Source organism: Methylobacterium sp. HJ2 (assembly GCF_056431005.1).
The window spans coordinates 1-56214 of sequence record NZ_JBWJYM010000008.1; the positions used below are offsets into that span (position 1 = coordinate 1).

51 protein-coding genes (1 of these 51 only partly in view) are annotated in these 56214 nt (G+C 71.0%); 16 read left to right on the top strand and 35 right to left on the bottom strand.

Going from position 1 to position 56214, the window contains the following annotated elements; genetic code table 11:
* The first annotated feature begins 344 nt into the window (after window positions 1–344).
* The 4 genes from ACS5RC_RS18685 (at window position 345) to ettA (ending at window position 3617) form a co-directional block, all read left to right on the top strand.
* Entirely contained in the window at window positions 345–602 is a 258-nt protein-coding gene (locus ACS5RC_RS18685; protein WP_478345406.1) for a hypothetical protein, read from the top strand.
* Entirely contained in the window at window positions 593–1498 is a 906-nt protein-coding gene (locus ACS5RC_RS18690) for a DNA/RNA non-specific endonuclease (RefSeq protein WP_478345407.1), read from the top strand. Before ACS5RC_RS18685 ends, ACS5RC_RS18690 begins: the two co-directional genes overlap by 10 nt.
* Before the next feature lie 10 nt (window positions 1499–1508).
* Entirely contained in the window at window positions 1509–1787 is a 279-nt protein-coding gene (locus tag ACS5RC_RS18695) for a hypothetical protein (RefSeq protein WP_478345408.1), read from the top strand.
* Window positions 1788–1964: 177 nt separating this feature from the next.
* A complete protein-coding gene (gene ettA, locus ACS5RC_RS18700; RefSeq protein ID WP_478345409.1) occupies window positions 1965–3617 on the top strand; it encodes an energy-dependent translational throttle protein EttA in 1653 nt (550 codons plus the stop codon).
* A 30-nt stretch (window positions 3618–3647) separates the two neighbouring features.
* Here ettA and ACS5RC_RS18705 read toward each other — a convergent pair whose 3' ends face one another.
* The 3 genes from ACS5RC_RS18705 to ACS5RC_RS18715 all read right to left on the bottom strand — a co-directional run bounded on the left by ACS5RC_RS18705 (window position 3648) and on the right by ACS5RC_RS18715 (window position 6750).
* The gene (locus ACS5RC_RS18705) at window positions 3648–4505 is read right to left on the bottom strand and encodes a formyltransferase family protein (RefSeq protein WP_478345410.1); all 858 of its coding nucleotides are present in this window, start codon (window positions 4503–4505) and stop codon (window positions 3648–3650) included.
* A complete protein-coding gene (locus ACS5RC_RS18710) occupies window positions 4505–5272 on the bottom strand; it encodes an SDR family NAD(P)-dependent oxidoreductase (RefSeq protein WP_478345411.1) in 768 nt (255 codons plus the stop codon). Before ACS5RC_RS18710 ends, ACS5RC_RS18705 begins: the two co-directional genes overlap by 1 nt.
* 68 nt (window positions 5273–5340) lie before the next feature.
* Window positions 5341–6750 carry a capsule biosynthesis protein gene (locus ACS5RC_RS18715; protein WP_478345412.1) on the bottom strand — a complete coding sequence of 470 codons (1410 nt, stop codon included), beginning with the start codon at window positions 6748–6750 and terminating at the stop codon, window positions 5341–5343.
* 327 nt (window positions 6751–7077) lie between these two features.
* On the opposite strand from ACS5RC_RS18715, the gene ACS5RC_RS18720 reads away from it, so the two are divergent.
* The 3 genes from ACS5RC_RS18720 to ACS5RC_RS18730 all read left to right on the top strand — a co-directional run bounded on the left by ACS5RC_RS18720 (window position 7078) and on the right by ACS5RC_RS18730 (window position 11386).
* Window positions 7078–8571, top strand: coding sequence for a capsular polysaccharide export protein, LipB/KpsS family (locus ACS5RC_RS18720; RefSeq protein WP_478345413.1), 1494 nt, complete (start codon window positions 7078–7080; stop codon window positions 8569–8571).
* Entirely contained in the window at window positions 8568–10055 is a 1488-nt protein-coding gene (locus ACS5RC_RS18725) for an LTA synthase family protein (RefSeq protein ID WP_478345414.1), read from the top strand. Before ACS5RC_RS18720 ends, ACS5RC_RS18725 begins: the two co-directional genes overlap by 4 nt.
* A 161-nt stretch (window positions 10056–10216) precedes the next feature.
* Window positions 10217–11386 carry a polysaccharide biosynthesis/export family protein gene (locus tag ACS5RC_RS18730; protein ID WP_478345415.1) on the top strand — a complete coding sequence of 390 codons (1170 nt, stop codon included), beginning with the start codon at window positions 10217–10219 and terminating at the stop codon, window positions 11384–11386.
* 64 nt (window positions 11387–11450) lie between these two features.
* Here ACS5RC_RS18730 and ACS5RC_RS18735 read toward each other — a convergent pair whose 3' ends face one another.
* The 3 genes from ACS5RC_RS18735 to ACS5RC_RS18745 form a co-directional block, all read right to left on the bottom strand.
* Window positions 11451–12818, bottom strand: coding sequence for an aminotransferase class I/II-fold pyridoxal phosphate-dependent enzyme (locus tag ACS5RC_RS18735; protein ID WP_478345416.1), 1368 nt, complete (start codon window positions 12816–12818; stop codon window positions 11451–11453).
* The gene (locus tag ACS5RC_RS18740; RefSeq protein WP_478345417.1) at window positions 12815–20275 is read right to left on the bottom strand and encodes an SDR family NAD(P)-dependent oxidoreductase; all 7461 of its coding nucleotides are present in this window, start codon (window positions 20273–20275) and stop codon (window positions 12815–12817) included. The genes ACS5RC_RS18735 and ACS5RC_RS18740 overlap by 4 nt, the downstream gene beginning before the upstream one ends.
* Window positions 20276–20698: 423 nt before the next feature.
* On the bottom strand, window positions 20699–22027 hold the full coding sequence (locus ACS5RC_RS18745; RefSeq protein WP_478345418.1) for a UDP-glucose dehydrogenase family protein: 1329 nt from the start codon (window positions 22025–22027) through the stop codon (window positions 20699–20701).
* A 346-nt stretch (window positions 22028–22373) separates the two neighbouring features.
* Here ACS5RC_RS18745 and argB point away from each other — a divergent pair, with 346 nt between their 5' ends.
* From argB to ACS5RC_RS18760, 3 genes are all read left to right on the top strand, one after another.
* Window positions 22374–23267, top strand: a complete 894-nt coding sequence (gene argB, locus ACS5RC_RS18750; protein WP_478345419.1) for an acetylglutamate kinase — start codon at window positions 22374–22376, stop codon at window positions 23265–23267.
* 61 nt (window positions 23268–23328) lie between these two features.
* Window positions 23329–24060, top strand: coding sequence for a pyrimidine 5'-nucleotidase (locus ACS5RC_RS18755; protein ID WP_478345420.1), 732 nt, complete (start codon window positions 23329–23331; stop codon window positions 24058–24060).
* Complete coding sequence (locus tag ACS5RC_RS18760; protein WP_478345421.1) at window positions 24057–24476, top strand: metallopeptidase family protein; 420 nt, start codon at window positions 24057–24059, stop codon at window positions 24474–24476. The genes ACS5RC_RS18755 and ACS5RC_RS18760 overlap by 4 nt, the downstream gene beginning before the upstream one ends.
* A 22-nt stretch (window positions 24477–24498) precedes the next feature.
* On the opposite strand, the gene ACS5RC_RS18765 is transcribed toward ACS5RC_RS18760, so the two are convergent.
* The 4 genes from ACS5RC_RS18765 to ACS5RC_RS18780 form a co-directional block, all read right to left on the bottom strand.
* Window positions 24499–25737, bottom strand: coding sequence for a peptide ABC transporter permease (locus ACS5RC_RS18765; RefSeq protein ID WP_478345422.1), 1239 nt, complete (start codon window positions 25735–25737; stop codon window positions 24499–24501).
* A 119-nt stretch (window positions 25738–25856) separates the two neighbouring features.
* On the bottom strand, window positions 25857–26378 hold the full coding sequence (locus ACS5RC_RS18770; RefSeq protein WP_478345423.1) for a DUF2937 family protein: 522 nt from the start codon (window positions 26376–26378) through the stop codon (window positions 25857–25859).
* 70 nt (window positions 26379–26448) lie between these two features.
* Window positions 26449–27453, bottom strand: a complete 1005-nt coding sequence (locus tag ACS5RC_RS18775; RefSeq protein WP_478345424.1) for a WD40 repeat domain-containing protein — start codon at window positions 27451–27453, stop codon at window positions 26449–26451.
* An 8-nt stretch (window positions 27454–27461) separates the two neighbouring features.
* Window positions 27462–28121: a YoaK family protein gene (locus ACS5RC_RS18780; RefSeq protein ID WP_478345425.1), complete on the bottom strand. Its 660-nt coding sequence runs from the start codon at window positions 28119–28121 to the stop codon at window positions 27462–27464.
* A 207-nt stretch (window positions 28122–28328) separates the two neighbouring features.
* Between ACS5RC_RS18780 and ACS5RC_RS18785 the strand changes: the two genes are divergently transcribed.
* Together ACS5RC_RS18785 and ACS5RC_RS18790 are read left to right on the top strand one after the other, a co-directional pair.
* Window positions 28329–28757 carry a response regulator gene (locus ACS5RC_RS18785; protein ID WP_478345426.1) on the top strand — a complete coding sequence of 143 codons (429 nt, stop codon included), beginning with the start codon at window positions 28329–28331 and terminating at the stop codon, window positions 28755–28757.
* A 14-nt stretch (window positions 28758–28771) separates the two neighbouring features.
* A complete protein-coding gene (locus tag ACS5RC_RS18790) occupies window positions 28772–29155 on the top strand; it encodes a photosystem reaction center subunit H (RefSeq protein ID WP_478345427.1) in 384 nt (127 codons plus the stop codon).
* A gap of 48 nt (window positions 29156–29203) precedes the next feature.
* On the opposite strand, the gene ACS5RC_RS18795 is transcribed toward ACS5RC_RS18790, so the two are convergent.
* From ACS5RC_RS18795 to ACS5RC_RS18905, 23 genes are all read right to left on the bottom strand, one after another.
* Window positions 29204–29860 carry a DUF2939 domain-containing protein gene (locus ACS5RC_RS18795; RefSeq protein WP_478345428.1) on the bottom strand — a complete coding sequence of 219 codons (657 nt, stop codon included), beginning with the start codon at window positions 29858–29860 and terminating at the stop codon, window positions 29204–29206.
* Window positions 29861–29888: 28 nt separating this feature from the next.
* Window positions 29889–30440, bottom strand: a complete 552-nt coding sequence (locus ACS5RC_RS18800) for an RNA pyrophosphohydrolase (RefSeq protein WP_478345429.1) — start codon at window positions 30438–30440, stop codon at window positions 29889–29891.
* A 76-nt stretch (window positions 30441–30516) separates the two neighbouring features.
* Window positions 30517–31752 carry a divergent polysaccharide deacetylase family protein gene (locus tag ACS5RC_RS18805; RefSeq protein ID WP_478345688.1) on the bottom strand — a complete coding sequence of 412 codons (1236 nt, stop codon included), beginning with the start codon at window positions 31750–31752 and terminating at the stop codon, window positions 30517–30519.
* 204 nt (window positions 31753–31956) lie between these two features.
* On the bottom strand, window positions 31957–33279 hold the full coding sequence (locus tag ACS5RC_RS18810; protein ID WP_478345430.1) for a S41 family peptidase: 1323 nt from the start codon (window positions 33277–33279) through the stop codon (window positions 31957–31959).
* A complete protein-coding gene (locus ACS5RC_RS18815; RefSeq protein ID WP_478345431.1) occupies window positions 33279–34610 on the bottom strand; it encodes a murein hydrolase activator EnvC family protein in 1332 nt (443 codons plus the stop codon). Before ACS5RC_RS18815 ends, ACS5RC_RS18810 begins: the two co-directional genes overlap by 1 nt.
* A 19-nt stretch (window positions 34611–34629) precedes the next feature.
* On the bottom strand, window positions 34630–35121 hold the full coding sequence (gene rlmH / locus ACS5RC_RS18820) for a 23S rRNA (pseudouridine(1915)-N(3))-methyltransferase RlmH (protein WP_478345432.1): 492 nt from the start codon (window positions 35119–35121) through the stop codon (window positions 34630–34632).
* Between the two features lie 9 nt (window positions 35122–35130).
* Window positions 35131–35553: a ribosome silencing factor gene (gene rsfS / locus ACS5RC_RS18825; protein WP_478345433.1), complete on the bottom strand. Its 423-nt coding sequence runs from the start codon at window positions 35551–35553 to the stop codon at window positions 35131–35133.
* Between the two features lie 72 nt (window positions 35554–35625).
* Window positions 35626–36219: a nicotinate-nucleotide adenylyltransferase gene (locus ACS5RC_RS18830; RefSeq protein WP_478345434.1), complete on the bottom strand. Its 594-nt coding sequence runs from the start codon at window positions 36217–36219 to the stop codon at window positions 35626–35628.
* Between the two features lie 59 nt (window positions 36220–36278).
* Window positions 36279–37577 (bottom strand): glutamate-5-semialdehyde dehydrogenase, encoded by a 1299-nt coding sequence (locus ACS5RC_RS18835; RefSeq protein ID WP_478345435.1) that lies wholly within the window; start codon window positions 37575–37577, stop codon window positions 36279–36281.
* A 118-nt stretch (window positions 37578–37695) separates the two neighbouring features.
* Window positions 37696–38817 carry a glutamate 5-kinase gene (proB, locus tag ACS5RC_RS18840; protein ID WP_478345436.1) on the bottom strand — a complete coding sequence of 374 codons (1122 nt, stop codon included), beginning with the start codon at window positions 38815–38817 and terminating at the stop codon, window positions 37696–37698.
* Between the two features lie 127 nt (window positions 38818–38944).
* A complete protein-coding gene (obgE, locus tag ACS5RC_RS18845; protein ID WP_478345437.1) occupies window positions 38945–39976 on the bottom strand; it encodes a GTPase ObgE in 1032 nt (343 codons plus the stop codon).
* Between the two features lie 69 nt (window positions 39977–40045).
* The gene (locus tag ACS5RC_RS18850; RefSeq protein ID WP_478345438.1) at window positions 40046–40642 is read right to left on the bottom strand and encodes a GNAT family N-acetyltransferase; all 597 of its coding nucleotides are present in this window, start codon (window positions 40640–40642) and stop codon (window positions 40046–40048) included.
* A gap of 194 nt (window positions 40643–40836) precedes the next feature.
* The gene (gene rpmA / locus ACS5RC_RS18855; protein WP_478345439.1) at window positions 40837–41118 is read right to left on the bottom strand and encodes a 50S ribosomal protein L27; all 282 of its coding nucleotides are present in this window, start codon (window positions 41116–41118) and stop codon (window positions 40837–40839) included.
* 73 nt (window positions 41119–41191) lie between these two features.
* Entirely contained in the window at window positions 41192–41506 is a 315-nt protein-coding gene (rplU, locus tag ACS5RC_RS18860) for a 50S ribosomal protein L21 (RefSeq protein ID WP_478345440.1), read from the bottom strand.
* Between the two features lie 191 nt (window positions 41507–41697).
* Window positions 41698–42666 (bottom strand): type II secretion system F family protein, encoded by a 969-nt coding sequence (locus tag ACS5RC_RS18865; protein WP_478345441.1) that lies wholly within the window; start codon window positions 42664–42666, stop codon window positions 41698–41700.
* Window positions 42667–42806: 140 nt separating this feature from the next.
* Window positions 42807–43784, bottom strand: coding sequence for a type II secretion system F family protein (locus ACS5RC_RS18870; protein WP_478345442.1), 978 nt, complete (start codon window positions 43782–43784; stop codon window positions 42807–42809).
* The gene (locus ACS5RC_RS18875) at window positions 43781–45217 is read right to left on the bottom strand and encodes a CpaF family protein (protein ID WP_478345443.1); all 1437 of its coding nucleotides are present in this window, start codon (window positions 45215–45217) and stop codon (window positions 43781–43783) included. The genes ACS5RC_RS18870 and ACS5RC_RS18875 overlap by 4 nt, the downstream gene beginning before the upstream one ends.
* Window positions 45218–45258: 41 nt before the next feature.
* Window positions 45259–46515: a CpaE/TadZ family protein gene (locus tag ACS5RC_RS18880; RefSeq protein WP_478345444.1), complete on the bottom strand. Its 1257-nt coding sequence runs from the start codon at window positions 46513–46515 to the stop codon at window positions 45259–45261.
* 53 nt (window positions 46516–46568) lie between these two features.
* On the bottom strand, window positions 46569–47330 hold the full coding sequence (locus ACS5RC_RS18885; protein ID WP_478345445.1) for a CpaD family pilus assembly protein: 762 nt from the start codon (window positions 47328–47330) through the stop codon (window positions 46569–46571).
* Window positions 47331–47426: 96 nt separating this feature from the next.
* Window positions 47427–48974 carry a type II and III secretion system protein family protein gene (locus tag ACS5RC_RS18890; RefSeq protein ID WP_478345689.1) on the bottom strand — a complete coding sequence of 516 codons (1548 nt, stop codon included), beginning with the start codon at window positions 48972–48974 and terminating at the stop codon, window positions 47427–47429.
* An 8-nt stretch (window positions 48975–48982) separates the two neighbouring features.
* Entirely contained in the window at window positions 48983–49783 is an 801-nt protein-coding gene (gene cpaB, locus ACS5RC_RS18895; protein WP_478345446.1) for a Flp pilus assembly protein CpaB, read from the bottom strand.
* Between the two features lie 124 nt (window positions 49784–49907).
* Entirely contained in the window at window positions 49908–50408 is a 501-nt protein-coding gene (locus ACS5RC_RS18900; protein WP_478345690.1) for an A24 family peptidase, read from the bottom strand.
* 337 nt (window positions 50409–50745) lie between these two features.
* Window positions 50746–50910 carry a Flp family type IVb pilin gene (locus tag ACS5RC_RS18905; RefSeq protein ID WP_478345447.1) on the bottom strand — a complete coding sequence of 55 codons (165 nt, stop codon included), beginning with the start codon at window positions 50908–50910 and terminating at the stop codon, window positions 50746–50748.
* A gap of 309 nt (window positions 50911–51219) precedes the next feature.
* Between ACS5RC_RS18905 and ACS5RC_RS18910 the strand changes: the two genes are divergently transcribed.
* The gene (locus ACS5RC_RS18910; protein WP_478345448.1) at window positions 51220–51699 is read left to right on the top strand and encodes a pilus assembly protein N-terminal domain-containing protein; all 480 of its coding nucleotides are present in this window, start codon (window positions 51220–51222) and stop codon (window positions 51697–51699) included.
* A gap of 66 nt (window positions 51700–51765) precedes the next feature.
* Here the strand turns inward: ACS5RC_RS18910 and ACS5RC_RS18915 are convergent, their stop codons facing one another.
* Window positions 51766–53268, bottom strand: coding sequence for a phosphomannomutase/phosphoglucomutase (locus ACS5RC_RS18915; RefSeq protein ID WP_478345449.1), 1503 nt, complete (start codon window positions 53266–53268; stop codon window positions 51766–51768).
* 148 nt (window positions 53269–53416) lie between these two features.
* A complete protein-coding gene (locus ACS5RC_RS18920) occupies window positions 53417–54388 on the bottom strand; it encodes a polyprenyl synthetase family protein (RefSeq protein WP_478345450.1) in 972 nt (323 codons plus the stop codon).
* Window positions 54389–54409: 21 nt separating this feature from the next.
* Between ACS5RC_RS18920 and mtgA the strand changes: the two genes are divergently transcribed.
* From mtgA to ACS5RC_RS18935, 3 genes are all read left to right on the top strand, one after another.
* The gene (gene mtgA / locus ACS5RC_RS18925; RefSeq protein WP_478345451.1) at window positions 54410–55195 is read left to right on the top strand and encodes a monofunctional biosynthetic peptidoglycan transglycosylase; all 786 of its coding nucleotides are present in this window, start codon (window positions 54410–54412) and stop codon (window positions 55193–55195) included.
* A 97-nt stretch (window positions 55196–55292) separates the two neighbouring features.
* Window positions 55293–55880, top strand: coding sequence for a hypothetical protein (locus ACS5RC_RS18930; RefSeq protein WP_478345452.1), 588 nt, complete (start codon window positions 55293–55295; stop codon window positions 55878–55880).
* A 19-nt stretch (window positions 55881–55899) separates the two neighbouring features.
* Window positions 55900–56214, top strand: the 5' portion of a protein-coding gene (locus tag ACS5RC_RS18935) for a PaaI family thioesterase (RefSeq protein WP_478345453.1). 111 nt of this gene lie beyond the right edge of the window; the window shows 315 of its 426 coding nt (coding positions 1–315); the start codon lies at window positions 55900–55902; its stop codon lies beyond the right edge, outside the window.

Genomic DNA, 56214 nt, shown 5'->3' on the forward strand with positions numbered 1-56214 from the left:
CCTCGATCATCTCCGCCCGCACCGCCTCCGCCACCGCCGGAAGCTGGCTCTCAGGCAGACGCCGCAGCGCCGCAGGCTCCTCAAGACCCGATAGGATCGACGTCACGCTCTCTGTCTCGGCCAAGGAACTCATCCGCTCTTGAAGCTCTACCGTTCCGCGCCACGTCTCCCGCGGCCCCGCTCGAACAGGTCTCGCGACGTCCCACCGGGCCGTCGTGGATCCTCGGGGGACAGCCGGCACGCGCCCTGTCATGATAGTGCCAGTTACGGATGATCGGTCGCGCGATCAATGTTCCGTGCCGATTTTTTACGCTTTCGTGCCTCCCCGGCAACATGAGGCTGACGTGTCGACCACCCTTCGTCTGTGCACCCTGGGGCTCCTCAGCGCGATCGTCTTGTGCGGCCAAGCTTACGCCGCGCCGCGCCCGCCGGACGGCAATCTCACATTCGCGTGTGATTTCCTCGGCGATTGCCCGCACCGGACGGTGCCGGGCGGTCCGGACCGGGACGTGCACCCCTTCGAGGGCAGCCTCGGCCGGCCCTGCGGCTGGCGCGAGCGGCCGACGCCCCAAGGCCCGCGGAGGGTGCGGGTGTGCTACTGAGGACGGGGCGCGTCCTCTTCCTGCTGCTCACGGCGGCCGTCCCGGCCTCCCTCACGCAGACACCGGCGCGGGCGGGGGCGAGCGACTGCCCCGCCTTCTTCGCCGGCAGCGAGGTTCCGCTCCTCGTCAACGCCAAGCTAGCGGCGCGCACGGTGCCGCTGTGCTTCGAGGCCTACGCGGTGCTGCATTCGGGGGCCTCGCGCACCCCGCTCTACGCGGCCGAGCATCTGACGCGGGACGGCGTCGCGGCCGCCCGGACCGTGGCCCGCGACGATGCCTTCCACGACGAGGACAGGTTGCCGGCGGCCGACCGTTCGATGCTGGAGGATTACGTCCATTCCGGTTTCGATCGCGGGCATCTCGCCCCGGCCGGCGACATGCCGACGGGATCGGCGCAGGCCGAATCGTTCAGCCTCGCCAACATCGTCCCGCAGAATCCGGCCTTCAACCGCGGCCTGTGGGCGGGCGTCGAGGAGAGCGTGCGGCGCCTCGCGAGCGCGCGGGGCGAGCTCTACGTGGTGACGGGCGCGGTCTTCACTGGCGGCTCCGTCGACGCGATCAAGAGCCGCGTGCTGGTCCCGACCCAGCTCTACAAGGCGATCTACGATCCCGCCCGCGGAGAGGCCGGCGCCTATCTCGCCCCGAACCGGGCGGGGGGCGAGTGGCGCGCCGTCTCGATCGAGACGCTGCGCGGCATTGCCGGGATCGACGTGTTCCCGGCCCTGCCCGCCGGCCCGAAGGCCCTGGCCATGAGCCTGCCGGAACCGCGGGAATTCGCGCGCGGCGAGGTCAACGAGCGGCGACCCCGTACGGAGACCTGGGCCGACTGGATCGGGCGGGAGGCCGCACGGATCCTGCGCCGCGCGCTCCGCGACGCGCTCCGATCGATCTTCTGAGGACACAACGATGACCCGACGCGGGAGCACGACCGGACCGGGTTTCGAACCCTTCGCAGAGGAAGCGGGCGTGCGCAGTCTCGGCGCGCTCTCCTTCGAGAACGGCAGGCTCCGCATCGCCCTGCACGGCTCCCTCGACATCACCCGCGACAAAGCCGGCCTCGCGCTCGCCCGCGAGCTGAAGCGCACCTGCGACGCCATCGTTGCGGCGCTCGAGGCGGCCGATCTGCCCGAGCAGATGGCGGAGACAGACGCCGCGCCGACGAAGGCGCCGAACCCCTTCGCCTGACGGTCGGCCGTCCTTGCCGGGTTCCGCGTGGCCTGATACTCGGACGGGATCATTTCACGCGACAACGGCCGGCAGTCCGGCGGGTGCCGGGCGGATCGGCCCGTCCCATCGGCATGCCGGCTGCGACCGGCGCCTGCCGCGCCGCCGCGCCGGACGAACGTACAAGGATACCCCGCGATGGCTCGCGAATTCATCTACCACATGCGCGGTCTGACGAAGACCTACGTCGGCGGCAAGAAGGTCCTGGAGAACGTCAATCTGTCGTTCTACCCGGATGCCAAGATCGGCGTGCTGGGCATCAACGGCGCCGGCAAGTCGACGCTGCTGAAGATCATGGCGGGCATCGACAAGGACTGGACCGGCGAGGGCTTCGTCGCCCAGGGCGCCCGCGTCGGCTACCTGCCGCAGGAGCCGCAGCTCGATGCCAGCAAGTCTGTGCGCGAGAACGTCATGGAGGGCGTGGCGGAGAAGCAGGCGCTGCTCGACCGCTACAACGAGCTCGCCATGAACTATTCGGAGGAGACGGCGGACGAGATGACCGCCCTCCAGGACCAGATCGAGGCGCAGAACCTCTGGGAACTCGATTCGAAGGTCGATCAGGCCATGGAGGCCCTCGGCTGCCCGAGCGACGAGCAGCCGGTCGCCACCCTGTCGGGCGGCGAGCGCCGCCGCGTCGCCCTCTGCAAGCTGCTGCTGTGGGAGCCCGAGCTGCTGCTCCTCGACGAGCCGACCAACCACCTCGACGCCGAGACGGTGAACTGGCTCGAAGGCCACCTGCGGCAATATCCGGGCGCGATCCTGATCGTGACCCACGATCGCTACTTCCTCGACAACGTCACCGGCTGGATCCTCGAGCTCGACCGCGGCCGCGGCTATCCCTACGAGGGCAATTACTCGGCCTGGCTGGTGCAGAAGCAGAAGCGCCTGGAGCAGGAGGGCCGCGAGGACATGGCCCGCCAGCGCGCCATCTCGCGCGAGCAGGAATGGATCGCGGCCTCGCCGAAGGCCCGCCAGACCAAGTCGAAGGCCCGCATCACCCGCTACGAGGAGCTGGTGCAGAAGCAGGCCGACAAGATCGATCCCACCGCGCAGATCGTCATCCCGATCTCCGAGCGCCTCGGCAACAACGTCATCGACTTCGACCACCTCAGCAAGGCCTACGGCGACCGCCTGCTGATCGAGGACCTGACCTTCAAGCTGCCGCCGGGCGGCATCGTCGGCGTCATCGGACCGAACGGCGCCGGCAAGACCACGCTGTTCAAGATGATCACCGGCGTCGAGACGCCCGATTCGGGCACGATCCAGCTCGGCGAGAGCGTCAAGCTCGGCTACGTCGACCAGTCGCGCGACGCGCTCGATCCGAACGCCACCGTCTGGCAGGAGATCTCGGGCGGCAACGACATCATCTATTTCAACAAGCGCGAGATCAACTCCCGCGCCTATTGCGCGGCCTTCGCCTTCAAGGGCGGCGACCAGCAGAAGAAGGTCGGCACCCTCTCGGGCGGCGAGCGCAACCGGGTCCATCTCGCCCGGACCCTGAAGAGCGGCGGCAACGTCCTGCTCCTCGACGAGCCGACCAACGACCTCGACATGGAGACCCTGCGCGCGCTCGAGGACGCCCTGGAGGATTACGCGGGCTGCGCCGTCATCATCAGCCACGATCGCTGGTTCCTGAACCGGATCGCGACGCATATCCTCGCCTTCGAGGGCGAGAGCCATGTCGAGTGGTTCGAGGGCAACTTCTCGGATTACGAGACGGACAAGAAGCGCCGGCTCGGCACCGACTCGATCATCCCGAAGAAGCTGAAGTACAAGAAGTTCTCGCGCTGAGCGCCGGCGCCCCCCGTGCGGGGGGCGCCCTCAGCGGCGCGCGTTGAGCGAGAGCGCGTCGACGAGGTCGCGCGTATCCGTGAGCGCCTGGCCCTTGCGGCGCATGGCGCGCAGCATCGCCCGGTCCGGGAAGGGGCAGTAGGGCAGCGTCTCGACGCAGCGGCCGTCCGGCACCGCGCCGTCCCGGGCGATCCGGTCGAGGAGCCCCTGCAGCATCAGCAGCCCGTGCTGGTGGAGGTGCACGGAGGCCCGCGTCGCCGAGGTGCCGGGTGCCAGGGTGAAGCGCTCCTGCGCCAGGATCGCGCCGGCATCGATCCGCGGGGCGAGGCGATGCAGCGTCATCCCGAACTGGTCCGGCCCCTCCGCGAGGGCATGGATCGTCGGGACCGGCCCACGATGACGCGGCAGCAGGCCCGGATGCCCGTTGATGCCGCCGAGGCGGGCCGCCGCGATGGTCTGGGCGCTCAGGATCTGGTCGAAATGATAGGTGACGATCAGGTCCGGCGCGTGGGCCCGCAAGGCGGCCGCCACGTCGGGCCCGTTGACGTCGTCGACCCGCAGCGTCGGCACCCCGTGCCGGGCGCAGAGGGCCGCGAGCGGCGTCGCCTCGGACACGTCCCGCGAGGCGCTCGCCGCCTGGGTCAGCGGCGCGATCGGCCGGAGCAGGTCGGGCAGCCCGAAATTCACCGCGAGATAGGGCAGGAAGGCCGGGCCCGAGCGGGCCAGATGCGCCCGCACCTGTCCCACGAGCCCGCCGGTTCCCGGCCGCTCGGCGTTCGAGAGACCCACGAAGGCGATCTCCAGCGCGTGGTCGGCCACGAAGCGGCGCACGGCGCGGGCGTTCGGCAGCGCCTCCAGCACGAACAGCGCGATGCGGGCGCGCGCCATCAGCGCCGCTTCCGGATCTGGAAGCGGAAGCCGTGCATGCCGAGCCGGCGCAGGCGCTCGGGAAGGAGGCCGGCGCCGCGGGCGAGCACGGCCAGGATCAGCGGGAAGGCGACGAGATCCTGCTTCCGGGCGAGGCCCCGGGCGATCCGCCGGGCCGCCTCGTCCGCGCTCATCTCCAGGGGCCGCCAGCCCTTGTAATCGCCCCCCATCGGCGTCTTCACGTAGCCCGGCGTCACCACGCTGATCGTCACGCCCCGTCCGCGCACCTTCTCGCGCAACGCCAGCCCGTGCGCGAACAAAGCCGCCTTGGCCCCGCTATAGGCCGGCGCGTCGGGCAGCGGTGCGAAGCCCGCGAGCGAGGACATCAGCGCGATCTGGCCGTGCCCGCGCGCCAGCATCAGCGTGACGGCCGGCAGCATCACGTTGAGGGCTCCGTTGAGGTTGATGTCGACCGTCTCGAAGGCGGTCTCCTCGCTCTCGACATCGCCCGTCGGATGGCCGCCGTTGATCGCCGCATTGACGATGACGAGATCGAGCGGTGCCCGCGCGTCCGCCTCGGAGAGCAGGGCGCGCATCGCGGCCCGGTCGCGGACGTCCCCGGCGGCGCTCGCCACCACGGCCCCCGCCGCGCGGCAGGCCTGCGCCACCGCCTCAAGCCTGTCGGCTCCGCGGGCCGTCAGGATCAGGGTCGTGCCCGGCGCGGCGTAGTGCCGGGCGAGCGCAGCGCCGATGCCGCTCGACGCGCCGGTGATCAGGATGTGAGGCATGGCGAGGGTGCTACCGCGCTCGGACGCGGCAGATCAAGGGAAGGCCGTGACAGTCGGCGCCGGCTAGATCAGTACGCCGCCGCCGCGAGCTGTCCGCCGCCCTCGGTATCCGTGCGCCCCGCCCGGGCCGCGGCCAGCATGGCGGTCGGCAGGGCGGCCTCCAGGCGCGGCACCGCGCCCGCCACCGCGCGCGCGATCGCGGATTTCGAGAAGTAGCCGCCGTTCACCTGCGTCCGGTGCAGCACGACGCGACGGAAATCGGCCATCAGGTCCATGTCCGGCGGGGTGGGGCTCGTCCAGAACGTGTCGATGTCGCCCTGATGGGTCAGGCCGGCCATGTTGTAGATCGCCGTGCCGACCGCGTGCGTCGGCCGGCCCATCTCCAGCGACAGCATCCCCACCGTCGAATTGACGATCACCACGCCGCGGGCGCCCGCGATCAGCGTGGGCAGGTCGCCGCCGTCGATGAAGTCGAGGCGCTCGCTCACCCCGTGGCGCCGGGCGGAAGCGCGGGCGAAGCGGCGCCAGTTGATCAGGCCGCTGTCCAGCGGGTGCAGCTTCACGAGCAGCCGGGTCGGCGCCTGGGAGGTCTCAGCGAAGGACTTGATCACCCGGTCCATGAAGCCCTCGACCCCGAGGAAGGGCGAGTGCACGCGGATCTGGTAGTCGCTGTCCAACTGGAGCGGCAGCAGGAAGTAGTCGCAGCCGACGGCGTGGTAGATCTCGCTGCAGCGCTGGGCCTCGCGCCGAGTGCGGCCGCGCCGGGAGAACTTCTTGATCCAGCCGGCATATTCCATCGCGATATGCGTCGGGCGGTGGCTGCGGAAATGGGGGTAGAGATACGGGAACGCGATGTTGGCGATGTTGTAGCCGACGTCCCAGATGCTGCGCCGGGCCATGTCGCCCGTCGAGGGCATCGCGCGCCCCGGCTGCGGCAGCCGGCGGGCGAGCTTGCGCACCGCCTCGGCCGTTCGCGGCAGTGACGAGTAGCCGTTCACGCCACCGAGTTCGCAGGTGATCCAGTTCGGCCGGATATAGCCTTCCTCGAAGACGTGGACGCGCAGACCGTGGCTCTTGGCCACCTCGCGCGCGGTGACGTGGAAGGGGCGGCAATCGCCGAACAGAACGATGTCGCTCACGCCATGCGCGGTGACGTAGGCCTCGAGATAGGCTTCCCAGCCGTCGCGCGAGCCGCGGTAATGATCCGACCGGCCCCTCCAGAACAAGGCGTCGCCGGGACAGAAATTGATTCGCCGGACCCGGTGTCCTCGGGTCCGCAGCGCGGCGCCGAGATCGGAGAAGAACGGGGAGGCGATGCCCTGAAGGAACAGGAAGGTGGCGGGGATCTCGCGGTCGGCTTCCTCGCGAAGGGGCCGCTCGCGCGCAGGAGGCTGCGAACCGGGGCCGGGATACGAAAGGGCGATCGAGCCGGTGAGGTCGGCGATCTGTCCTGCGGTATCGAGGCGAGGCTGCAGCATTCTGAGGCGCTTCCGTCCTTCACCGTGCCACCGGATCTGACGATCCCAGCGGCGACCCACCTACCGGTTGCATGGCCGATCGGAGGTCCGCAATCCGCGCCGAGACGGCAGGGCCGCGATTTCCGGTCCGTGTGACCATGTTGCAACGCACGGGCCTGGGGCCATTGCGCGGTGTCGAGCTACGGAGCAATCGCGGCGGCGATATGTCGGTCCCGTGGCCGTCCGGATGGGATCCCGGCTATCCACAGGACGCGGCGACCTTGCTCGCGCCCCAAATCCCCGTCACGGCAAACCTCGCCCCGCGCCGATCGCGCGATGGGACGGATCATGGCCACCGCATCGCACGCGTTCTTCAGCACCGGATCGACGATCAACCTGCTCCGTGCGGAGGTCGAGGCCGCGACCGGCCGCGGCTTCGCGCCGCCGGGACGCGGCGGTGCGCTGCCCGCGGTCTGGCGCTCGACATCGCTCCTCGCCCGCCTGCTGGGCGCCGCCGGGCGTCAGGTGCTCACGGTCGATCCCGGCCCGCTGCTCAGCCCCTACGATACGCCCGCGACGGGCCTTTCCAGCCTGCGCATCGGCCTCATGGGCCAGGAGAGCCTGCACTATTTCGATCCCTGGACGCGCCGTCCGATCAGTCGCGAAGCCTGTGCCGAGCGGGTGGCTTGGCTCGCCGCGCGCTTCGCCGAGAACGACCGGCGCGTGGTTTATGTCGGCATCTCCCAATGGAAGCGCCCGGCGCTCGATGTCTTTGCGGCGGGTCCGAAGGGGGCGCCGATCCACACCATGACGGTGCCGGACGCGATCCGCGCCGCGAAGCGCCACGACGCGCGGGTTCTGGCCTGGGCGACCCGGGCGCCCGCCGCGCTCGAGGCGGCCTGCGCGGAGGCCGGCCTGCCCCTCGCGCGCATCGAGGACGGGTTCCTGCGCTCCGTCGGGCTCGGGGCGAGCCTGCGGCCCGGCGCTTCGATCGTGGTGGACGATGCCGGCATCTACTACGATCCGCGGCGCGAGAGCCGCCTCTCCCTGATCCTGCGCGATGCCGATTTCCCCGACGCGCTCGTGGCGCGGGCACGCCGCCTGCGCTCCGAGATCGTGGCGCGCCGCCTCAGCAAGTACAATGTCGGGCTCGCTGCCGGCACCGGCGACTGGCCGTCTGACCGGCGCATCGTCCTCGTGCCCGGCCAGGTCGAGGACGACGCCTCGGTGCAGTACGGCTCGCCGCGGGTGCGCTCCAACCGCGCGCTGCTCGAGGCCGCGCGGGCCCGCAACCCCGATGCCTTCCTGCTCTACAAGCCGCATCCGGACGTCGAGGCGGGCTTCAGGCCCGGGGCGATCCCCGAGGGCGAGGCGTTGGCCATCGCCGACCGGATCGTATCGGGCATCAGCATCGTCGACCTGCTCGACCGCGTGCACCACGTCGAGACCATGACCTCGCTCGCCGGGTTCGAAGCGCTGATCCGCGGGCTCAGCGTCGCCACGCATGGGCGCCCGTTCTATTCGGGCTGGGGCCTCTGCGAGGATCTCGCGCCCGGCGCCGATCGCGGCCGGCGGCTCGCCCTGGACGAGCTCGTGGCCGCGACGCTCATCCTCTACCCGCGCTATCTCGATCCGGTGGCGATGAAGCCCTGCGAGCCCGAGCAACTCCTCGACCGGCTCAGCGCGGCCCGCGCCGCGGCGCCCCGCACCGCCCTGTCGATCGGCCGCCTCGCACACGCCACGATGCGCGCCCGCTACCGGCTGCTCAACCCGATCGTGCGCCGCTTGCGCCGCCGCCGCGGCATCGGTGCGGACGGCGCCGGGCAAGGCGAGGGCGCATGAGCCTGCTGAACGCCTTGGCTGCCCTCGCTCTCGCGATCGCCGGTTCGGCCCTGATCGAGCGCTTCGGGGGCGCGGCGCGGGCCCCGTTCGGCCGGCGGCCGGGCGATCTCGCGCTGCGCTGCGCCGCCTACACGGCGCTCACGCTGTTCTGGTTCGTTTTCTCGTGGCGTCCCTGGCTCGCGGGGCTCAGCACCGCCCTGACCGTCGGCGTCCTTGTCCTGATCAGCCGCGCGAAGCGGGCCGTGATCGGCGAACCGCTGGTGTTCAGCGATTTCGCGCTGGTGCCGCAGGTCCCGCGGCATCCCCAGCTCTACTACGTGCCGCCGCCGACCAGCCCGCGCATCCTCGCGCCCCTGGCGCTCGCCCTCTCGGGCATCGCCCTCTGGTACCGCGTCGAGCCGAGCCTCCTTCCCGCCGGCCCCGCCGCGCGGCTGGCCGCGATCCTCCTTCTGCCGACCCTGCTCCTCGGTGTCTTCGCGGCGCTGCGCAGGCCCCCGCTCGCCGGCCTTCTCGCCCGGCGCTTTCCGCGGCCCGATTTGGAAGGGGATCTCGGCCGTATCGGCCTGCCGGCGACGCTCGCGGCCTACGCGCTCCGCCGCCGGGCCGGGGCGACGCCGCCGCTGCAGCCTCTGCCGGCCTCCGCGCCGGGCGCCCCGGTCGTCGTCGTCGTCCAGCTCGAATCCTTCCTGGATCCCGAGCGCCTCGGCGGTCCCGGCCTGCCGCTGATGGACCTGATCCGCGCACGGGCGAGCCAGTACGGGCGCCTGCGCGTGCCCGCCCACGGCGCCTACACCATGCGCACCGAGCACGCGGTGCTGACCGGACGCGACGGGGCGTCGCTCGGGTTCGGAGCGTTCGATCCCTATCTGGCCACGGGTGGCGACGAACCGACCAGCCTCGCGCGGATCGCGGCGGCCAACGGCTACGACACCCTGTTCGTCCATCCCTTCCACCGCGACTTCTTCCAGCGCGCACGCGTGATGGCGCGGCTCGGCTTCCAGCGGCTGGTGATGGGCGAGGATTTCGCCGACGCACCCCGTGTCGGGCCCTACGTCGCGGACGTGGCGCTCGGCCGGCGCATCCTCGCGGAGATCGAGGCCCGAGGCGGACCCCTGTTCCTGTTCAGCGTGACCATGGAGAACCACGGCCCCTGGAAGCCGGGCCGCCTGCCCGGCCTCGACGATCCGCGGTCGCAATATCTCCACCATGTCGGCCATACCGGGCGGATGGTCGAGGATCTGGTCGCGGGCCTGGAGGGCCGCCAGGCGGTGCTCTGCGTGTTCGGCGACCACGCGCCCTCTCTGCCGGGCTGCGCGCCGGGCTTCGGCGGGACTGCGACCGACTACGCCCTGTTCCGGTTCGGCGGCCCGCGGGAGGCGCCGCGCCGGATCGATCTCACGGCGGACGCGCTCGGGCGTCGCCTGCGCGCAACGCTCGCGGCCGATCCGCAGGCCGTTCCGGTGCCGGAACCCGCGCAAGCGTGACCGTGCCACCGTCGTGACGCATTGGACGGCCATGGCCGTTCGGAAGGACCGATCGGCCGCCCGCGTTAAAGCGATCGCAGCCATTGGCGGGCGATGACGGGTCGACCGGATCGCCGGCCGGCTGCCGCCCCGGTGGCCGAGGCCGGAATGGGAGTTTGGTAATGGTGCGTAAAGCAGCGCTCGCCGCGCTGACGGGCAGTCTGCTCGCCGGCTGCTCGGTCCTGCCTGCGGCTGGGCCGACGGCCTCGGCTGTGGAGTCGGGCGCGGAGGTGTCGACCTCGGAAGGCCTGCTGGCGCGCTACGAGATCGTGGACATCACGCCGGCGGTGGTGGAGGCGCTGCGCGGGCGCCCGCTCGACAGCCTGCTGGCCTCCTTCGGTGACCACCGGCCCGCGCTCGAGCCGGTGATCGGGGTGGGCGACTACGTGGCCATCTCGATCTGGGAGGCGGGCTCGGGCGGCCTGTTCTCCGGCCCGCTGCTCTCCGACCGCTTCTCGGCCGGCTCCAAGTCGGCGCTGATCCCCGAGCAGGTGGTGGGCCGCGACGGCGGCATCACGGTGCCGTATGCCGGGCGCATCCAGGTGCTGGGCCGGCGCACCCAGGACGTGCAGGCGCTCATCGAGAACGAGCTGGCCGGCAAGGCGATCCAGCCCCAGGTGCTGGTCGCGGTCACCAAGGCGGTCTCCCAGACGGTGACGGTGACGGGCGAGGCCACTGTGGGCGGGCGCGTGCCGCTCACCACCCGCGGTGACCGGCTGCTGGACGTGGTGGCCACCGCGGGGGGCGTGCGCTCGCCCGTCAACGAGACCTTCGTGCGGCTCTCGCGCGGCACCCAGACCGCGACGGTGCCGCTGACCACGGTGGTCTCGAACCCGCGCGAGAACGTGTTCCTGCGCCCGGGCGACGTGCTGACGCTGGTGCGCGATCCCCAGACCTTCCTGGCGGTGGGCGCGCTGGGCAACGCCACCGAGATCCCGTTCCAGGCCGAGGGCATCACCCTGGCCCAGGCGCTGGCCAAGGCGCGGGGCCTGTCGGACTTCCAGGCCGATCCGGCCGGGCTGTTCATCTTCCGGTTCGAGCCGGCCGCGGTGGTGCGCCGGCTCAGCCCCGGCTCGCGCCTGCTGGGCACGCCGCTGGTGCCGGTGGTCTACCGGGTCAACATGCGCGATCCCAACAGCCTGTTCACCACCCAGGCCTTCCGCATGCGCAACCGCGATCTCGTCTACGTCTCCAACGCTCCCTTCACCGAGGTCCAGAAGGTCCTCAGCGTCTTCTCGACCGTCACAGGTCCCATCGCCGGCGCCGCATCCGTCTACGCAACCGCGAGATAGACCCTACAAACGCCGAGAGCCGCGCCAGGGCGCGGCTCTCGTGAGGACTTCGATCGGTCTGAGGTCAGCCGCGCTTGGCCAGCAGCTGCTCGATCAGGGAGCCGCCCTTCTCGATCGCGGCGAGTTCCTCGGCCACCGCGGCGACCGTCTCGCGGATCTGCTCGGGCGTGTGCTCCGAGGTGAGGAAGAAGCGCAGCCGCGAGGCGCGCTCCGGCACCGCCGGGTGGATGATCGGCTGCACGTTGATGCCGCGCTTGTACAGCCGGTCGGACAGGGTGACCGACTTCAGCGAATCCCCGATGATCACCGGAATGACCGCGAGCCCGAGGCTGGTGCCGGTGTCGAGGCCCTGCGTCCGGGCGCAATCGAGGAACAGGCGCCCGTTCTGGCGCAGGCGCTCGACTCGCTCGGGCTCGGCCCGCATCACGGCGAGCGCGGCCTCGGCGGCGGCGGCCAGCGGCGGGGACATGCCGACGCTGTAGACGAAGCCCCCGGCCGTGCATTTGAGGTACTCGACGAGTGCCGAGGGGCCGCAGATGTAGCCGCCGCAGGCCGAGAGCGTCTTGGAGAAGGTGCCCATCCAGATGTCGACGCCCTTCGGGTCGATCTGGGCGTGCTCGAACAGGCCGGCGCCGGTGCGGCCGAGGACGCCGAGCCCGTGGGCCTCGTCCACCATCAGCCACGCGTTGTAGCGCCGCTTCAGCGCGACCAGCCCGGCGATGTCGGGCGCGTCGCCGTCCATGCTGTAGAGGCCCTCGACCACGATGAGCGCGCGGCGGTGCTCGTGGCGCGTCGCCTGAAGCACCGATTCGAGGGCGTCGAGGTCGTTGTGGGCGAAGCTGCGCCGCTGCGCCCCGGAGAGCTGCGCCCCCGTGACGATGCTGTTGTGGCTCAAGGCGTCGTGGTAGATCACGTCGCCGGCCTCGAGCAGGGCCCCGATCGTCGTGACGTTGGTGGCGTGCCCGCTCACCATCGCGACGCAGGCCTCGGTGCCGTAATGGTCGGCGAGGGCGCGCTCCAGGCTGAGATGGCCCGGCCGCTCGCCCGCCACCACCCGGCTGGCGGAGGCCGAGGTGCCGAAGGCGTCGATCGCCGCGCGCGCGGCGCCGCTCACCTGCGGATGGCCGTTGAGCCCGAGATAATCGTAGCTGGAGAAGTTCACGAAGGACCGGCCCTCGATGCGCGTGATCGCGCCGGCCTTGGTCTCGTGGACGTGGAAGAAGGGGTTGCCGAGGCCGATCAGGTCGGCGGCGGAGCGCTGGAGCTTCAGCTCGCGATAGCCGGGCAGGCTCTCGAAATTCTGGATCGCGGGGTCCTGCGCCGGCTCGGGCGCCCGCAGGGCGACCGGGCGGGGCGTGCTGCGCCCCATCCGGTTCGTCACGAAGCCTGCCAGGGCGGCGCGACCGCCGTCCGGCCGTGGCGACTGGGTCATGGAAGGATCTCTTTGATCTCGAGGCTGTTCTGCTCCACGAGGTCGCGAAGGGGCGCGAGCGCCGCGGCATCGACCTCGCTGCCGACGTGCTTCTGAGCCAGGCTCAGGGCCACGCCGGCCGCCTCGTCCATGGGCGCCGAAACCGCCTGAATTAAGGTCTCGGACAACTCGTTCACCGTCAGGCCGGACGAGATCCCGGCCGGCGGCGAATCGAGCCCGAAGCGCTCCTGCAGGCTGGCGCCGAGCTCGACGCCCATCAGCGAGTCGAGGCCGATCTCGGAGAGCTGGCGCACGCGGCTGATGTCGTCCTTGGGCAGCCGCAGGATGCGGGCGATGTCCTCGACGATCGCGTCCGAGACGGTCTTGCGCACGGCGTCGAGATCGCCGCCCTTGAGCAGGGCCGCGATGTTGACCGTCGCGACGCCGCCCGCTTCGGCCTGCTGGTCGGAGCCGAGATCGGCGTAGCTCGGCGAGCGCATGGTGGCGAGCCGCTCGCGCGCCTTGCCCCAATGCATCGCGGCGATCGCGATCACCGCCTCGTCCGGGCTCTGCCCCTGGCCTTCCAGCGCCTCGCCCATCAGGTCGAGGCAGCGGCGCGCCTCCATCGGCGTGACGCCCACGCGGGCGGCGAGGCCCTCCATCACCGCGCGGTTGCGCGCGAGCATGCCGACGTCGCCGATCGCGCCCCAGGCCACCGCGAGGGCGGTCAGGCCGCGGCGGCGGCGCTGGCGGGCGATGCCCTCCATGAAGCCGTTGGCCGCGACGTAGGCGCCCTGGCCGGGGTTGCCGATGAAGGTCGTGGCCGAGGAGAACAGCACGAAATAATCGAGGCTGCGGTCGCGGGTGGCGGCGTCGAGATTCCGGGCGCCGACGACCTTCGGGCCGATCACCGCATCGAGCGCGGCGGCATCGATGTTGGCGATCAGACCGTCCTGCAGCACCGCCGCGGCGTGGATCACGCCGGCGAGCCGACCCGTCCGCTCGATCTCGGCGACGAGCCGGTCGACGGCGGCACGGCTGGTGATGTCGAGGGCCCGGGCCTCGACCGTGACGCCGCGCGCCGCGAAGGCGGCGAGCGCGGCCTTGGCCTCGTCGCTGGTCGCGCCCGTCCGGCCTGCGAGAACCACGCGCCGCGCGCCCCGGTCGACCAGCCAGCGTGCCGCCTCCAGGCCGAAGCCCCCGAGGCCGCCGGTGACGAGATGGGTGCCGTTCGCGTCGATGGCGAAGGCCGATTTCGTCTCCGCCAGCACCCGGCCCGGTTTGGGCGGGGCGATGACGATCTTACCGACATGCCCCGATTGCTGCATCAGCCGGAAGGCGTCCGAGGTCTCCTCGGCGGTGAAGGGCTGGTACGGCAGGGGCTTCAATCCGCCCTCGCCGAACAGCGCCATCACCTCGCGGAACATCCGCGCTCCGTCCTCGCCCTGGTGCTGGAGCACCTGATCGAGATCGACGCCGAAATAGGTGAGGTTCCGCCGGAACGGGCGCAGGCCGATATGGGTGTTGGCGACGTAGTCGCGCTTGCCGAGCTCGACGAAGCGTCCGAACGGTTTGAGGGCGTTGAGCGAGCGCTCCATCGCTTCGCCGAACAGGCTGTTCAGCACCACGTCGACGCCCGAGCCCGTGATCGCCCGGATCTCGTCCACGAAGGCGAGGGAGCGCGAGTCGAGCACGTGCTCGGCGCCGAGCGCCTTCACCAGCGCCCGCTTCTCGCGCGATCCCGCCGTGGCGATGACGCGCGCGCCCTTCAGCTTGGCGATCTGGAGCGCGGCCAAGCCGACGCCGCCCGCGCCGCCATGCACCAGCACCCACTCGCCGCGGCGCAGGCGGGCGCAGCTCACCAGGCCGTAATAGGCGGTGAGGAACGCGACCGGGACGGTCGCCGCCGCCATCGGGTCGAGGCCCGCGGGAGCGGGCGCCACCACGAGATCCGGCACGACGATATGCGTCGAGAAGCCCGACTGGGCGAAGGCGACGACCGGATCGCCGACCTTGAAGCCCTTCACGCCACCGCCGAGTGCGATGATCCGGCCGGCGCATTCGAGGCCGAGCCGCGGGCCGGCGAAGCCGTCCTCCAGGATCTCCTCCGGGAGCATCGAGAGCGCCCAGAGCACATCGCGGAAGTTCAGGCCGGTCGCCTCCACGGCGATCTCGATCTCGCCCGGGCCGGGCGCACGGCGCTCGGCCGGCCCCCAAACCATCTCGTTGAGGCCGCCGGTATTGCTGCGCTCCAGCCGCGCCGCGCCGGCCGGAACGGCGTCGGCGCCGGCCCGGCGCCGCGGACGGCCGGGCAGGAAGCGGATGACCTGCGTGCGGTCTTCGTCCAACACGATCTCGGTCTCGGGCGTGCCCGAGAGGATGAGGTCGCACAGCCGCTCCGACACGCGCTTCGACGACATCTCGGGTGCGACGTCGACGCGGCGCACGTCGAGATTCGGCGCCTCGTTGGCGAGCGTCCGCGAGAAGGCCCACAGGCCAGCCTCGATCGCCGGCCCCTGGCCGCCGCTGTCGCGGGTCGCGCCCGGCGCCACCACCCAGAGGCGGGTCTGGCGGGCACCGAGATGCTCGCTGCAGCGCTTCAAGCTCAGGCAGCGGTCGCGCAGGCGCTCGGCCGCTTCGCCCCCACGGGTGAAGGCGCCGGCCAGGAACACCACCGTGTCGGGGGTCTCCCGCTCCAGCTCGAGCAGCGAGGTCTCCGAATCGAGGATGATCGAGACGTGCACGCCGCTGGCGGCGAGCAGGGTCGCGAGCGAGGAGGCGGTCTCGGCGGCGAATTCGTCGTCCGAGCCGATGACGAAGGCGAAGGTCTGGACCGCCGCCGGCTCCGGCCGCTCGGGTGCCTCGGCCAGCAACAGCAGGTCGTCGCCGTTGGCGGAGGCCGCGCGCTCGGCGAGAACGCTGACGAGGCCGCTGGCGCTGAGCGTGCGCTGCCACCCCGCGATATCGTCGAGCCGGCCGACCGGCAGGTCGCCGACGCCCTGCTCGAACCAATCCGGGGTGAGGCCGAAGACGAGATCGCGGAACAGCGAGGCGCCGGGCTCCACGGCGAGGAGCAGGCCGCCCCCGGCGAGCGCCGCGGCGAGCCGCCGCGGCAGGTCGCGCTCGCCCCGATGCAGGGCGCCGCTCGTCAGGATCAGATCGAAGCCCGCCTCCGGCAACGCCTCGGCGGCTTCGATCACCTCGATTCCACGGGGCAGTGCGAGGCGTGCCCGCTCCGCGAGGCGGCGATCCGCGTCGAACACCGTGAGCCGCGCTTGCAGGGACTCGGCAAGACCCGCGGCCTGGGCCGAGAGCGGCCCGAAGCCGACTTGCAGCAGGCGAAGCGCCCGGTCCTTGGGCAGGCGCTCGCGCGCCGCCTCGACGATGCCCGAGATCACCTGGGCCGCATTGCGCGCGGTGGCGCTGCGCAGCGTGAAGGCGTCGAGCGCGTTCTGCGGCAGGCTCGGTGCCTCGGCAAGGCCGCCGGCGAGGAGGCGCTCCACGAGGGCGCCCACATCGGCGATCAGGACCAACTCGGCCGAAAGTTCGGGATGATCCCCGGCGATCCAGCGCATGATCTCCTCGGGCGCCGGCAGGGTCGAGCCGTCGCCCAGCGCCCAGGTCTCACCCGTCCGCTCGGCGAGCCCGCTGCTCTCCAGGGCGTCGAGGGCATTGATCAGCCAGGGCCGCATCGCCTCGGGCACGCGCCCGTCGATCGCGACGGTGCCGATCGCTTTCTCGGCAGCGGCTGTGCCCTTCGGGCTTCCCGTCGTCGCCTGCGCAAGACCCTTGGCCAAGCGGTAGGCGAGGGCGGTGGCCCAGCCTTCCAGCAGGAGGTGGCCCGGCGAGAGCGGCGCCTCGGCCTCGCCGCGCGCCGCCTCGGCGAAGCGGCGCAGGCGCTCGGCCACGTTCGGCTGGCGCTCGCTCGGCACCGCGGTCGGCACGGTGGCGAGTTCGGGGACCTGGGTGATGGCGTAGGCCCCGAGATCGCCACCGTTCTTGGCGCGCAGGGCCTGGAACCGGCCCTCGCGGATGGTGGCGACGACGGCGCCCTCGGAATCGAGGATCGTGAAGTCGGCCAGGATGCTGCGCTCGTTGCAGCGACGCGTGCGGATCACCGCCCGGGCGATCACGGCGCCGGGCCGGACCATGCGGATCTCGCCGAAGCGCACCGGGATGTAGGCCTTCCCGGCGGTCTCGCCCAGAAGATCGGCGAAGAGCAGGATCAGCCCGTGGAAGCAGGCATCCAGGCGCGCGGGCACGAGGCCGTAGCGCGCATCCGCCTCGGCCGGAACCAGCTCGGAGACGATGGTCGCCTCGTCGATGCGGGCCGAGAGGGCGACCTGCCGGAAACTCGGTCCGAAGCCGAGGCCGGCGGCGACCGCGCGGGCGTAGAGCTCCTCGCCCGAGACTGCGCCGTCCTCGGGGATCTCCAGCGCGGGCGCGGCGGGGGGCGAGAAGCTGCCCTCGACGATCTTCGCCTGGGCGTGGACCTGCCAGGGCGTCTGGGCGAGGCGCGGCCGGCTCAGGACCTGGATGCCGTTCCCGGAGCCCGACAGGCGCACCGCGACCTCGCGCAGCGCGTCCTCGGTGAACACCATCGGCGACAGGATCTCGAAATCGGCGAGCACGATCTCGTCGCTGCGCAGAGCCTCGCGGGCGGCGGCGAGCGCCATCTCGACGAAGCCGGCACCGGGCATGATCGCCTGGCCCTCGATGCGGTGGTCGTCGAGTTCCGGTACCGTCGCGATGTCGACGTAGCCGTGCCATTCGAGGCCGTCGGGCGCCGTGCGCGATCCGATCAGCGGGTGGTAGTGGCGCGTGCTCGTGGCCCCGACGCTCTCGGTGGTCTCTCCGAGGCGGAAGGGACGACGCTGCCAGGGGTAGGTCGGCAGGCCGATCGCGCCCGCCGGGGCCGTGCCGAACAGGGCGGCCTCGTCGACCGCCGCGCCCTGGACCAGGGCCGCGCTGACGGCCTTGGCGATCGGGTCGCCGCCCGCATCCTTGCGGTGCATGACGCCGACCGTGGCGTTGTCGATGCCCAGCGGCTCGATCGCGTCGCCGATATGCGACATCAGGGTCGCGCGCGGCCCGACCTCGACGAAGACGCGCGCGCCCGCCCGGGTCGCCTCCTGGACGGCCTCGCAGAACCGGACCGGCTCGCGGATGTTGCGCCACCAATAGGTCGCGCCGAAGCGCGTGCCGTCGAGCACCGTTCCGGTGACGGTCGAGACCATGCGGGTCGTTCCCGCGGCGGGCTTCAGCCCGGCGAGGTCGCGCAGCAGGGGCTTCTCGGTCGGATCCATGATCCGGCCGTGGAACGGGTAGGCGAGGTCGAGCTTGCGCCCGCGGCGGCGCTTGCGCGACAGCGCCTTGAGGGCCGCGTCGATGTCGGCCACCGGCCCCGCGACGGTCACGGCCTTCGGGCTGTTGTAGGCGGCGATGTCGAGGCTCGGATAATCGACGAGGAAGGCCGGCACGTCCTCGGCCGGCATCAGCAGGACGGCCATGGTGCCCTGGCCGCGCGTCGTCTCCTGGTGACGGCTCCGGTAGAAGATCACCTGCACGGCCTGTTCGAGGCTGAGGATGCCGGCGGCCTCCGCCGCGGCAATCTCGCCGACGCTGTGGCCGAGGACGAAGCTCGGGTTGAGCCCGCGGGCGCGCAGGGCCGTGGTCGAGGCGCTCTCGATCGCGAAGATCAGGGGTTGCGAGACGCTGGTGAGGGCGAGGCGCTCCTCGAGGTCCGGGGCGTCGAGCGCCTCCTTGAGCGACCACTTGGCCAGCGGCTTGAACAGCGCGTCGATCCGCTCGAACGCCGCGCGGAACACGGCGTTCTCGGCATAGGCCTCCCGGCCCATCCCGGCCCATTGGCTGCCGTTGCCCGAGTAGACGAAGGCGACGTCCGCGGCCCGGTCGATCGCCGTGCCGGTCAGGGCGTCGGGACTGTCCTCGCCCTCGCCGACGGCGCGCAGGGTCGCGGCGACGTCGACGGAGCCGTCGAGGGGGATCGCGAGGCGCGCGTTCAGGCGTTCGCGGCGATGCGCGGCGCCGGCCGCGATGCGCGCGGCCTCCGGCGCCGTCGCCGCCTCGAAGCGCTCGGCATAGTCGAGGGCGAGCTCGTTGAGCGCGGCGCGGCTCTGGGCCGAGAGCAGCAGCATCGCGGGCGCCCGGGTCTCGGCGGCCTGGGGTGCCGCCTCGGCGTCGCTCAGGACGACGTGGGCGTTGGTGCCGCCGAAGCCGAAGGAGTTCACGCCGGCGAAGCGCTCGGCCGTCCCGCGGGGGATCGGCCGGGCCTCGCGCACCACGTCGAGGTTGAGCTCGGCGAAGGGGATGTCGGGATTCAGCTCGGCCGCGTGGAGCGAGGCCGGCACGAGATCGTGTTCGAGGGCGAGGCTGGCCTTGAGCAGGCCGGCGAGACCCGAGACCGGCTCGGTGTGGCCGATGTTCGACTTGATCGACCCCATCGGCAGCGGCGCCTTGCGCGGCCGGCCGAGCTTGCTCCCGATGGCGGACGCCTCGATCGGGTCGCCGACGGGCGTTCCGGTGCCGTGGGCCTCCATGAAGGCGATGCGGTCGAGATCGATCTCGGCCTCGCGGTAGACCTTCTCCAGCAGCGCGCCCTGCGCGTAGCCGGACGGCAGCGAGATGCCGGTGGTCCGTCCGTCCGAGTTGACGCCGGTCGCGACGATCCGGCCGCGCACGGTCGCCGCGTCGCGGCGGGCCGCCTCGGCGGATTGCAGCACGAGGACCACACCGCCCTCCGAGCGGACATAGCCGTCGGCATTGGCCGAGAAGGCCTGACACAGGCCGGTGCGGGAGAGCATCTGCGCGTTGGAGAAGCAGATGAAGTTGAACGGGCTGGCGAGCACGTTGACGCCCGCGACGACCGCCGTGTCGATCCGCCCGGAGCGGATCGCCTGCACGGCGTTGTCGAGCGCGACGAGGGAGGACGAGCAGGCGGTGTCGACCGTGAAGCTCGGCCCCTTGAGGTCGAAGATGTAGGAGATCCGGTTCGACAGGATCGAGAGCGTGTTGCCGGTGGCCGCGTAGGCGTCGCCCGACGGCACGTCGAGGATGCGCAGGTTGCCGTAATCGAGCGACGAGGCCCCGACGAACACGCCGATATGGGCGCCCGCGACCGCGGAGGGGCGCAGGCCCGCATCCTCAAGCGCTTCCCAGGTCAGCTCCAGCAGCAGGCGCTGCTGCGGGTCCATCTGCTCGGCCTCGCGCGGCGAGATGCCGAACACGCCGGGATCGAACGACCAGATGTCGTCGAGGACGCCGGCCGCCCAGGTGTAGCTCTTGCCCCGCTCCTGCGCCCGGGGATGGCCGAACCGGTCGAGAGACCAGCGATCTCCGGGAACGCGGCTCACCGCGCAACGGGGCTCGGTCAGGAGCTGCCAGAGGCCCTCGACGCTGGGCGCTCCGGGTAGGCGGCAGGCGCGACCGACGATGGCGATATCTGTACGTTGTGTCACGTTCGGTTCGCACACGCTCGTTAGCGGGGGCCGAGGGGGCCGGCGGCGGGTGGGCAATCCCTTCAACCCTTAGTATGGCTCTAATGCGGAGGCAAACGGGCACCTAGGCCAAGACTGTGTGCGACGGCGCAATTTCGCAGATCTGTGATCTGTATCCATCAGTCTAAGTTGTCTCGCTTGACGATTGGGTTTGCGGCCCGTGGATCTTGCAGAAGGCGCCTTCAAAACACCCTCTTCGAGGTGCCACATTTCAGCCATACAGCCCGCCGGCGGCCGGATTGCGGCGCCGAAGCGACGGGGCGTCGCGGGTTGGAGGGCTCATGGCCGCCCTGGCGGAGGGCCGACGCGTCCGAGGCTTGCGGCGCCCGGGATCCGCGGGACGAGGTGCGCCGGAACCGCACGCCGAGGAAAGGTGCGGCCTTCCTACCGCCCCGGTTCGACGCCGGTGGCGGAGCGCCCGACGCCGACGTAGCGGAAGCCCGCTTGGTTCGCCCCGGCGCGGCTGTAGACGTTGCGCAGGTCGACGAGGACGGGCTCGGCCATGATACTGCGCAGGCGGGCGAGGTCGAGGGCCCGGAAGGCGTTCCACTCGGTGACGATGACGACGGCGTGCGCTCCTTCGGCGCAGGCATAGGCATCGGGCGCGCAGGCCAGGTCTGGCAGCAGCGCGCGGGCCGCCGCCATGCCCTCGGGATCGTAGGCGCAGACCGTCGCGCCCGCATCCTCCAGCCCGGCGATCAACGCCAGCGAGGGCGCGTCGCGCATGTCGTCGGTGTTGGGCTTGAAGGTCAGGCCGAGCAGAGCGATCCGCTTGCCCCGCACCGTGCCGCCGCAGGCCTGGATCACCTTGCGCGCCATGGCGCGCTTGCGCTGGTCGTTGACCGCCACCACCGCCTCGACGATGCGGATCGGCGCGCCGAAATCCTGCGCCGTCTTGACCAGCGCGAGCGTGTCCTTGGGAAAGCAGGAGCCGCCGTAGCCCGGACCGGCATGCAGGAACTTCGCGCCGATGCGGTTGTCCAGGCCGATGCCGCGCGCGACCTGCTGCACGTCGGCGCCCACCTGCTCGCACAGGTCCGCGATCTCGTTGATGAAGGTGATCTTGGTCGCCAGGAAGGCGTTGGCGGCGTATTTCGTGAGCTCGGCCGTGCGCCGTCCGGTGACGAGGATCGGCGCGGCGTTGAGGTAGAGCGGGCGATAGATCTCGCGCATCACCGCCTCGGCGCGCGCGTCCTCGGTGCCGACCACGATGCGGTCGGGCCGCTTGAAGTCGTCGATCGCCGCGCCCTCGCGCAGGAACTCGGGGTTGGAGACGACGGCGAACTCCGCCTGCGGGTTGGTCTCGCGGATGATACGCTCGACCTCGTCTCCGGTGCCGACCGGCACCGTCGATTTGGTGACGATGACGGTGTAGCCGGTGAGCGCGCGGGCGATGTCGCGGGCGGCCTGGTAGACGTAGCTGAGGTCGGCGAAGCCGTCGCCGCGGCGCGACGGCGTGCCGACCGCGATGAAGATGGCGTCGGCCTGGGCCACGGCCGGGCCGAGATCGGTGGAGAAGCCGAGGCGGCTCTGGCGCACGTTGTCGGCGACGAGGCTGTCGAGGCCCGGCTCGTAGATCGGCATGCGTCCCTGCTCGAGGGCGGCGATCTTGGCCGGATCCTTGTCGACGCAGACCACCTCGTGCCCGAAATCCGCAAAGCAGGCGCCCGAGACCAGGCCGACATACCCCGATCCCACCATCGCGATCCGCATGGCTGTCCCCCCGGCTGTCCGCGCGCCCGACCGGCGGCCCGATATCGCGATGCACCATTCGGCCTGCCGGCTCAAGGCCGGCTCATGGACCGCTCGGCGGCAAGGCGATGCTAGCCCGCGTCGCCGAGCCGTGGCAAACCCTCTCGCACGGGCCGGGACGCGGTTCGCAGCAACCTTAAGGGGTAGTCCGGGCGTCCGTGATGCGCCGCACAACGCGACCGCCTGTTCCTCCCGGCAGCGTCATGGCAGCGTCATGCACCGGCGGCTTCGCAGCCCGATTCAGTTCCTATAGAAGTGCGCCCGCGCGACGCGTGCCGGACGCCGCCCGCGCCCGCAGAGGAACGCGATGACCGAGCTGCCCAACGTCCATGTCCGTGCCGAGGTGCTGGCCCAGGCTCTGCCGCACATGCAGCGCTACGATCAGGAGATCGTGGTCATCAAGTACGGCGGCCACGCGATGGGCGACCGGGCCGCGGCCGAGGATTTCGCCGAGGACATCGTGCTGCTGGAGCAATCGGGCCTGAAGCCCATCGTCGTCCATGGCGGCGGTCCGCAGATCGGCCGGATGCTCGATCGGCTCGGCATCCAGTCCGAGTTCAGGGGCGGCCTGCGCGTCACCGACGAGGCGACCGTCGAAGTCGTCGAGATGGTCCTGGCCGGTTCGATCAACAAGCAGATCGTCGGCTGGATCTCGGCCGAGGGCGGCCGGGCCATCGGGCTCTGCGGCAAGGACGGCAACATGGTCCGCGCCAAGCGGGCGATGAAGACGGTGAAGGATCCCGAGAGCGCCGAGGAGCGGACCCTCGACCTCGGGCTGGTCGGCGAGCCGGACCACGTCGAGCGCGGCGTCCTCGACGCGGTGCTGAAGGCCGAGCTGATCCCGGTCCTCGCCCCCGTCGCCTACGGCGAGGACGGCCAGACCTACAACGTCAACGCCGACACCTTCGCGGGCGCGATCGCGGGCGCGCTGCGGGCCAAGCGCCTGCTGCTCCTGACCGACGTGCCGGGCGTGCTCGACAAGGACAAGAAGCTGATCCCGGAACTCACCGTCGAGGATTGCCGGCGCCTGATCGCGGACGGGACCATCACGGGCGGCATGATCCCGAAGATCGAGACCTGCATCTACGCAATCGACCGCGGCGTCGAGGCGGTGGTCATCCTCAACGGGAAGGTCAACCATGCGGTGCTGCTGGAGCTGTTCACGGATTACGGCGCCGGCACCCTGATCCGCCGGTCCTGACCCGCCAAGATCCCTGCGGCCGGACGGGCCCCCGCCGTCCGGCTCCCAACGCGAGAGCGACGTGTACCTGACCGATCCGTGTCATCTCACCGCCGGCCCGGCCCGAGGATTCGAGCGCATCGACACCTGGGTGTTCGATCTCGACAACACGCTCTATCCCAGCGACGCGATGGTCTGGCCGCAGGTGGACGAGCGCATCACGCTCTACGTCATGCGCCTCTACGGGCTCGACGGGCTCTCCGCGCGCGCGCTGCAGAAGTACTTCTATCACCGCTACGGCACCACGCTGAAGGCGCTGATGATCGAGGAGGGGGTCGATCCGCACGACTTCCTGGATTTCGCCCACGACATCGACCATTCGACGATCCGCCTCGACCGCCCGCTCGGCGACGCGATCGAGCGCCTGCCGGGGCGCAAGCTCATCCTGACCAACGGCTCGCGCCGCCATGCCGAGCGCGTCGCCGAGAAGCTCGGCATCCTCGACCATTTCGAGGACGTGTTCGACATCGCGGCGGCCGACTTCGTGCCCAAGCCCGAGCGCTCGACCTACGAGCGCTTCCTCTCCCGCCACGGCATCGACCCGACGCGCTCCGTCCTGTTCGAGGACATCGCCCGCAATCTCGTGGTGCCCCACGATCTCGGCATGGGCACCGTGCTGGTGGTGCCCAAGATCGCCGATCCCTACCGGGAGGCGTTCGAGCAGGAGGCGGTGCAGGAGACGCATATCGATTTCATCACCGACGACCTCGCCGGCTTCCTCGGAACCTGCGTGCTGCCGGCCGCGACCCCGTGACGGATCCCCTCGCCGCGCTCGCGCAGGCCCGGTCCCCGACGCTCGCCGAGATCGAGGCGCTCGCCGACGCCGCCTTCGCGGGGCTGCCGCAGGGCTTCCGCGACCTGTGCGCGGACGTCCGCATCGTCGTCGACGACTTCCCCGACGCGGAAACTCTCGCGGACATGGCGTGCGAGAGCGAATTCGACCTGCTCGGCCTGTTCCGGGGGGTCGGGCTCGCGCAGGCCGGCGAGGCGGTCACCGGGCAGATGCCCAACACGGTCTGGCTCTACCGGCGCCCGCTGCTGGATTACTGGGCCGAGCACGACGAGACCCTCGGCCACCTCGTCGCTCACGTGCTGATCCACGAGATCGGCCACCACATGGGCCTGTCGGACGACGACATGGCGCGGATCGAGGCCGCGGCGGAGGCTTGAGGGCCCCGCGGAGGGTCCCGGCTCAGCCCGCCCCGTCGGCGTGGATGCGGCGCAGGCGGCTGATCTTGGGGCGGCTGGTGCGGAACTGGCCGCGCTCGATCGCCACGAAGACGAGGATCGTGATGGCGAGCGCCGTCAGCCACCAGACCACGGTGAGCCCGACCCCGATGCAGGCGACCGTGAAGGCGGTCGCGAAGGCCGCCATCGCGCCGGGCACGAGGAGCGGTCCGTCGCGGCCCGCCCGCCGCACCGAGGCGTAGAGCGCGAAGGCGGCGGCGAGGGCTCCCACGATTCCGAGCTCGTACCAGAACTCGAACAGCGCCGTGGTGGGCGCGTTCTGCGGCAGCAGGCCGACGAAGCGGCCGCGCAGGGCCGTGACGAAGCCGTGCCCGGTGATCAGGCGCACCGGCTCGGTGGTGATCACCTTCTGCCAGCTCTTCAGCGCGAGAACTCCCGGCGCCACGGGTCCGAACAGGGCCGCGCCGACGGGGCGTGCGACGAAGGGCAGGAGCGGCGCCGCGGCGAGCAACCCGGCGGCGATGCCGGCCGTGAGCAGCGTGCCGAGGCGCGGCCTCACGGTCGTCACCGCGAAGGCGAGGGCGCCGACCGCCAGGGCGAGGATCTGCGTGAGGTCCGGAGAGGCCGCGACGGCACCGGCCACCAGGAGGGCGACGACGAGGGCCTCCCGGTCCCGGCGGCGCGAGCGCAGCCACGCCACGGAGGGCCAGAGCAGCAGCGCCAGCAGGGTCAGCCCGCGGTCGAGCGCGCTGTCGTCGTCCAGGCTGCCGCGCATCAGGCTGTCGCCGAACAGGCCGAGCACGATCGCCACCAGAGCGCCGGCGGTGACGCCGAGGGGCAGCAGGTAGAGGTTGGCCGACCGCATCCGGTCGGGCAGGGCGAGGTAGCCGCCGAGCGTGAGCAGGATGACCGCCAGCAGGTTGGCGAGGCGCTCGGCCGCCGGGCCGGGGAACGGCGTCCAGGCGAGGGACAGGCCGGACCACAGCACCACCAGCATCCCGGCGAGGAAGGCCGGCGAGCGGACGAGGCGCGCGCCCGACGGCCGGAGCGGACGCTGACGTCCGTCGATCGCGCTGGCCAGCACCAGGAGGGCGACCGCGATCGGCGCGATGATCACCGAGGCGCGGCGGGCGACCTGGGACACGACCGGCACCACCACGAACAGCCCGAGGAAGCCGATGCGCCGCAGCAGGGCTGCCGCGTCGAGCGCCGGATCGACGGGTGTGTTCAGCGCACGCGGCATGGCTTGCGACTCTGGCGACGGATACCGCGCGCCCGCCGAGCGGGCGCGTCGCGACTTCCCTAGTGCAAGGCGCGGGCTAGGCGCTGTAGATGCCCAGACACACCCGCCCTCCGATTGCGTCAGGCCGCACGGGCCTCCCGAGCCGGCCGACGCGCCAAGCGGCGCCCGAGATCCGAGACGACCCGCCAGCCGCCCCAGGTCGCGAGAAAGCCCGCGACTCCCGCGATCAGGCCGTCCGCGGTCGTGGGCACGGCGGGCTGATAGTCGTGTGCGGCTGCCCGCATGATCGGAAGGTCGGGCCGGCGCACGACTTCCACGAGGCGTCCGAGCGGCGAGGTCGCAGAGGCGAGCGCCGCCTGCTGCGCGCTGAGATCGGCGAGCCGCGCCACCATCGTGCGGGCCGCCTCGCCGCGGCGCGCCACCAGGGCGTCCGGGTTGCCGCGCAGCCGCTCGACCGCGCCGTCCCGGGTCGTGCCCGTCGCCTGCGCGTCGGATTCGAGCGTCGCCACCTCGCGGCGCAGCTCGTCCACGGCACCGCCGAGGCGCTGCGCGTATTGCTGGGCGAATTCCGGGCCTTGGGCGGCGAGCGCCCCGCCGAGGAGCCCGAGCGCGAGGCCGAGGGTGCGGATCACGCGGAACACGGCAATCTCCGATGGGCTGGATCGAACAAGAGCACGGTCGCCGCCCACTGGCCAGCGGATCCGTCCGCGGTCAGGCCGGCAGCGTGAGGAGGCCCGCCTGGCCGTCGGTGCAGCCGAAGGCGAGACGATCGCCGCGCACATCCCAGGCGAGCGCGCTGATGCCGCTGCCCTTCACCGCGGGCCGCACCAGCAGCTCCGACGCGTCGCTGAAGCGCACCAGCAGGATGCAGCCGTCCTCGTAGCCGATCGCGAGGACCGGCGCCTTGGGGTGGAAGCCGACGCGCGAGACCCGGGCCGGACGGACGCCGCATTCCCGCGGGGCCTTGCCGGTCGGGCCCTCCTTCGAGTCGAACGGCCAGACGATCGCCGCTTCGGCGCCGCTGGTGGCGAGCCATTTTCCGTCCGCAGACCACGAGATCGAGCGGACCTTGGCGGGGTAGCCCGACATCCGCATGTGTCCGCGATCGGGCTGGAGGCGCCAGCCGTGGAGCGCGTTCTCCTGCATGGTCGAGACCACGAAGCGCCCGTCCGGCGACCACGTGACGTCGATGTGGGAGCCCTTCCAGCTGATGACCTCGGGCGCCGCCTCGTGGTTCGGGAACCAGAGGCTGACGCCGTTGTAATGCGCCACCGCGAGCCGGAAGCCCTTCGGGGCGAAGGCGAGACCGCGGGCGCTGGACGGCGCCTCGAGGCTGCGCTCCCGGCCCTTGGCGTCGTGGACGCGCACCTGCCGCCCGGCCGAGTAGGCGAAGCTCCCGTCCGCATGGAGGGCGAGGGCGTCGATCCAGGCCCCGCCCTTCGCCGCGGCGATCTCGGTCGCGGTCCCGTCCGGCGCGACCGCGACGACCCGGCCGTCGTCGCCGCCCGTCACCAGCCGGCCGGCATCGCCCGCCGCCGTGAGGATCGCGCCGTCGGGATGGGCCGCCGCGCGCTCGGTCTCGCCCGCCCTGTGCAGAAGGACCGTCCCGTCACCGAGGGCGAGGGCCAGGGTCTCGCCCATCCAGTGGGCGGCCGTCACGTGGGCGCCGGGTTCGAGCGGCGCGACATGGCGCGTCAGGGAGGCGGCTGTGCTCATCGGGGTACTCACGCGAGGGGACGGATGGAGCGCGCGGAGAGTATCGCGGCGATGACCGCGAACGTTCCGGCGATCAGTGCGGGGAGGAGGAGGGCGAACAGACCGTAGCGGCCGTAGGCCACGGTTCCGCCGAGGGCGCCGAACAGGAGGGCGCCCCACACCGCCGCGTCGCCGATCCAGCCGAAGCGCGGCGCGGTCCCGGTCAGCGCCTCGGCGATCTTCTGCGCGAGGCTGAACAGGGCGCCGGTGACGAAGGTCGTGCCTGCCCGGAAGCCCTTCACCTGGGACAGCACGGCGTTCTGCGCCCCCATGGCCATCGCCATGAAGAAGGAGGCCAGGCCCAGTTCGGGCGTCGCGATGCCGAGCGAGAGCGCGGCGAGGATGAGCAGGGTCTCGTAGGCGAGGACGACCGGCGTGGACCAGGGCGCCGGGACCACGATGGCGAGGCCGCTGCCGAGCACCGCACCGATGAGAAAGCCCAGCACCAGGAGGCAGGGCATCACCGCGTGGCGCAGTTCGCCGTGGCCGAGGGAGACCGCGAGCTGCGTGGTGTTCCCGCTCATGAAGGAGGTGTAGAGGCCGCCCAGGCGTACGAAGCCGAGCGCGTCGACGTATCCGGCCAGGGCCGTGAGCACCAAGCCCGTCGCCAATTGCCAGGACCGGTTCACGAATCCGGTTCTCCGTGCCGGGGCCTTAACCCCCCGTTAACCCATTCCGGCGCTCCGTTCAGGCGCTGACGGGCAGGGTTAAAGCTTCGCTTACCAAGCTCAAGCAATTCGATGCAATCGCGGCGAACGCCGGAGCGCAGGGCCCCGTTGGTCTGGCGATCCGGCAGAGGGACGAACGTCCCGCGCCGGGTGAGTAGGAGTTGCGTCATGATTCCCTTCGCCTGCACCGCGCTCGGATTTCCCGCCTTCCTCGACGCCCCGGCCCCGACGGTCCTGATCGTCGAGGATGAGCCCGTCGTCTGCGAACTGGCCGCCGAGGCGCTCCTCGAGGAGGGCTACCGCGTGCTGACGGCGGCCGATGCCTGGGAGGCGGAGGAGATCCTCGCCCGCGAGAGCGTCGACCTGCTCTTCACCGATATCGATCTGGCCCGCAACACGAACGGCGTCGTGCTGGCCCGCCACGCCCGGTGCCAGTGCCCGGACCTGCCGGTGGTCTACACCTCGGGCGGCCGGTCGGGCCTGTCCGAGGGCGAGGCCGTGTCGCGCTCCGTCTTCGTGCCCAAGCCCTACCGCCCGAGCCAGCTCGTCGCGCTGACGAACGACGTGCTGCGCCGGGCTCGCCCCCACCACGCCTGAATCGGATACCCGCCATGCCGCGCCAGATCCTCAGCCGCCTCGCCCTCGCGCTCGGCATCGCGCTGGCCACGAGCCAGGCCCAGGCCGCCTGCGATGTCGCCAGCCCCAAGATCGAGGAGCTTCTGGCCCGCAGGACCGAGCTGCAGGAGGGCGCCAACCGGCAGACCCTGCGCGACCTGCGGACGCTGCGCGACGCGGCGATCGTGCTCGACACCTACAAATACCCGGCCGAGTGCGAGCGCCTTCTGGCGATCGTCACCGCGCTGGCCGCGAACCCCGACAAGGCGATCGAGCAGGGCGGCGACACCGACGAGGACAAGGCGGAGAGCGTCGCCCAGGCCCGGAAGCCGCGCCTTCCGGCCGCGGATCCGGCGGTCCCGGCGGAGAAAGCCAAGTAGGCGCTCGGCCCGAGACCGGACCCTCCGTCTCCGAAGGGCCCATACAGGTCAGGGCTGGTCCGGCACGTCCTCGCCCTCGGTCGGCCGACCCTTCTCGCCGCGCAGATGCGCCTTCGCGAGGGTCCGGCCGAGGCGGTCCGCCATCGCCTCGCGCAGGGCCTCGGGCACCTCGATGTCGATGAGCCGCCAGGTCCAGCCGCGCAGGCGCAGGCGGATCCGCGCCTGGGAGTTGCGCCGGACCTCGGGCGGAACCGGGATCACCACGGTGCGAAAGCCCCGCATCTCGGAGGCGAGATAATAGGGGATGAGGCGACCGACCCTGTCGATCCCCAGCCCGCCGGCCGGCTCGGAATCGGGCTTGCGGATGTCGAGCCGCTCCGGCCAGCCGTCGTCCAGGAGATCGATCACCGTCTCGGGCGTCACCATGCGCTCGGCGAGCGCCAGGCCGAGGCCGATCGCGGCGTCGTTGAGCTGCTGACGCTCGCGCGGATCGAGGTTCGGATCACGCTCGGCCGCCGCCTTCACCGCAGCGCTGGTCTGACGGACGAGGGACACGCGCAGCGTCCGGAAGTTCACGTGCCGCTCGACATAGGCGACGTCGTGCTCGCGCACCGCGCGTGCGAGCCCGTACAGACCCCAGAACGGGCTGAGGGTGAACAGGAGCCAGGCGAGGGCAATCCCCAGCGCGACCGCGAGCCAACGCATCGCCCGGCTCAGCGCGGCCCGAGCACGCTCAAGCCCCCCGCGACCATGTCGCGAGCGGCGCGAACGCCTCGACCACGGCTTCGTAGACCGGGCGCTTGAACGGGACGATCAGCCCGGGCAGCTCCGCGAAGGCGGCCCAGCGCCACGCGTCGAACTCGGCCTTGTGCTGACCGCCGCCGGGATGGTGCACGTCGATCTCCGCGTCCGTTCCGAGGAAGCCGAAGGCGAACCATTTCTGGGTCTGCCCGCGATAGCACCCCGTCCAGGCCTGTTTCATGACGTCCGCCGGAAGATCGTAGGCCAGCCAGTCCGGGATCTGCCCGAGCGGGCGCAGGGAGATCGGCGAGACGTTCGTCTCCTCGTGCAGCTCCCGCACGGCCGCAGCCTCCGGCCCTTCGCCGGGATCGATGCCGCCCTGCGGCATCTGCCAGGCATGGACACCCGGCCCGTCCGCAAGGCCCTTGCGGCGCCCGACGAAGACGCCGCCGGCGCGATTGATGAGCGCGACACCCACGCAGGGGCGGTAGGACAGGTCGACCGGAGCCGAAACGGTTGCATCGCGCGTCATGGCGCGGACCATAGGGAGGGCTCGGGCGAGCGGCAACGCCCGGACGCCGCCGAAAGCGCGGGATGGGGCGCGATCGTCGGCAGCCCGCCTACTCGGCCTTGGTTAGCTTCGTCTCCGTCCCGCCCCGGAGCGCGACGCTCACCGGCACGAGCCGGATGCCGCGTGCGTCGAGGTCTCGCGACCAGCGGGCGATCCGCTCCACCGTCATCGGCAGCGCGCTGGCCGAGGCGAGGGCGAAGCCCTTGGCCCGGGCCTGCGCCTCGAGGCGGGCGAGTTCCTTGTCGATCGCGTCGGCGCGGGGGAGGGCGTCGAGCACGATCTCGGCGCGGGCCGCGGGCGCCTTGACCTTGGCGGCGAGACCGGGCGGCAGGGCGCGGGCCGAGGTCCCATCGTCGACGAAGCCGAGGCCGCGGATCCCGATCTCGCGCAGCACCGGCTCGAACGCCCCGGCGTCGCTCATCAGCTTGGCGCCCATGAAGTTGACGATGCCGACATAGCCGGTGAACCGGCTCATCGCCCAGGCGAGGCGATCGGCGTTCTCCGGACCCTTGAGCGCGGTGAGCAGGGTCTGGGGGCCGGGGTCGCTGTCGGGATAGTCGAACGGCTCCATCGGGGTCTGGAGCAGGATCTCGTGGCCGGCCGCCCGGGCGCGCGCGGCCGTGCGGTCGATGTCGGTTCCGTAGGGCGCGAAGGCGAGGCTCACCGCCGCGGGCAGCCGCACGATGGCCGCCGCGGTCGCGGCCTGGCCGATGCCGAGCCCGGTCACCAGGATCGCGATGCGGGGGCCGGTGCCAGGTTCCTCGGGCCGCGCGTAGACGTCGAGGGCGCGCAGGCGCCCGCTGCCGAGCTTCGGCATGGGGCCGTGCCGGCTGCGGTCCGTCAGGCGCGGATCGGGCGCAGGCGCGAGCTGGATCGGGGAGGTGGGCACCCGGATCACCACGGCGTCGCTCGGCGCGCCGCTGCCTCCGGCCCGCACCACGGTGACGCCGGAGGCGGTTTCGACCTCTTCCGCGGTGCGCTGGACGCGCGCCGATCCCGCCTCGGCCTCAGGCGCCTGCGCGACCGGCGCCGGCTCGCGGGCGGCGGGAGGCCGGGTCGGCTCCCGCATCACGATGGAGACGGTGACCCGTGGCTCACCGCCCTGGGGATCGCCGAACGCGAGGAGCGCGAGCCCCGATCCGACGAAGAGAGCGGCCATCGAGGCTGCCACCACCCGCGGCGAGCGGATCCCGCGCCGCAGGCCGGCGATCGCCGCGGCTCGGCGGCTCAACGGCGCGTCGGTCCCGAGGGGCCGCGTCAGGATGTCGTCGGGCTCGCTCACCAGGGTCTCGGCAGGCCATGAGGCCGACTCACCGCGCGGGCGCCGGCATCTTCAGCGCCCATTGCCGGTCCGCAGGGTTAATTTTTCCTCAACGCTGCGCCGGGCTTCCATCACAGCCGGACGCCGGTCTGCGGCACGAACGGAAAACCCCGCCCGGCGGCTGCCGGACGGGGCTTTGCGTGGATCGATGCGACCCGTGTGCCGTGATCAGTTCGGCATGCTGGGCTTCTGGGTGTTGGCCGCACCCTTCTGGATCCCGTGCAGGAAGTCGACGGCCGAGATCAGCTGCTTGTCCTTGGCCGCGTCGGTCGGGACATAGGCGGAGGAGCCGCCGCGCTCGTCGGTGTCCTTCTGCTTGAGGTGGCCCTTCAGGCCGGCCTCACCCTTGGTCTCGTCCTTGCCCTTCAGTTCGTCCGGCACGTCCTGAGCGACTTCCATATCGGGCTCGATGCCCTTCGCCTGAATCGAGCGGCCCGACGGCGTGTAGTAGCGGGCCGTGGTCAGGCGGAGTGCGCCGCTGCCGCCGAGCGGGATGATCGACTGGACCGAGCCCTTACCGAAAGAGCGGGTGCCGAGGATCGTCGCGCGCTTGTGATCCTGCAGGGCGCCGGCCACGATCTCGGAGGCCGAAGCCGAGCCGCCGTTGACGAGGACCACCACGGGCTTGCCCTTGGTGATGTCGCCGGACTTGGCGGAGAAGCGCTGCGTCTCGTCGGGGTTGCGGCCGCGGGTCGAAACGATCTCGCCGCGGTCGAGGAAGGCGTCGGAGACCATCACCGCCTGATCGAGCAGGCCGCCCGGGTTGTTGCGCAGGTCGATGATGTAGCCCTTGATCTTGTCCTGGCCGATATCGCCCGAGAGCTTGTCGACCGCGGCGCGCAGGCCATCGAAGGTCTGCTCGTTGAACTGGGTCAGGCGGACGTAGCCGATATCGTTGCCCTCGACGCGCGAGCGCACCGGCTTGATCTTGATCACGTCGCGGGTGAGCGTGACGTCGATCGGGTCCTTCGACTCCTTGCGGGAGATCTTCAAGCGCACGGGGGAATTGACCGGGCCGCGCAGCTTGTCGACGGCCTGCGCCAGCGTCAGGCCCTGGACCTGATCGTCGTCGATCTGCGTGATCACGTCGTTGGCGAGGAGACCCGCCTTGGAGGCCGGCGTGTCGTCGATGGGCGTGACCACCTTGATCAGGCCGTCCTCCATCAGGACCTCGATGCCGAGGCCGCCGAACTCGCCGCGCGTCGTCGTCTGCATGTCGCGGAACGCCTTGGCGTCCATGTAGCTCGAATGCGGATCGAGCGAGGTCAGCATGCCGTTGACGGCCGCCTCGATCATCTTCGCCTCGTCGGGCTTCTCGACGTAGTCGGTCCGCACCTTCTCGAACACGTCGCCGAACAGGCTGAGCTGACGGTAGGTCTCCGGCGAGGCCGCGACGGCGCGAGGCCCCGACAGGAAGTCGGTCTGCGTCGCCACCATCGACGACCCGGCGCCGATGAACGCGCCGAGGAGGATGAGGGAAGTCTTGCGCATTATCCGCGAACCTTCTCGCTGGGGCTCTTCGCCCACCAAGGCTCCGGATCGATGGAGCCCCCGTCTTTCTTGAACTCGACGTACAGAACCGGATCGGCACGGTCGCCGTCCGCAGCCGGCGATCCCGCGCTTCCCTCGCCCATGCTGCCTACCGGCTCTCCTGCGAGCACGAACTGACCGACCTCGACGCTGATCTGGTCCATCCCTGCCAACAAGAGATAGTAGCCATCGCCCGCGTTGATGATCAAGAGACGCCCATACGAGCGGAAGGGCCCGGCGAACGAGACCCAGCCGTCCGCCGGGGAGGAGACACCGGCTTTCGGACGGGTCGAAACCGTGATGCCGCGCGTCAACCCGCCGTTCCCGTCGGGCTGGTTGAAGGCGCGCAGCAGCCGTCCGCTCACCGGCCGGGGGATCTCGCCCCGCGCCTCCGCAAAGCGCACTTTCGGCGCGAGCCGGGCCGGATCGCGGGTGCCGGCTGCGGCAAAGCGCTCCTGCGTCGCCCGCACCTCGCGCTGCTCGGCGGCGCGCGCCTCGTCGGCCGCGCGCCGCGCCGCGGCGACCTCGCCCTCGACGCGATCGAGCAGATCCTTGAGATTGCGGGCCTGATTGCCGAGTTCGGCGGCACGGACCCGTTCGGACACGAGGCCGCCCTCGACCTCCGCCTGCCTGGTGCGGCGTGCGGTCACAAGGGCATCGAGGCGCTGCTTCTCGCGCGCCCAGCCGGCCAGATCGTTCTGCAGGCCCTGCCGGTCCGCCGCGATCAGGCCGCGCAGCCGGACGAGCTCCGCGAGATCGCCGGCCAGCGTGTCGACCTCGCCGCGCAGCTCGGGCACGACGGCGCCGAGCAGCATCGAGGTGCGGATCACCGCGAGCATGTCCTCGGGGTTGACTAGGACGGCCGGGGGCGGGCGCCGGCCCATGCGCTGCAAGGCGGCCAGGATCTCGGCGATGACGCCGCGCCGCGCGTCGAGCGAGCGTCGGATCGCGGCCTCGCTCGACCCGAGGGTCTTCAGGCGCTCCTCGAGCCGGGTCATCCGGTCCTCGGTGGCTTGGGCCTGCCGCCCGGCATCGAGCAGGGCCGCATTCAATTTCGCGCGATCCCTGCCGATCTCGGCGATCTCGGCCTCGGCCTGCGCCTTGGCGCCCGTGCTCTTCGCCAGGGCCTCCTCGATCTGCCGCAGGCTCTCGGCGCGGCGGTCGCGCTCTTCCTGCGCCCGCTGCACGCGCTCCGGGTCGGGCGCCGGCCGCGCCTCCTGCGCGCGGGAGAGTCCGACGCCCTGCGGAACGATCAGGAGGGCGCCGAGCGCGAGCCTGCGGAGCCGTCTCATCGTCAGCGCAGCGCTCCGCTCACGCATCGCCCCGGTGATAGGGGTGACCGGACAGGATCGTCATGGAGCGGTAGAGCTGTTCGAGGACGAGCACGCGCACGAGTCCGTGAGGGAGCGTCGTGGCTCCGAACGAGAGGATCAGCTCGGCACGCGTCCGAATTGAGGCGTCGTGGCCGTCAGCGCCGCCGACGGCGACCACCAGGGCGGCGCGCCCCGCATCCCGCCACGCGCGGATGCGCTCGGCCAGGGCCTCGCTCGAGACGTCGGCACGGCCGCGCTCGTCGTAGGCGAGAAGAACGCCGTTGCCCGGCAGGTGCGCGAGCAGGGCGGCGGCCTCCTCGGCGCAGCGGTCCGGCGCGCGGCGTGCCCGGCTCTCGGGAGTCTCGGCGAGGTCGCAGGAGGGGAAGCCGAGGCCGCGGCCGGTCTGGACGGCCCGGTCACGGTATCGCTCGGCCAGCTCCCGTTCGGGGCCGGCCTTGAGGCGCCCCACCGCGGCGACGACGAGACGCAAGGGCTTCGATCAGCCGGCGAGGTGACCCTGCGGCCGGTCGGCACCCCACATCTTCTCCAGATTGTAGAAGCCGCGGACCTCGGGCCGGAAGATGTGCACCAGCACGTCGCCCGCATCGATCAGAACCCAGTCGCAGGCCGGCAGGCCCTCGACGCGGGCGTTGCCGAAGCCCTTGGCCTTCATCTCCTGGATGATCTTGTCGGCGATGGAGCCGACATGCCGCTGGGACCGGCCCGAGGTGATGATCATCGTGTCGGCCAGGGAGGTCTTCCCGGCCAGATCGATCGCGATCGTCTCCTCGGCCTTCATCTCGTCAAGACACCCGAGCGCGAGCGCCCTCAGCTCTCCGACTCGCGCCAGCGCGGCGGTCTCGGGGGACGGAACCCCGGTGCGGATCGTCTCGGACAGCGTTTCGGTTCCCAGTTGCAGCATCGGTTCCCGCACGGAAGCGGTTCTTCGGAAGTTGGAGGGTTCAGCGAGCGATTGCAATACGCCGCCCGTTCCCTACGCAGCATTCCGGATGCCTGTCGAGGATAATGTCGAGCGCGGCCCGTGCAGGAAGACCCAGGCCGGGGCGGGGCGAAACGGGAGCGTGCGGGCCTCGGCCTCCGGCACGCGGGCTCCGGCCAGCAGCTGCGCCGCGCGGGCGCGCGGTGCGGTCAGGGTGAAGCCCGGCCGGTCGATGATCGCCATCGGCATCATCGCGGCGATCTCGCCATGCCCGCGCCAGCGGTGGAAGCTCGCCAGCGAATCCGCGCCCATGATCCAGACGAAGCGGACCGCGGGCCGCCGCGTCGTCAGGTAATGCAGGGTCTGGCGGGTGTAGCGGGCGCCGATCGCGGCCTCGAACCCCGTGACCGCGATGCGCGGATGATCGGCGACCAGCCGGGCGGCGGCGCAGCGCGCCTCCATCGGCGCCAGGATCGTGCGGTCCTTCAGGGGATTGCCGGGGGTGACGAGCCACCAGACCCGGTCGAGCCCGAGCCGCCGGATCGCCGTCAACGAGACGTGCCGGTGTCCCAGATGGGCCGGGTTGAAGGAGCCGCCGTAGAGCCCGATCCGCATCCCCGGCGCGGCGGGCGGCAGGATCGGCAGCATGCCCTAGGTCCGGGGCCGTGCCGATCCGGTCGCGCGGGGCGTCCCGCGCAAAGCCGCGGTCACGGGCGTGTCTGCCCGTTCCCGTGAACCCGGTATTTGAAGGTGGTGAGCTGCTCGACGCCGACCGGTCCGCGCGCATGCATGCGCCCGGTGGCGATGCCGATCTCGGCGCCGAAGCCGAACTCGCCGCCATCGGCGAACTGGGTCGAGGCGTTGTGCGCGACGATGGCCGAGTCGACCTCCGCGAGGAAGCGGTTCGCGGCCTCGGCATCCTCGGTGATGATCGCGTCGGTGTGGTGCGATCCGTAGGTCTCGATATGGGCGATCGCCGCGTCGAGATCGTCGATCACCCGGGCCGAGATCACGGCGTCGAGATATTCCGTGCGCCAATCGGCCTCGCTCGCCGCGGTGACGCGGGCATCGACCGCCTGCACCGACGCGTCGCCGCGCACGGCGCATCCGGCCTCGAGAAGGGCGGTGACGAGGGGCGCGAGATGGGTCCCGGCGCAGGCGCGGTCGACGAGGAGTGTCTCCGCGGCCCCGCAGATGCCGGTGCGGCGCATCTTGCTGTTGAGGAGGACGGTCCGGGCCATGTCGAGATCGGCCTGCGCCCCGACATAGACGTGGCAGACGCCGTCGAGATGGGCGAAGACCGGCACGCGGGCCTCGGCCTGAACCCGCTCGACGAGGCCGCGCCCGCCGCGGGGCACGATGACGTCGATGCAGCCGTTGAGACCCGCCAGCATGGCGCCGACAGCGGCGCGGTCGCGGGTCGGCACGATCTGGATCGCGTCGGCCGGAAGCCCGGCGGCGGCGAGGCCCTCGCTCATGGCCTGGGCGATGGCGATGGCGGTGCGGTGGCTGTCGGATCCGGCGCGCAGGATCGCCGCGTTCCCGGCCTTGAGGCAGAGGGCGCCCGCATCGGCGGTGACGTTCGGGCGGCTCTCGAAGATCACCCCGATCACGCCGAGGGGCACGGCGACGCGCTCGATCAGAAGGCCGTTCGGCCGCTCGATCGCCGCGAGCTGGCGCCCGACGGGATCGGGCAGGGCGCCGATCTTCTGGACGGCATCGGCGATGCCCGCGAGCCGGCTCTCGTCGAGGGTGAGGCGGTCGAGCAGGGCCTGGCTCTGGTTGGCCGCGGTGGCGGCCGCGACGTCCCGGGCGTTCTCCCGCAGGATGACGGCGCGGTTCGCCCGCAGCCGATCCGCGATGGCGCGCAGCGCGATGTCCTTGGTCTGGGCCGAGGCCAGCGCCATGTGGCGCGCGGCGGCGCGCGCGCGGCGGCCGATGCCGGCCATCTGCGTCGCGAGGTCCTCGGGATCCGCGAGATCCGATCTCAGGTTCAGAGCAGGCACGGGCGCGTTCCCATCACGGTGTCGTCAGCTTCGGCCGGCTAGCGATCCGGCGACGTCTTCGCACGAGACGAAGCGGTTCAACAAGCCGGCAATCGAAGCGGCTCGTCTGGAGAGATGGCTATTCCGCCAGCAGAGCCAAGTCATCGCGGTGCACCATCCATGAACGGCCGGGATGCGTCAGCAATTCGGCGATGCGCGCGCTCGGGTGCCCGATGATCCTCAAAGCCTCGTCGCTGTCGTAGGCCACGAGCCCGCGGCCCAGCACCTTGCCGGAGAGATCGCGGATCTGGACCGCGTCGCCGCGGCCGAAGCTGCCCTCGATCGCCCGCACGCCGACCGGGAGCAGGCTGGCGCCGCCCTGGAGCGCGCGCGCCGCGCCCGCGTCGATCACGAGGCTGCCGCGCGCCTCGAGCGATCCGGCGATCCAGGTCTTGCGGGCGGCGTTCGGCGTCGAGCCCGAGAGGAACCACGTGCAGCGCCCGCCCTCCGTGACGGCGCGCAGCGGGTTCTTCTCGCGCCCGTCCGCGATGATCAGGTGGGTGCCGCCGCCCACGGCGATCTTGGCGGCCTCCACCTTGGTCCGCATGCCCCCGCGCGACAGCTCGGAGGCCGGGCCGCCCGCCATCGCCTCGATCTCCGGGGTGATGCGCTCGACGACGGCGAGATGGCGCGCGTCCGGATCGCTCTTCGGCGGGGCGGTGTAGAGGCCGTCGATATCGGAGAACAGCACCAGCACGTCGGCGCCGATCATGGTCGCGACGCGGGCGGCCAGCCGGTCGTTGTCGCCGTAGCGGATCTCGCTCGTGGCCACCGTGTCGTTCTCGTTGACGACCGGGACGGCGCGCATCTCGAGGAGCTTCAGGACCGTCGCGCGGGCGTTGAGGTAGCGGCGCCGCTCCTCGGTGTCCTGCGGCGTGACCAGGATCTGGCCGGCCACGATGCCGTGGTGGCCGAGCGCCTCCGCCCAGTGGCGGGCGAGCGCGATCTGCCCGACCGACGCCGCGCCCTGGCTCTCCTCCAGCTTCAGCGCGCCGGGCGGCAGACCGAGCACCGTGCGTCCGAGGGCGATGCTGCCCGACGACACCACCAGCACGTCGACGCCCCGCGCGTGAAGGTCAGCGATGTCCTCGGCCAGGGCCGCCAGCCAGGCATGGCGCAGCCGGCCGCGGGCGCGGTCCACCAGCAGCGCAGAGCCGACCTTGATGACGACGCGGCGGAAATCTTCGAGTGCGGGAATCATGGTGGCGCGGGAACAGTCGGTTCGGATCCCGCGGCCGGGACGGCCGCGGCGGCTGGCAACGGGTTATGACAGGCGATCGCCGAAAGCGAGATCGCCCGCCGGGCTCGCCGCGGCAGGGAGACCGGTCCTATGGCTGCCAGGGCGCGGCCACGGCATCGGATTCCTCCGCGCTCCGCGCGTCGATCGCGTGGGCGAGGGCGCGCAGGGCCTCCTGCACGCCCTGGCGGGTCGCCGACGAGAGAACGAGAGGCTTGCGCTTGGCGGCGCGCTGGAGGCGCGCGACCTGCTGCTTCAGGACTTCGGGCTCCAGGACGTCGGCCTTCGAGAGGGCGACGATCTCCGGCTTCTCGGCGAGCCCGTTGCCGTAGGCCTCGAGCTCGCCGCGCACCAGCTTGTAGGCCTTGCCCGCGTGCTCGCTCGTGCCTTCGACGAGATGCAGCAGCACCCGGCAGCGCTCGACATGGGCGAGGAACTTGTCGCCGAGGCCGACGCCCTCGTGCGCGCCCTCGATCAGGCCCGGGATGTCGGCGAGCACGAACTCGCGCCCATCGGTGCTGACGACGCCGAGGCCCGGATGCAGGGTGGTGAAAGGGTAATCGGCGATCTTGGGCTTGGCGGCCGTGACGGTGGCGAGGAACGTGGACTTGCCGGCATTGGGCAGCCCCACGAGCCCCGCATCCGCGATGAGCTTCAGGCGCATCCAGATCCACATCTCGGTGCCCTCGAGCCCCGGATTGGCGTGCTTGGGGGCGCGGTTCGTCGAGGTGGTGAAGTAGGCGTTGCCGAAGCCGCCGTTGCCGCCCCGCGCGAGGCGGACCCGCTGACCGATCTCGGTCATGTCGGCGATCAGGTGCTCGCCGTCCTCGGCGAAGATCTGCGTTCCGGCCGGCACCTTCAGCACCACGTCGGATCCGTTGGCGCCATGGCGGTTCGAGCCCATGCCGTGCTCGCCCTTCTTGGCCTTGAAGTGCTGCTGGTAGCGGTAGTCGATCAGCGTGTTCAGGCCCTGGACGCACTCGATCCAGACATCGCCGCCGCGACCGCCGTCCCCGCCGTTCGGTCCGCCGAACTCGATGAACTTCTCGCGCCGGAACGCGACGCAGCCCGCACCGCCGTCGCCGGAGCGGATATAGACCTTGGCTTCGTCCAGAAACTTCACGGGGACACCGGATTCCTTGAGGGAGCGGGTGCCGGACCCGCTCCGCATGGTTCTATCGAAGCCCGCCGCTCAAGCGGCCCGGGCCGGGGTTCCTTGCGCCATCCCGGCCCAATCGGCCCGGTCCAGTCGGAACAGGTCGACGGGCAGGTCGCCGCCGCGAGCCGGGAACGGCTTCGTCGCGGTCCCGGTCCACCGGAAGCCGCAGGCTTCGAGGACCCTGCGCGAGGCCGGGTTCACCACCCGCGCCGATGCCGCCAGGGCGGTGCCGCCCGCATAGGCGAAATAGGCGCCGACCAGGGCATCGACCGCCTCCGTCATCAGCCCGGCCCGCCAGAACGGCCGGCCCAGCCAGTAGCCGAGCTCCGGCACCGTCCCGGAGACGCCGCGTCCGATCGAGGCCAGGCCGATCAGACTCTGCGGATCGCCGCGATGGGCGAGCGCGAGCGTCAGGCCGCTGCCGTCGGTATTCGCGCGCCGCGCCTCCAGCACGAAGGCCTCGACCCCCGCCCGCTCGATCGGGTGCGGGATCAGCGCGGTCATCTCCGCCACCTCGCGGTCGCCGGCGTAGCGCACCACGGCGTCCACATCCTTGGCCCGGGGCCAGCGCAGCCAGAGCCGGCGCGTCTCGATCCGGAAGACGTCGTCGCGGGTCAGGTCGGGGAACATCGTGCCTCCTCCGAGGCGGAGCCGCTCCGGGCGCCGCGTCTTGAGACGACGAAGGGGAGGATGGTGGCCCATCCTCCCCCGGGTGTTCCGTTCGCCGAGCGTCCCCGTCTTTGCGCGGGGAGGCCGAAGAAAACGTCTGCCGGGTCGGATGGGACACCGGCGGGACGCTCGCTTCGCCTGTCAGGCGCCCGCCGTTATTCTGCGGCCTCGAGGGCCGGGGCCGCTTGGGCCGGGACCACCGCTACGAAGGCTCGGCCGCGGCGCGTCTCGAAGCGCACATGGCCGGCGGTGAGGGCGAACAGGGTGTGATCCTTGCCCATGCCGACGTTCACGCCGGGATGCCATTTCGTGCCGCGCTGGCGCACGATGATGTTGCCCGGAATGACGGCCTCCGAGCCGAACTTCTTCACGCCGAGGCGCCGACCTTCCGAGTCGCGGCCGTTGCGGGACGAGCCGCCTGCTTTCTTGTGTGCCATGGGATCTGCTCCGAATGCTGGTGCTTGCGAGCGGTCGCGGAACGGGCCTCTCGGCCCTCGCGCCCGACCCGGTTCAGGCCTGGATGCCGGTGATGCGGACCACCGTGTGGGCCTGGCGATGACCGCGCTTGCGGCGCGAGTTCTGCCGGCGGCGCTTCTTGAAGGCGATGACCTTCTTGTCCCGGCCGTGCGAGACGATCTCGCCGGTGACCGTGATGCCGGACAGGGTCGGAGCACCGACCTGGGTCGCGCCGGCGCCGTCGGCGAACAGCAGGACCTCGCCGAAATTGACGGTCTCGCCGGCCTCTCCGGCCAGCGTGGCGATCGTGATGGTGTCGTTGGCGGCGACGCGGTACTGCTTGCCGCCCGTCTTGATGACTGCGAACATCGTTCTCTCGTGTTCTGGAACGGCCTCCGGGACGGATCCCTGGGCCGGCTTCTTGTTCAGTTGGTCGCGGCAGCGGGATCGCGGCCGACAACGCGAAACGCGCGGACTTCTGCGAGGAAGCCGCGCGTGGTGGCCGGTGGATAGTCCGGGATGCGGCCGATTGTCAATCGCCCTTCGGTGCTCTTGGCGCCTCAGTTCACCCGCATGATCTGGATCACCGCGGGCGTGATGATGACGACGAACAGCACCGGCAGGAAGAACAGGATCATCGGCACGGTCAGCTTCGGGGGCAGCGCCGCGGCCTTCTTCTCCGCCTCGTTCATCCGCTGGTCGCGGCTCTCCTGGGCGAGCACGCGCAGCGCCTGCCCGATCGGCGTGCCGTAGCGCTCGGCCTGGATCAGCGCCGTGGCGACGGCCTTCACCGGCTCGATGCCGATGCGCAGGCTCAGGTTCTCGAAAGCCATGCGCCGGTCGGGCAGGTAGGACATCTCGGCGACCATCAGGGCGAGCTCCTCGGCAAGCACCAGCGAGGAGACCGCGATCTCGGTGCTGACCTTCCGGAAGGCGTGCTCGACCGCCATGCCCGATTCGACGCAGATCAGCGTCAGGTCGAGCGCGTCGGGCCACGCCTTGCGCACGTCCGCCTGCCGCTTCTTCGAGCTGTTGATGAGGTAGAGTTCCGGCGCCTTGATGCCGAAATAGGCGCCCGCGATCGTGAGCGCGATGCGGACGAGGTAGGGCTGGTCGATGACCTCGATCACGAAGAAGTAGAACACGCAGCCGACCGTCATCACCACCGGGGCGACGAGGCGGAAGAACAGGAACGCCGTCTCCGCCTGCGGCCCGCGGTAGCCCGCCATCAGGAGCTTGTTCCGCGCGGTCTCGGTCCCGAGCCAGCGCCGCAGGTCGAATTGCTCGACGATGCGCTTCATGTAGGCCTTCTGCTCCACCCGCAGCGTGGCCTTGGTCGCGGTGCGCTCGCGCTCCCGGCGCCGCATCTGCTCGCGCTCGTCGCTCACGAGCTTCATGCGCTTGCCGAGGCGGTTGGGCTCCAGGAACGGCTGCACCACGGCCATCGCGGTCGCCGCCGCGGCGATGGCCGTCAGCAGGATCCCCATGAACTTGGGATCGAAGAGCGTTGCGGAGATCTGCTCAACCATGTGATGCCTAACCCGCTGCCCGAATGTCCATGCCGCGCAGCGTGGCCGCGCATCCGTCGGAACCCAAAGCCCCAGCCGCACAAGGCCTAGGAACCGGACCTTCGATGCGGCGGACGCCCCGGAGCGTCCACCGTCCCGTCTCAGAAGTCGAAGGCGATCATCTTCTTGATTGTCAGCACGCCGCAGGTCATCCAGAAGGCAGAGCCCGCCAGCGCGATCTTGCCCGCATCCGTGGTCCAGAGCAGCGAGATGTAGTCGGGGCTAGTCAGGGTGGTAATGCCGGCAACCGCGAAGGGCAGCGCCGCGATAATACCGGCCGAGGCCTTGGCCTCCATGCTCATCGCCTGCACCTTGCCGGCCATCTTGCGGCGCTCGCGCAGCACCCGGGAGAGGTTGCTGAGGGCCTCCGAGAGGTTGCCGCCGGATTGCTGCTGGATGTTGATCACGATCGAAAAGAAGTTCACCTCCGGCACGGGGACGCGCTCGTAGAGCCGCGAGACCGCATCGCCGAGGGAGAGGCCGAGCGCTTGGGTCTCGACGATGATCCGGAACTCGCTGCGCACCGGCTCCTCGGCCTCGCGCGACACCATCCGGAAGCAATCGCCCACCGGGATGCCGGTGCGGATGCCGCGCACCACGACGTCGACTGCGTTCGGAAGCTCCCGGTTGAACTTGGCGATGCGGCGCAGGCGAAGCGAGCGCAGCAGGTAGAGCGGAACGCCGAACGCGCCGACGAAGGCGCCGCCGAGCGCAGCGAGCGGGCTGCCCGCAATCATCAGGACCAGCAGGCCGAGCACGAAACCGATGCAACCCGAGAAGGTCCAGTAGGTGCGCTTCGTCCAGTTCAGGCCGGCGCGGGCGATTTTCAGCTCGAGCGTGACCTTGGCGGCACCCTTGGACTTCGCCTCGATCTCGCTCAGCGTCTTGGCAACCTGATCGCGCCGGCTGACGTTGGAATTGCGCATCGACGCGCTCGCGGCCGGAACGCTGATCGTCTTGAGGCGCTGCGCTGCGCGGCGCTCCCCCGTCATCAGGGGCAATAGGAACACGTAGGCGAGGCAGCCGGCGGAGACCGCGAGCAATCCCGCCGCGAGGTGCACGTTTGCGGGCTCCGTCATGACGGGACGACCTCCGCCGCGTCGAGGGCCTCGCCGAGCTTCTGCTCGAGACCGTAGTAGCGCGCCCGCTCCCAGAATTTCGGACGGCCGACCCCGGTGGAGCGGTGGCGCCCGATCAGGCGGCCGTTCGCGTCCTCGCCGGTGATGTCGTAGACCATGATGTCCTGGGTGGTGATGACGTCCCCTTCCATCCCGAGGACCTCGGTGATGTGCGTGATCCGGCGGGAGCCGTCGCGCAGACGCATCGCCTGGATCACGACGTCGATCGAACCGCAGATCATCTCGCGCAGCGTCTTCGAGGGCAGGGTGAAGCCACCCATCGAGATCATCGACTCGATGCGCGAGAGGCACTCGCGCGGCGAGTTGGCGTGGAGGGTGCCCATCGACCCGTCGTGACCGGTGTTCATGGCCTGCAGCAGGTCGAAGGCCTCGGGGCCGCGTACCTCGCCGACGATGATCCGCTCGGGCCGCATGCGCAGGCAGTTCTTGACGAGGTCGCGCATGGTGACCTGGCCCTGGCCCTCCATGTTGGGCGGCCGCGTCTCGAGCCGGACTACGTGCGGCTGCTGCAGCTGCAACTCGGCCGCGTCCTCGCAGGTGATGATGCGCTCGTCGTGCTCGATGAAGGCGGTGAGGCAATTCAGGAGCGTAGTCTTGCCGGAGCCGGTGCCGCCCGAGATGACCACGTTGCAGCGAGAGCGACCGATGATCTTGAGAACCTCGGCGCCCTCCTGCGAGATCGCCCCGAAGCGGACGAGCTGGTCGAGGGTGAGCTTGTCCTTCTTGAATTTGCGGATCGTGAGCGCCGGGCCGTCGATGGCGAGCGGCGGCGCGATGACGTTGACGCGCGAGCCATCGGGCAGGCGCGCGTCGCAGATCGGCGAGGCGTCGTCGACCCGTCGGCCGACCTGGCTGACGATGCGCTGGCAGATGTTCATCAACTGCTGATTGTCGCGGAAGCGCACGCTAGTCAGCTGAATCTTGCCCCCGACCTCGATGAAGGCCCGGCTCGCCCCGTTGACCATGATGTCGGCGATGTCGTCGCGTGCGAGCAGCGGCTCCAGCGGCCCGTAACCGAGCACGTCATTGCAGATGTCGTCGAGCAATTCTTCCTGTTCGGAGATCGACAGGACGATGTTCTTAAGTCCGATGATCTCCGAGACAATGTCGCGGATCTCTTCGCGGGCGGTTTCGCCGTCGAGGCGGGCGAGCTGCGCAAGGTCGATCGCTTCGATCAACGCACCAAAAATCATACTCTTAGTGCGGTAGTATTCCTCCGAACGCTGCGCCTCGGGCGCGGGCGTGGGTGCAACGACGACGGGCTCGGCCCGGCGCGCCGGCGCGTTCTCCTGCACGAGAACCGGCACCGACACCTTCGCGTGCGGGGCCGGTACCGCGGCCGGCGCTGCGCCGGTCTGCCTTCTGCCGAACATGACGGTCTTCCCGGCTCAGCGGATCGAATCGACGGATCGCCTCAGGATGCCTTGCGGCGGGAGAGTTTCGCGCGGAGCGGCTCGAGGAACGGCTCCAGAAGGCTCTGACGGGTGCGGCGGCCTTCGGGACGCCCGAGGATCGAGGCGGCGAGTTCCGTGAACACCTCGGCGGGCTTGGAGCCCGGCTGCACCTCGGCGAGCATCTGCCCGTTGTTGGCGGCGGTCCCGAACAGGGACGCGTCGAACGGGATCGTCGCCGCGAGCTTGATCTCGAGGGCCTTGGCGAACTCCGCCACCGGAATCTCCGGCCGCTTCGCCAGACCGGTGCCGTTAAGGACCACGCGGGGCGGCCGGTCGTTCGGCCGGCCGCTCTGCAGGATCGAGATCAGGTTCTTGGCGTTGCGCAGCGAGGTCAGGTCCGGCCCCGCGACGACGATCAGCTCGTCGGCGCTGGTCAGCACCCGCTTGGTCCAGGCGTTCCACTGGTGCGGCACGTCGAGGACGATGCAGGGGACCGCGGCGCGCAGATGCTCGACCAACGCGTCGAAGGCCGGCTCGGACAGGTCGATGGTGCGGTCGAGGCTCGCGGGTGCCGAGAGCAGGCTCAGATTGTCGCTGCACTTGGAGAGCAGTCGCTCGACCAGGGCCGAATCGAGCCGCTCCGGGGCGAAGACCGCCTCGGCAATGCCCTGAGGCGGATCCTGGTTGAAGTTCAGGCTGGCGGTCCCGAAGGCGATGTCGAGATCCGCGATGACGGTCTGGAGCTTCTGGCCCCGGGCGATCTGCCACGCGAGATTGTGGGCGACCGTCGAGGCCCCGACGCCGCCGCGGACGCCGAACACCGCGACCGTCCGCCCGACCGGCTTGACGCCCGGCGCGCTGAACAGGTCCGAGATCGACGCGATCAGCTGCAGCTGCTCGACCGGCGCCATCAGGTAGTCGCTGACGCCGCGCTGCAGGAACTGGCGGTAGAGCGTGACGTCGTTGACGTGGCCGATGACGAGCACGCGGGTGCCCTCGTCGCAGACCTCGGCGAGGGAATCGAGATGCTCGAGGGGCCGCGAGCGCGCGCCCTGCGATTCGATCACGATCACGTTCGGCGTCGGCGCGTGCCGGTAGGCCTCCACCGCCGCGGCGGCGCCCCCCATCTGAACCTTCAGATGAGCCTTCTGCATGCGCCGGTCGGCCCCGGCCGCCTCGATTGTGGCGGCCGTCTCCGCGGTCTCGCAGAAGGCCTGGATCGTGATCCGCGGCACCGGTGCGATCATGCGCTCGGAGGTCTCGGCAGGGTCCGCCATGAGAGGGCTTTCGGGTTCGGGTGCGGAACGGGGCTGGTCGATCGGGAGCCGCGTCAGATGCCCAGACGGCTGCCCACGTTCGTCTGGCCATCCTGCCGCCAGTTGGTTGACGGATCCTTGCCGCTGCGCAGCTGATCGATGTCCTTGACGCGCCGAACCGTATCGATTCGACCTTCCGCGCGCCCGCGCACCAGATCCACCGGATCGGCGACCTGGGCGGCGACGTTCGCCTGGGTTGCACAGCCGAAATTCCACGACGGCTCGTTGCGGAGGTTCGACATCGGGGTGCTGAAGCCGAGATCCTGCGGCCACAGCCCGCACTGGTCGGCGACCCGGGCCTGCATGCGCTCGAAGCTCAGGCGAATCGGCGATGCGAGGCCGGGATTGGCGACCGGGTAGCCGGAGACCAGGATGGACGGCCCGCCGACCCCGCTCTCGCCCGCGAGGCGCCGGATCGCCGCCGCCGTGCGCTCGACCGCCGCCCCCTGGCCCGGCGCCACGCCGCGCGGCAGCTCAACCAGCAGCGTGCCGCGGCCGTAGCGGCGGAACTCCAGCACGAAGGCGTCGACATCGGCGGATTGGCGCGGATCGAGATGCCCGATCCCGGTCGGGAAGACGTCGAGCGTGCGGCTCGCATCGGCCAGCACGATCGGGTGGCGGGCGCGGTAATCGTGGGGGTAGATCGAGCCGGTGGCGGAGCGGTCGGCCTGGCAGGCGCCGACCAGGGCGGCGAGGGCGGCGACCGCGAGGTATTTCGGGTGCGGCAGGGTCTTCGGGTTCCGCAGGCGCTTGGGGCGTGAGTCGAAGGGGATCATGGCACGGGTCCTCGTCGGGGCGCGGGGGCCGCCGGTGATCGGGCATCCGCGCGCCCGGAGGGCGCGCTCCTGGCCGGGAGACCCGGCCGCTGAGTCTCAATCGGTGATGAAGCCGACGCGCCCGCGATAACCGCGCCCGAGCGGCGTGGCGCCGGCGACGCCGTAGAGGCGGTTGATCTGGCCGAGGAGGACGGCCTGGCCGTCGGTGGCGTCGACGAAGCCGTCGTCGGGGCGCGAGACCTGACGCGGCTCCATCGGTTTGGTGATGTAGGGCGTCACCATGATCATCAGCTCGGTCTCCTGCCGCTGGTAGTCGCGGCTGCGGAACAGGGCGCCGAGGATCGGGAGGTTGACGAGGCCGGGCAGTCCCGCGAGCGCCGCCTTGCTCTTCTGCTGGATCAGGCCGGCGGTCATCATCGTGGCGCCCGAGGCCAGCTCGACCGTCGTCTCCGAGTTGCGGACCGTGAGGCCCGGCACGGCGGTCGTCGAGTTGCCGCTGACGAAGCTGAACGAGTTCTGCGGATCGATCTCGCTGACCTCGGTGCCGACCCGGATCGAGATCCGGTTCTCGGCCTGGACCACGGGGGTGAAGTTCAGGCTGACGCCGTACTTCTTGAAGCTGATGCCGACCACGCAGGTGGGCGAACCGCCTGCGACGAGGCTCGGCGTGCAGGACTGGCTGGAAGGAACCGGCAGCTCGCCGCCCGCGGTGAACTTCGCGGATTCGCCCGAGATCGCCGTCAGGGTCGGCTCGGCCAGGATGCGCGAGACGCCCGCCTGCTCGAACGCGCGCAGCGTCGCCGTCAGGCTCGCGCCGCCGGTGCCCTTGATGGTGCCCGAGATCAGGTTGCCGGTCGGGAACTGGCCGCCCGAGAGCGCCAGCGGCGTGGTGTTGATCAGGCTGGAGTTCGACCAGCTGCCGTTGATGTCGATGCCGAGCTGCTTGAGCACGGTGCGGGAGACCTCGGCGATGGTGACGCGCAGCATCACCTGATCCTTGCCGCGGATCGTCAGGTTGTTGATCACCGCGCCGCGGGCGCCGCCGCCGCCCGCGAGGCCCGCCCCGCTGGCGCCGCCGCCGCCGCCCGACACGCCCACGAAGGCGTTGGCGATGTCGATGGCCTGCTGGGCCTCGGCCGCCGAGTTCACGCTCCCCGACAGCAGCACCGAATCGCCGCTGGAGCGGACGTCGAAGCGTCCGCTCGGGATGCTCTGCCCGAGGAGCTGCCGCAGGATGTTGAGGTTGAGGTCGCGCGCCACGGTGACGTCGAGGGCGGTGATCTGCCGGCCTTCCGCGTCCAGGATGAAGATCGACGTGGTGCCGTTCTCCATGCCGATCACGAAGACCTTGCGGGTGGAGCGCACGACGGCGTTGGCCACCTTCGGGTTGGCGACGAACACCTCTTTGGCGTCGCGCGGCAGGTCGATGATCACCGAGCGGCCGGCCGTCAGCTCGATCTTGCGCGTCGCGGAGGATTCCGCCGTGCCGACCGTGAGGTTCGGGGCGGGGCCGAGCACCGCCCGGTCCTGTGCGGCGGCGCTGCCGCAGACGACGAGGCCGACGGCCGCGGCACGCAGGGCGGCGGCGATGGGGCGAGGCCGGGGGCTGGCCGGTGCGGGGGAGGCGGGCGATCCGACGAACATGGTGGCCATCACCGCGTCTGCTGCCGGGCGACGCCGAAGCGCACGACCGTGAGGGCTGAATTCTTCTGCTCCGGCTCCGGCTCGGTGGAGGCCGGCCGTCCGGAATCGGCGAGGCTGCGCAGCGCCAGCGAGAGCGAGCCGACCTTCTGGGCGAGGGTGATCGTCTCGGCCTGCGCCGGGGTGAGCGCGAGGGTCGCCGTCTCGCCGGTGACGACGTTGGTGCCGTTCTTCTCCTGGATGAGCTGGCCGACCGCGAGGACGCGGATATCGGTCAGGACCGTCTGGGAGACCTGCACGTCGGTGCCGGCGGTGCGCGAATTGTCCTCGTCGCGGTAGGTGCGGATCACGTCGACGCGGTCGTTGGGCAGGATGAAGCCGCCGGCCGAGTTGGTGCCGCGCGAATCGGTGACGATGGCGACCGCGCGCATGCCCTGCGGCAGGATCGCCGCCATGAAGCCGCTCTCGGGACGGACCAGCTTCTGCGGCCGTACCGGCTCGCCGGTGAGGAAGGGCGTGCGGACGGTGGCGCCCACCGTGTCCTCGAGCGCCTTGGGATTGTTCCGGCGGGTGACGTAGCCCGGCGTCACGGCGTCCTCGGGCCATCTCTGCCAGCGCAGGTCGGCCGCCTGGAGGACCTGACCCATCGGCAACTCGGCTGCGGCGACCAGCACCTCGGCGGTCGGCGGCGGGGGCGTGTCCACCTTGATGACGGTCGGCGGCGGCGGCGGATCGCCACCGCTCATCAGAAGCGCCGCGCCACCGCCCGTGACGAGCGCTATGGCGAGGACGGCGAGGCGTGCTGGTTGCATGTCAGCCCACGGGAGCAACGACGGCGGATCGCCCGCCGTCCCCGTCAATCTGGGCCGTATTCGTGTAATTAAGGTTAAGCGGACGTGACCAAATCGATTCCGGGAGGCGCCTGCCGGGTCTTCGTCAGCCGGCCAGGACGCGCGTCCAGACCGCGGTCTCGGGCAGGACGACGAGAGCTGCGGCGGCGAGCGCGATCCCGTACGGAATACCAGTCTTCGCGTCGTGAAGATGGAGCGCGAAGGGCAGCCGGGCCAGGGTGCCGGGCAGGGGGTGCGAGCGCGCCGCCAGGATCGCGAGGGTGAGGCCGCCGCCGAGGATCGAGGCGACCAGCAGGTAATCGAGGAGTCCGTCGAAGCCGAGCCAGAGCGCGGTGGCGGCCGCGAGCTTGGCGTCGCCGCCGCCGATGACGCCGAAGGCGAAGAGCGTGAAGGTGGCGGTCAGCACGACGGCGGCGGCGCCGAGATGCAGTCCGAGCTCCTCCCACGACATCAGCCCCGTGCAGGCGAGGGCGGCGAAGGCGGCGATCAGGGCGAGCGAGATCCGATTGGGGATCAGCATCGTCAAGAGGTCGCTGGCGGCGGCGTAGGCCATCAGGAACGGGAAGACGATCAGCAGACCGAGCATTGCCACGGCTTTGCACTCCGGCCGCGGGCGGTCCGCTTCGTTAGGCGGCGCGCCGGGGCCCTGGGGGTTCGTGCCTCGGGAGATTGTCGTGCGATCGCTCGGGCGTCCGATGGACCCCGCGCGGTCCGGGCGTGGAGAACGCGACGAGGCCGATCCCACCCTCGAGCGGGACCGGCCGCGACCCGCGAACCGGGCGTGAGCCGTCCCGAAGGATGCGGCTCCGTGCGTCGCGTGTACGGCGACGCGCTCCCGAGTCCCCCGCTCCGGCCCCGGAGCCACTCCCCGCGAGGAGGGCCGGAGCGCAAGCGATCCCGTGAGACGCGCCGCGAGCGACGTCTTAGTTCAGCTGCGACGAGATCGAGTTGAACTTCGCGTTCAGCTGGGTGCCGATGATCTTCAGGGTGCCGATGATGACGACGGCGATCAGGGCGGCGATCATGCCGTACTCGATCGCGGTAGCGCCGGACTCGTCAGCAGCGAACTTGTTGAACACGGTCTTCATGGCATGAATCCTTGGATGGAGCGTCTAGCGAGGGGACCGTCGAAGATCTTCGTCTCGATCGGCGGCAAGGAGGAGATTGCCTCTTCGCCACTTGCAATTCGGTTAAACTGGCCGCTGAAACACGACGATGTGTGCAGGACAGCAGATGTGGTGAAGAAACCGTAGCGTAGCGGGCGCGCATTCGAGCAATCGCGCGGCGCGTGCCGGTTTAGCGCTTCCTTCACCAATCGGCGGTCTAATGTTCCCGAAGCGAGCGGGGTCGACGATCCCGCCGCCGAGATCCCAGCAGCGTTGCCGAGCTACAGCCCGATGCGCCGTCCCACGTTCCGCTCCGCCGTCGGCGCCGGCCTCGCCGCAGCCCTCGCCCTGACCTCCGCGGCCCTGGCCGTCGAGGAGACGCTGCCGGTGGTGACGGTGGCCGTCGACAACGCCAAGGTGATGCGGCTGCCCGAGAAGACGCAGACCGTCATCGTCGGCAATCCGATCATCGCCGACGTCACGCTGCAGAAGAACGGCGTCCTCGTGCTGACGGGAAAGAGCTTCGGCTCGACGAACCTGATCGCCCTCGACGCGTCCGGGGCGATGCTGGCCGAGACGGTGATCCGCGTGGACGCCGCGCAGGCCTCCGTAATCACCGTGCAGCGCGGGCCGGTCGACCGGAACTCGTATTCGTGCACGCCCGTCTGCCAGCCCTCGGTCCAGCTCGGGGATGCCGCCGAGTATTTCGGCGCGGTCAGCGGGCAGGCGGATGCGCGCAGGAAGCTCGCCACCGGGTCCGGCGATCGCTGATCGCGGCGCCCCGCGGCCGCTTTGGGCATCCGGTCCGCCGGACCGGATGCCCGTGAGCTATCGGGCTCAGATGCTCTGGTTGTAGGCGCCGACCTGCGGGTTCTCGCGCAGCACGGCGTCGAGCGCCTTGAACATGCCCTGGAGCCGATCCTCCGAGACCGGGCTCTCGACCACGACGACCAGCTCGGGCTTGTTCGAGGACGCCCGCACGAGGCCCCAGGTCCCGTCCTCGGCGGTGATGCGCACGCCGTTGACGGTCACCAGATCCACGATCGTCTGCCCGGCGAGCGCCTCGCCCGATTCCTTGATGGCCTGGAGCCGGGCGGTGACGCGCTCGACGACGCCGTACTTCTCCTCGTCGTCGCAATGGGGCGACATCGTCGGCGAGCCCCAGGTCTTGGGCAGGGCCCGGTAGAGGTCCGCCATCGACTGGCCGGGGTTGCGGTCGAGCATTTCCAGCACCGCGATGGCGGTGAGCAGGCCGTCGTCGTAGCCGCGCCCGATCGGCGTGTTGAAGAAGAAGTGCCCGGACTTCTCGAAGCCCGCGAGCGCTCCGAGCTCGTTCACCCGACGCTTGATGTAGGAATGGCCGGTCTTCCAGTAGTCGGTCTTCACGCCGACGGCCTTCAGGGCCGGATCGGTGGCGTAGAGGCCGGTGGACTTCACGTCGACCACGAAGGTCGCGCCGTTGTATTGCTGGCCGAGATCCCGGGCGAGCATGACGCCGATCTTGTCGGCGAAGATCTCCGCGCCCTCGTTGTCGACCACGCCGCAGCGGTCGCCGTCGCCGTCGAAGCCGAGGCCCACATCGGCACCGGTCTCCTTCACCGCATGCGCGATGGCGTGCAGCATCTCCATGTCTTCGGGGTTCGGGTTGTAGCGCGGGAAGGTGTAGTCCGGCTCGACGTCGAGCGGGATCACCTCGACGCCGAGCGCCTCCAGAAGCTTGGGCGCGAAGGCGCCGGCGGTGCCGTTGCCGCAGGCCGCGACGACCTTCATCTTGCGGGTGAGCGGCTTGGCGCGGGCGACGAGGTCGTCGAGATAGGTCTGGGCGAAGTTCTCGACGAAGGTGTAGCTGCCGCCCTCGCGGGTCTTGTAGGCGCCGGCGAGGACGATCTCCTTCAGGCGGCCCATCTCCTCGGGTCCGAAGGTCATCGGGCGGTTGGCGCCCATCTTCACGCCGGTCCAGCCGTTGTCGTTGTGCGAGGCCGTGACCATCGCGACGCACGGGCAGTCGAGGGCGAACTGGCCGAAATAGGCCATCGGCGAGAGGGCGAGGCCGATATCCTGGACCCGCAAGCCACCCGCCTGCATGCCGGCGATGAGGGCGATCTTGATCGCCGAGGAGTAGCTGCGGAAATCGTGGCCGGTGACGATGTCGGGGCGCACGCCGAGCTCGTGCACCAGCGTGGCGATGCCGAGGCCGAGGGCCTGCACGCCCATCAGGTTGAGCTCGCCGGGGTAAAGCCAGCGGGCATCGTACTCGCGGAAGCCCGTTGGTCTCACCAACGGCGCCTGCTCATACCCGAAGGTGTTGGGCACGAGACCGGATTGCGGCTTGGGAAACATCAGGATCCTTCCGGGAGACGGGGCTCGGACATTCGATGCTCGGGCTTAGCCCAAGGCGGTGGCGCTGGCCAAGCCGTCCCCGCCCGCGGGGAGGGCCGACCGCCCGATTGGAGGCGCGTTCCCGAGGCCCACGCGGCCCGGGGCGCAGTCAGGCCTTGCGGGCCACGGTGAAGCGCGCGGCCTCCCGCAGGGTCTGGGCCCGGTCGCCCCAGCGCGCCACGGCGGCGTCGCAGACGCCCACGAGCCGCTCGCACTCGGCGCGGGCGCCGTCGAGGCCGAGGCGGTCGACGAGCGTCGCCTTGCCGGCATCCTTGTCCTTGCCGGTGGCCTTGCCCATCGCTTCGGGCGAGGCCTCGCGGTCGAGGATGTCGTCCGCGATCTGGAACGCCTGTCCGAGCGCGAGGCCGTAGCGCAACAGGACGTTCCTTGCATCGGCATCCGCGCCGCCGACGATCGCGCCGGCCTCGACCGAAAAGGCCAGGATGGCGCCGGTCTTCATGGCCTGCATCCGCAGGGTGTCGTCGACGTCGAGGGAGACGGCGCCGAATCGCCCCTCCGCGGTCAGGTCGAGGAGCTGGCCGCCGACCATGCCGCCGAGCCCCGAGGCCTTGGCGAGGCCGAGGACGAGATCGGCCCGCACGCGCGGATCCGGCTGCCATTGCGGATCGGCGGTGATCTCGAAGGCCAGGGTCTGCAGCGCGTCGCCGACCAGGATCGCCGTGGCTTCGTCGTAGGCCTTATGCACCGTAGGCTTGCCGCGGCGCAGGTCGTCGTTGTCCATCGCCGGCATGTCGTCGTGGACGAGCGAGTAGCAATGGACCAGCTCCACCCCCGCGCCGGCCGCCAGGGCGCCGGCCTCCGCCCCGCCGAGCATGCGCGCGGTCTCGATCGCCAGGAACGGGCGCAGGCGCTTGCCGCCGCCGAGCACGGCGTGGCGCATCGCCTCCATCAGCCGGGGAGGGCGGGCGATCTCGCCGGGGCGCACCTCGCCGTCGAGAAGGTCAACGAGGAAGCGCTCGACCTGATCCGCCACGGTGCCGAGCTTGTGGGTAAAGTCAGTGTCCGTGCCGCCGTTCTTGACCGAAACGGCCGAGGCCTGCGTTGAGGGGGACGAGGTCATGGTCACGAGGCCTTGGCAAGGATGAGACGCGTCGCGGTGGGGGCGGAGGATATCAGAGCGGAGCCGCGCCCGGACGCGGAGATTGCGCAGGAGCGCCAGCTCCGCGCCGCGCTGCCGCGCGCGTCCGCGCCGAGGCCGCGCCGGCTGCGGCGGTTCGTCGGGCTGATCCTGCTCGTCCCGGCCATAGGGCTCGTCCTCGCGCTGACGCTGGCGCTCGTCTATAGCGCGGTGACGCCGCCCTCAACCCTGATGCTCGGGCGCTGGCTGACCCTGCAACCGGTGGCACGGGACGCCGTGCCGCTCTCCGAGATCGCCCCCGGCCTCGTCCAGGCCGTGATGGCCTCCGAGGATCAGCGCTTCTGCCTGCATCGCGGCGTCGATCTCGACGCGCTGCGGGACGTGGTCGACGACGAGGACGGGCCCAGCCGTGGCGCCTCCACCATCGCGATGCAGACGGTCAAGAACGTGTTCCTGTGGCCGGGGCGCTCCTATCTCCGCAAGGCCCTCGAGATTCCCCTGGCGATGACGATGGACGCCCTCTGGGGCAAGCGCCGGATGATGGAGATCTACCTCAACGTCGCCGAGTGGGGAGACGGGATCTACGGGGCGCAGGCCGCCGCCCGGCACTGGTTCCGCAAGGATGCCCGCGACCTCAGCCGCCCGGAGGCGGCCCTTCTCGCCGCCGCCCTGCCGAACCCGATCCTGCGCAGCGCCGGCCATCCGTCGCGGGCCATGCGGAGCATCGCGGCGCGGATCCAGTCGCGGATGGGCCAGGTCGACGGCCTGATGGGCTGCCTGAAGCGCTGAGCCGATCGGCGCCGGCAGGCCCGAAAATCCTGCTTCGGCCCCGTCGATCGGGCCGCGAAATGCTGTAGGAGGGGCGCGCAGAGGGAGCCGCCGCGCGATGTCCGACACGGGTACCACCGCCGAAATCACGCTGGAGCGGATCGCGCTGATCCGGCGCCTCGTGGTTGCCTGGAGCCCGCTGGGCGTGGGGGCGCCGATGATCCACCCGGACGCCCCCTACGGCAGCACGGACTGGGCCGACGACATTGCCAACGTCACCGGCGACGACGAGGGCGCGGCCGACGAGCATCGGGCCGTCGGTGCGGCGCTCGCCGCGTTCGTCCGGCACGCCGTCCTGAAGCCCGGCCGCTACAGCTATCACAACCCCCTCGTGAAGCTCGATCACGGCACCGTCACGGACGTGTTCCGGGACGAGAACGGCACCGCCCCCGAGCAGGTGACCTTCGACGTCACCGCCGATCATCTTGCGTTGATCCCGCACTTGGCGATCCGCTGGGACCCCGAGCGTGCGGTGCCCTTCGTCGACCCGCAGGCGCCCTACGGACCTGGGGACCTCGACGCCGCGATGGCCCGCCATCTCGGGCAGACTGGTGCCGAAGACCTGCGCCGCCTGCACCACGCCATGCAGCCGGCGCTCCAGATCTTCCTGCGCTACGCGGACATCGCGCCGGGCGCCTACGCCTGATCCGGTCCGGAGACAGAGCATGCGAGCGTCCGACGATCCCGCCTCGACCGGTTGGGCCGAGATCCCGGATGTGGGCTTCATCGCCCATGTCGGGCCGGTCTACCGGCGCGCGGACGGCGCCTACGCCTTCCGGGCGGCGGAGAAGCACGCCAACCTGATCCGGGTGGTGCATGGCGGCATGCTGATGAGCTTCGCCGACCGTGCCCTCGGCGAGACAGCGATGGCGGCGGCCGACGGGGCCAATTGCGTCACCATCCAGATGGAGATGCAGTTCATCGACACGGCGCGGATCGGCGACTGGATCGAGGCCCGGCCCGAGGTGCTGAAACGGACC

Excerpts from the sequence above, each read along its gene's own strand:
- ACS5RC_RS18695 (WP_478345408.1), top strand. The coding sequence starts at position 1,509 with ATGACCCGACGCGGGAGCACGACCGGACCGGGTTTCGAACCCTTCGCA.
- ettA (WP_478345409.1), top strand. The coding sequence starts at position 1,965 with ATGGCTCGCGAATTCATCTACCACATGCGCGGTCTGACGAAGACCTAC.
- ACS5RC_RS18705 (WP_478345410.1), bottom strand. The coding sequence starts at position 4,505 with ATGGCGCGCGCCCGCATCGCGCTGTTCGTGCTGGAGGCGCTGCCGAAC.
- ACS5RC_RS18710 (WP_478345411.1), bottom strand. The coding sequence starts at position 5,272 with ATGCCTCACATCCTGATCACCGGCGCGTCGAGCGGCATCGGCGCTGCG.
- ACS5RC_RS18715 (WP_478345412.1), bottom strand. The coding sequence starts at position 6,750 with ATGCTGCAGCCTCGCCTCGATACCGCAGGACAGATCGCCGACCTCACC.
- ACS5RC_RS18720 (WP_478345413.1), top strand. The coding sequence starts at position 7,078 with ATGGCCACCGCATCGCACGCGTTCTTCAGCACCGGATCGACGATCAAC.
- ACS5RC_RS18725 (WP_478345414.1), top strand. The coding sequence starts at position 8,568 with ATGAGCCTGCTGAACGCCTTGGCTGCCCTCGCTCTCGCGATCGCCGGT.
- ACS5RC_RS18730 (WP_478345415.1), top strand. The coding sequence starts at position 10,217 with ATGGTGCGTAAAGCAGCGCTCGCCGCGCTGACGGGCAGTCTGCTCGCC.
- ACS5RC_RS18735 (WP_478345416.1), bottom strand. The coding sequence starts at position 12,818 with ATGACCCAGTCGCCACGGCCGGACGGCGGTCGCGCCGCCCTGGCAGGC.
- ACS5RC_RS18745 (WP_478345418.1), bottom strand. The coding sequence starts at position 22,027 with ATGCGGATCGCGATGGTGGGATCGGGGTATGTCGGCCTGGTCTCGGGC.
- argB (WP_478345419.1), top strand. The coding sequence starts at position 22,374 with ATGACCGAGCTGCCCAACGTCCATGTCCGTGCCGAGGTGCTGGCCCAG.
- ACS5RC_RS18765 (WP_478345422.1), bottom strand. The coding sequence starts at position 25,737 with ATGCCGCGTGCGCTGAACACACCCGTCGATCCGGCGCTCGACGCGGCA.
- ACS5RC_RS18775 (WP_478345424.1), bottom strand. The coding sequence starts at position 27,453 with ATGAGCACAGCCGCCTCCCTGACGCGCCATGTCGCGCCGCTCGAACCC.
- ACS5RC_RS18785 (WP_478345426.1), top strand. The coding sequence starts at position 28,329 with ATGATTCCCTTCGCCTGCACCGCGCTCGGATTTCCCGCCTTCCTCGAC.
- ACS5RC_RS18790 (WP_478345427.1), top strand. The coding sequence starts at position 28,772 with ATGCCGCGCCAGATCCTCAGCCGCCTCGCCCTCGCGCTCGGCATCGCG.
- ACS5RC_RS18795 (WP_478345428.1), bottom strand. The coding sequence starts at position 29,860 with ATGCGTTGGCTCGCGGTCGCGCTGGGGATTGCCCTCGCCTGGCTCCTG.
- ACS5RC_RS18800 (WP_478345429.1), bottom strand. The coding sequence starts at position 30,440 with ATGGTCCGCGCCATGACGCGCGATGCAACCGTTTCGGCTCCGGTCGAC.
- ACS5RC_RS18810 (WP_478345430.1), bottom strand. The coding sequence starts at position 33,279 with ATGCGCAAGACTTCCCTCATCCTCCTCGGCGCGTTCATCGGCGCCGGG.
- ACS5RC_RS18815 (WP_478345431.1), bottom strand. The coding sequence starts at position 34,610 with ATGAGACGGCTCCGCAGGCTCGCGCTCGGCGCCCTCCTGATCGTTCCG.
- rsfS (WP_478345433.1), bottom strand. The coding sequence starts at position 35,553 with ATGCTGCAACTGGGAACCGAAACGCTGTCCGAGACGATCCGCACCGGG.
- ACS5RC_RS18830 (WP_478345434.1), bottom strand. The coding sequence starts at position 36,219 with ATGCTGCCGATCCTGCCGCCCGCCGCGCCGGGGATGCGGATCGGGCTC.
- proB (WP_478345436.1), bottom strand. The coding sequence starts at position 38,817 with ATGATTCCCGCACTCGAAGATTTCCGCCGCGTCGTCATCAAGGTCGGC.
- ACS5RC_RS18850 (WP_478345438.1), bottom strand. The coding sequence starts at position 40,642 with ATGTTCCCCGACCTGACCCGCGACGACGTCTTCCGGATCGAGACGCGC.
- rpmA (WP_478345439.1), bottom strand. The coding sequence starts at position 41,118 with ATGGCACACAAGAAAGCAGGCGGCTCGTCCCGCAACGGCCGCGACTCG.
- rplU (WP_478345440.1), bottom strand. The coding sequence starts at position 41,506 with ATGTTCGCAGTCATCAAGACGGGCGGCAAGCAGTACCGCGTCGCCGCC.
- ACS5RC_RS18865 (WP_478345441.1), bottom strand. The coding sequence starts at position 42,666 with ATGGTTGAGCAGATCTCCGCAACGCTCTTCGATCCCAAGTTCATGGGG.
- ACS5RC_RS18870 (WP_478345442.1), bottom strand. The coding sequence starts at position 43,784 with ATGACGGAGCCCGCAAACGTGCACCTCGCGGCGGGATTGCTCGCGGTC.
- ACS5RC_RS18875 (WP_478345443.1), bottom strand. The coding sequence starts at position 45,217 with ATGTTCGGCAGAAGGCAGACCGGCGCAGCGCCGGCCGCGGTACCGGCC.
- ACS5RC_RS18880 (WP_478345444.1), bottom strand. The coding sequence starts at position 46,515 with ATGGCGGACCCTGCCGAGACCTCCGAGCGCATGATCGCACCGGTGCCG.
- ACS5RC_RS18885 (WP_478345445.1), bottom strand. The coding sequence starts at position 47,330 with ATGATCCCCTTCGACTCACGCCCCAAGCGCCTGCGGAACCCGAAGACC.
- ACS5RC_RS18890 (WP_478345689.1), bottom strand. The coding sequence starts at position 48,974 with ATGTTCGTCGGATCGCCCGCCTCCCCCGCACCGGCCAGCCCCCGGCCT.
- cpaB (WP_478345446.1), bottom strand. The coding sequence starts at position 49,783 with ATGCAACCAGCACGCCTCGCCGTCCTCGCCATAGCGCTCGTCACGGGC.
- ACS5RC_RS18900 (WP_478345690.1), bottom strand. The coding sequence starts at position 50,408 with ATGCTCGGTCTGCTGATCGTCTTCCCGTTCCTGATGGCCTACGCCGCC.
- ACS5RC_RS18905 (WP_478345447.1), bottom strand. The coding sequence starts at position 50,910 with ATGAAGACCGTGTTCAACAAGTTCGCTGCTGACGAGTCCGGCGCTACC.
- ACS5RC_RS18910 (WP_478345448.1), top strand. The coding sequence starts at position 51,220 with ATGCGCCGTCCCACGTTCCGCTCCGCCGTCGGCGCCGGCCTCGCCGCA.
- ACS5RC_RS18915 (WP_478345449.1), bottom strand. The coding sequence starts at position 53,268 with ATGTTTCCCAAGCCGCAATCCGGTCTCGTGCCCAACACCTTCGGGTAT.
- ACS5RC_RS18920 (WP_478345450.1), bottom strand. The coding sequence starts at position 54,388 with ATGACCTCGTCCCCCTCAACGCAGGCCTCGGCCGTTTCGGTCAAGAAC.
- mtgA (WP_478345451.1), top strand. The coding sequence starts at position 54,410 with ATGAGACGCGTCGCGGTGGGGGCGGAGGATATCAGAGCGGAGCCGCGC.
- ACS5RC_RS18930 (WP_478345452.1), top strand. The coding sequence starts at position 55,293 with ATGTCCGACACGGGTACCACCGCCGAAATCACGCTGGAGCGGATCGCG.